Raw genomic sequence first — 57,671 nt, 5'->3', positions numbered from 1 at the left:
CTTGCCCAATGTAACAATCGACGCTGGCTGTCGTGTAATTTACGACGCAGCAAGGCGCGAATTTGTCAATTGCGCGGTGCCTTTTGCCTCGGGCAACATCATTGGTCTCCAATTCCTTCTCCGCGGCCCTGGCACTGCCGCATTCCATCACGCGCAATCGAATCGACTGCCCCATGCAAGAAATCCCTTCCCGCTTGCGCCGGTTGCGCCGGCCGGTCCGATGGTGGACCGGCGCGATGCTCATTGGCGTTCTGGCATTCACAGCCATGGCTTGCTGGTTCATCTTCCAGTATCAACATCAGCAGCGACTGCTGCAGGACCGTATCGAGCTATCCATGGAAATTGTCGAGCTGTCCACGCGGCTCGACCAGCTGGACGATTTGCGCGCGCTTTATCGGCAACGGCAAACTGCGGCTGCGCTGGCGCAGGTAATCGCCAAGGCCGATGAGGTCGCGATGACAGCGCGCTCACTGCGTCCTCGATTCCTCGACGATCCTGCCGGGCTAGCCTGCATCGACCGCCTCTCCGCCCAACACGCGGCACCGGACTTCTCGGCGCCGACGGCGGGCGCAGCCGCGCGCGGCTGCGTGGCCAAGCTGGTCGATCCGGCGCGCGGCGCCGCCCCGGGGCATTTCGATGCGCACGCGGGCCCGTGGCAGGTGTACGGCGCCATGCTGAGCATGTCGACCGGAATCCTGCTGCTTGTCCTGTTCGGCGGGAATGCGCTGCGAACGGTCCTGCGCAAGGAACAGGCGGCGGTACTGGCCCAACAGCGCTACCAGCAACTGTTCGACGATGCGATCAACGGCATGGCGATCGTTGATGCCGACGGTTACGTGCTCAAGGTCAATCGTAGTTATGCGCAAATGATGGGGTATGCCGAACATGAGCTCGAAGGGGTTGAATTCCTGAGCCTGAAACATCCTGCCGACCGCGGCGAGGCTTGCGAAATCATCGAGGAGGTGATGCGCAAGCAGCGCTCGAGCGGCAGTCGCGAGCGGCGCTACCTGCATCGCAGTGGCGTCGTTGTCTGGGCCCGGTCGTCCCTGACGGTGTTGGCGGGCACGAGCGGCGCTGATTGCCGGGTACTCGTGGTCGCCGAAGACATCACGGCGGAGAAGATCCGCGACGACCGCTTGCGTCGCAGCGAATCGCTGGTGCGCAATGCCAGCCGCATGGCGGGGATCGGTGGATGGGCCTTGGAACTTTCCCCGGCGCGGCTGGAACTGAGCGGCAGCCCGCCCGCCTGCTTCGGCCTGGAGGAGGGCGCATTATCCATTCGCGCGTTGGGAGCGAAGTTCCCTGCGCGGGCCAGGCGGCAGTTGCTGGCGGCGCTGGCACATTGCCGCCAAAGCGGCGAGAGCTTCGACGTCGAGCTGGATTTGCACGGCACCGGTGGCGCGATCCACCCCGTTCGGTTGCTTGGACAGGCAATGGTCGACAAGGCGGGGCGACAGCGTATCGAAGGAGCGTGGCATGACCTGACCAGCATCCGGCGTGGCGAAGAGGCATTGCGCCGCAGTGAAATGCGTTTCCGCGCGATCGCGCGCGTGTCCAATGATGCGTTCTGGGAATGGGATGCCGCGAGCGGGGAGCTATGGCGCAGCGACGACGATGGCCGCATGCTGCCTGCGCCGCGCATCGCGCAGGTGCACGAGGCATTGTTGTTCGATCGCATACACCCGGAGGAACGCGACGCGGTCAGAGACAGTATCGTCAGCGCCATTGCACAGGGTGCGCCGGAATGGAGCGCCCAGTACCGCTATCGCCGTGCCGACGGCAGCTATGGCTATCTGGCGGACCGAGCCACGATCATGCGCGACAGCGACGGCAATCTGCTGCGTATGGTCGGCGGCATGCTCGACGTAACAGATCGCCGGCGCGTGAACCAGGCGCTCATGCAGATGGCCGCGTCGGTGCCCTCCAATACGCCGGCGGCCTTCTTCGACCTGCTGTTGCGTCATCTCGTGCGCGCCCTGGATGCCGACGGCGGCGCCATCGCCCAGATCCGCGAGGATGACGCCGAGTATGCGCACACGATCGCCGCGGTAATCGACGACGTCAGCCTGCCTCGCATGTCGTACCGCTTCGCGGATACTCCGTGCCTGGGCCTGCTGGAGGAGAGGGAGTGCATTGTGCCCGAAGGGCTGCAACGCCTGTACCCGTCTGGCGGCCGGATGGGCAATCTTGTTGCCGAAGCATATGCGGGAGCCGCTCTGGTGAATTCGGAAGGCAAGGTGCTGGGCACGATATTCGTTCTGTATCGCCGGCCACGCGCGCAGGACGAACTGATGCGCCCCGTGTTGCGGGTTTTCGCGGAGCGGGCGACGGCCGAGATCGAACGGTTGGAAACGCTGCTGCACCTGCGCGAAAAGGCGGAACTGCTCAATCACGCGCAGGAAGCCATAACGGTGCTCGACCTGCGCCTGCGGGTGTGTTTCTGGAACCCGGGCGCGGCGCGCATTTATCAGCTTTCCGCGGAACAGGCGCTCGGCATACCGCTGCACGCGCACTATGTGGATGCAGATGCATTAGCCGCGGCGCTGGACTGCGTGCTGAAGACCGGCGAATGGTGCGGCGAGTTCAGGCAGCTGCGCAACAATGGCGAGCAGTTCACGGTCGAGGAACGCTGGAGCCTGGTGCGCAACGAGCTCGGAGAGCCGTATTCGATTCTGCGGGTAGGCAACGACGTGACCGAACGCAAGAGGCAGGAGGAGCAAATCCGCAATCTGGCCTATTACGACACGCTGACAGGCTTGCCCAACCGGCGCATGTTCCTGGACCGCCTGCGGCTGGCGCAGGCACGCGCGCAGCGTTTGCGGCAGCATGGCGCGCTGCTGTTCCTGGACATGGACAACTTCAAGGGCATCAACGACACCCACGGCCACCATGTCGGCGACATGTTCCTCTGCAGCGCTGCGCAGCGTCTGGCAGGCTGCGTGCGCGCGGCCGACACGGTGGCCCGCCTGGGCGGCGACGAATTCGTCGTCCTGCTGGAAGACCTCCACGCCAATGCGGAGGCGGCGGCGGCCCAGGTGGAAACCGTCGCGCAACAGCTGGTCGCGCGCCTCGGCGCGCCGATGTTGCTGGGGAAGGTGCACTGGCGCTCCACGGCCAGCATCGGGGTGGCGACCTTCGGGCCGGAACCGGTCACCATCGAAGCGCTGATGCAGCGCGCCGACCGTGCCATGTATGCCGCCAAGGCCGCCGGGCGCGATACCGTGCGCTTTGCCCAGAGCCTGGAGAAGACATAACGACCGGCTCAGTCGGCTAGTCGATGCTCGACCGCATAGCGGATCAATGCCGCGTTGCTGCGCAAGCCCATCTTGCGGAAGATGCGGGCGCGGTAGGTGTTGACGGAACTGATGCTCAGCTCAAGCTGGGCGGCGACATGCTTGATCGGCATGCCTTGGCCGAGCAGTTGAAAGACCTCGCGCTCGCGCTGGGTCAGGTGCTGGTGCGCGGGACGGGCCGGAGGGTTGCTCACTTCCTCGGCCAGCAGTTCCGCGACACGTGGACTGATGTAGCGGCCACCGCTGCCGATCTTGCGAATCGCCTTGATGACTTGGTCGGCGGCCATCGCCTTGCTGACGTACCCGGCCGCTCCCGCCTTCAGCGCGGGAATTGCCAACCGCTCCTCGGGGTGCACGCTCAGCACCAGCACCGAGACTGCAGGAAATGCCGCGCGCACCGTGAGCAGGGTTTGTATTTCGGATCCATGTTCCAGGCTCAGGTCCAGCACCAGCACATCGATGCTTTCCCGCGCCAGCAGATCAAGCGTGGCGTGCAGCGTTGACGCTTCGCCGGCGAGTGCGATGTCAGGCTCGGGCAACAGCACCTTCTTGAGCCCTTCACGAATCAGCTCGTGATCGTCTGCAGTGACGATTCTGATCATTTTTCTTCCTTGCGACTGGCATGCGCGCGGCAGCCCGATTTTTCCGAGATGTCCGATGCGGTCCTATGCGGTCCTATGGTCGACCACGTGCCTCCCGAGTACAGCTTTTCTTGTTGGAAAGCTGCATCGACCCGGATTATAGCCAACGGGATCGAGGTGCACGGGTCGTTAAATGCACGACATGATCCTGGAAAAAAATGCGACGGCGCGGCGCGCCGTCCGCGCTGGCGTGGCCCCCGCGCCGCGCCGTCCGTCGAAATCCGCTTCGACTTTTCGCTCGCTTCCATGTTCGCCTGCGACAACCTGTCGCAAATCATCCAATGATGGCAAATCGCATTGACATGTATCCTCCGGACATTTTTGTTCTGTCCCTCTTGACGGAGCGCTGCGGCGTTCCCGCCCACGGAATGAAGCTGAGTAAAACCCGCATTGCTGAAACGACCGAAATGGAAAGCATGGAGCCCTCAGCCCGCCAGGCGGCGATACAGAGCGGACTTGGAAGGTATGTTGCGCTTGAGTGGTTCGAGCATGCGCCCGGTTTCGTCCTCGTCCTGGCCGGCCCGGAATTTACCGTGGTCCACGCGAACGATGCGTACAGGCGCCTGGTGGGCCATGAAGACCTGATCGGTCTGCCACTGGCCAAAGCGGTGCCGGAACTGCAGGAGCAGGAAAACCTGCTGTGCCTGCTGCGCAACGTGTATAGGCGCTCCGAGCGCCACTGCGAAAGCGCTTGTCCGATACGGCTGCGCAATGCGTCCGGTGGCGAGCCGCAGTTGCGCTACGTCGACTTTGTGATCCAGCCGATTCCGGGCCCTGAGGACAGCGGGGTCGCCGGGCTTCTGATTCAGGGCTGCGATGTCACCATGGAAACGGTTTCCCGACACGACCTGCAGTATTCCCTGACCCATGACGCATTGACCGGCTTGCCCAACCATGCGCTGTTTCGCGACCGGACCGAGCGCGCCATCCAGCGCGCGGCGCGCACCCCGCGGGAAGTGCTGGTGGCAATGCTCGACCTGGACTTGTTCAAGCGCGTCAACGCCTGGCTTGGCCACGATGCCGGCGACCGGATCCTGGCGGAGATCGCTTCCCGCATCGCACACGCGGCAGGCGCGCAGGCGACCGTGGCACGCGAGAACGGCGACAAATTCCTGGTCCTGGTGGAGGCCGAACACGGCGCGCTCGAGCCCGGGTTGCTGCGCGCCGTCGCCGAGGCAGTGGCGCAACCGCTCGACTACGGCGACCAGCGCGTGTGCGTGACATGCTGCACCGGCGTGGCCACCTTCCCGCTGTCCGGACAAACGACAAGCGCGCTGCTCATGGCGGCGGACCGCGCGCTCGGGCGCGCCAAACTCGAAGGACCGGGCACGCTGTGCTACGAGGACGCGTCGTCCGGTGAGGCTGAACTGCAGCGTTTCCGGCTGGGCTTTGCACTGCGTGACGCGCTCGCGCGCGGCGGCCTGCATGTGCATTATCAGCCCCAGGTCGATCTCGTCAGCGGCAAGATTTGCGCAGTGGAAGCCCTGGTGCGCTGGACCACTGCGGACGGGGTCGAGGTGTCGCCCGCCATGCTGATCGCCGCTGCCGAAGAGTGCGGCCTGATCGGCGAGCTTGGCGATTGGGTGTTGCGCACCGCATGCTCCCAGTTGGTTCGCTGGCACCAGTTGGGCTTTGCCGGACTGCGCGTGGCGGTCAACCTGTCGGCGCGCCAGTTTTCGATGCCCAGCCTGGTGACGGACATCATGCGCACTCTCGATGAAGTGGGATTGGAGCCGCGCTTTCTCGATCTCGAGCTGACCGAAAGCGTGCTCATGCGCGATATGGAGCACGCCATCGAGTGCCTGTCAGTCCTCAGGCGGCAAGGGGTGCGCATATGCCTCGATGATTTCGGCGCAGGCTACTCCAGCCTGGCTTACCTGCAAGTGCTGCCCATCGACGTGCTGAAAGTCGACCGCTCATTCATGGCGCGGGTTCCCGAAGCGGCCAATGCAGCGGCGATCGTGGACGCGATCATCACGATGGCGCACAGCCTTGGCATGCGCGTGATCGCCGAGGGAGTGGAGCGCGAGGTGCAGTGCGATTTCCTGTCGCGCCACATGTGCGACGAGGTGCAGGGCTACTACGTGTGCAAGCCCGTGCCGGCAGAAGCGGTGACGTCGCTGTTGCGTGACGGCGTCGGACTGCAGGATCACCTGCTGCGCTTCAACCGCAGGGAGCCGACCTTGCTGCTGGTCGATGACGAGCCGACCATCCTGTACTCGCTCAAGCGGCGGCTGCGCAACGAGGGCTACCAGATCCTGACTGCCGCGAACGGGCAGCAGGGACTGCAGCTGCTCGCCGAACAGCAGATTGACGTGGTCGTGTCGGACCATCGCATGCCCGAGATGGACGGCATCGAGTTCCTGCGCGCGGTCCGGCAGCTGTATCCGGACACGGTGCGCATCCTGCTTTCCGGCTTCACCGAACTGCAGACGGTGACGGAGGCGGTCAATGCCGGCGCGATCTACAAGGTCCTGACCAAGCCCTGGGACGACAAGCAATTGCTGGCTCATATCCGCGAAGCGTTCAACCACGGCGCGATGGCCAACGAGAATCGCGTGCTGACGCTGAAGTTGCGCACCGCGTACCAGCAGCTCAGCGCTGCGAACCGTCAGCTCGAAACCCTGCTGGACCAGCAGCGGAGGGTCCTCCGACAAGACGAAATCAGCCCGGACATCGCCCGCGAGGCGCTGCATCAGGTGCCCGTTGCGGTGCTTGTCAGCGATGACCGGTGCGTGATCGTGCTGGCCAATCACGCTGCGCGGAAGCTGTTCGGCCGGCACAGTCCAGTGCTCGGCGAAAACGCGCGCCACCTTTTCCCGGAGCTGCCTCGGGTGCTGGCACCGGGCCGCGTAGCCACATTTGAGGCGCAGCGCGGCGAGACCGTGTTGCGGGTGCTGCTGAGCCCGATGGGCAATGACACCGAATCGCGCGGCTGGCTCCTCGTCGTCACCCCCTTGCATGGACTTCAGTGCGACGCACCGCCTGGCATTGCGGATTGACGCCAGTCGCGTGCAAAAGGCATCGCGCCACGCAGCAGCGGCGAATCCGGTGAACGGCAAGCGCCGGAACGGAAAAGATCTTGCCTGCCTGCATTGACCGCGCTGTCCCAATTGCGTCGACAGGCGTGTCGTCGGCATGACCGTGAGATGACGCTCTGCCACGACCTGGCGCATCGGTGACGGATCGAGGCCGGCCCGCCTTTTCGCTTGCCCACGGTCGCAAGCAGGTGACGGTCTGTAGCAAAACCTACGATTGTTGCGCTCGTTGACCGGTAGATACACTGCGAGCCTCGAAAACCAATGCCGCCCGGCTATTGCAGGTGCGCCAAAGCGGATAAAACATGAAACGGCGAATTCTGGTGGTGGATGACAATGTCGATGCGGCGGATTCCCTTGCCGCATTGCTCGAGTTGTATGGCCTGGAAGTGCGGGTAGTGTATTCGGGGGAGGAAGCGCTGCAGGTCGCCCAGTCTTTCGATCCCTGCATCGCGTTTCTGGATATCGGCATGCCGGGCATGGATGGGTTCGAGACTGCGCGGCGGCTGCGGACGCTGCCAGGAGGCGTTGGCATCCGGATGATTGCCCTGACCGCCTGGGGCGAAGCGTCCATCGGCGGTCTTTTGCTTGAGGCCGGCTTCCAGCTGCACTTGGTCAAGCCGGCGTCCATCAATAATGTTCTGGCGGCAATCAACGGCGTGGCATAGACATGCGCAGTTTGCGCGAAGCATGGTTCCGATCGCAGCAGCCAAGCCCTTTCCCCGGTTTGCCTTTAGGCTGAATTGCGATGCCATATCGTTTGGGGAATCATGCATGCCGTTGCTAGAAGCGGGATTTTTGGAAGACTACATCGCCGTTGCTAAATACATGGCCGGTTGTCGTTGGGCGCAGCTCGTATTGCGCGCAGACGGCGGGGGAATGGCCCAGGCGACATCCGACATGGACGAACCGGTCGCTGCCGTACTCGAAATTTTGCGCGGCAGCTTATCGGACGGAGCGGTATTCGTTGAGGATTGCAGCGCTGCCGCGCTTGATGTGGAGCTTGCCGCTCGCCTGGCGGCGGCTGGCGTGCGCGCTTATACCATCTTTGCCGCACAGTTGAGCATCGGGGCAAGCGCCACGGCGCAGGTGAGCATCGTGCTCGCCGATGCGCATGAGCGCAGCTGGGATAGCGCGCAGCAGGCCGCTTTGTTGCGCTTGCTGAGGGCGATCGGCGGCCATGCTTCGGTGCGCGCGGCGTGGGCCGATCAGGTCGAGCACCTCGAACGGCTGGAAGCCGCGCATACACTGGCACAGGTCGCCAGCTGGAATTACGAACCGCGCACCGGCCGCATGCGCCTGTCGCCGGAACTGGAACGCATGCTTGAACTTTCGCAGGCTTCCACTGTTGCCGGGCTGGCCGATTTCCTTGACGCTGTCCACCCGCAGGATCGCGACCGTGTCAGGCAGGCGCATGCGGCCATGCTGGACGGCTTGGTCAAGGAGGTCGAGTACCGGCTCGTGCAGCCTTCCGGGCGGGTGCGCTGGGTCCATGAATGCGCGGCGCTCAGGTCGGGGCGTCGCGGCGTTACGGTGCTCACCGCTGCCGTACGGGACATTACTCAGGAAAAGCGCAACGCCGAGATGCAGGAAGCATTGCGGCGGCAAGCCGAGCGCGCCCAGCAGCAATTCCGCGCCATCTTCGAGTCTTCGCCAACGCCGTACCTGGTGCTCACGCCGGAGCGCTACCAGATCGTTGCGGTCAGCGATACCTACCTGAAGGCAACGATGGTCGCTCGCGAGCAGATCATGGGACGGGAAATGTTCGATGTCTTTCCCGACGATCCCGAAGGTCAGCACGCCACCGGAGTGGCGGCCTTGTTGGCGTCTCTCAACCGGGTGCGCGCGAGCAAGGCGCCGGATGTCATGGCGGTGCAGCGCTATCCCATCCGGCGACCGCAGGAACAGGGCGGCGGATTCGAGACCAGATACTGGAGCCCCATCAATTCGCCGGTGCTGGATGCGGACGGGAACGTCGCCTTCATCATTCACCGCGTCGAAGATGTCACCGACTATGTCTTTGCACAGCAGGCCGGGCGCGAGCGGGAGCCCTTGCCAGAGAGAGCAGGGCAGGAAGCCGAGATCGTGCTCAGGTCGCTCGAGCTCAAGCGCCTCGCCGAATCGCTGGCCGAAAGCGAACAGCGCTTTCGTTACATCAGTCGCGCGACCAATGACGCGGTATGGGACTGGGATATCAAGAGCGACGCGCTATCGTGCGGCGAGAGCGCCGGCCAGGCGCTCGGAGCCATGTTGGCGACGGTCGCTACCCTGGAGGATTGGCTGGACCGTATCGACCCGGCGGACCGGCAGCGTGTGCAGGCGAGCCTGCGCGCAAGCGTGGTTGCGCGCAACGAGCACTGGAGCGAGGAGTACCGGCTTGGTGGCGATCCCGCGGCGCAGCTCGAAGTGCTGCACCGCTGCTTCCTGATCCTGGACGGGCAGGGCAGGGCGGTGAGGATGGTAGGCAGCATCCTCGACATCACCGAGCGCAAACGTCAGGAAAGCAGATTGCGCGAACAGGCCGAGTTGCTCGATTACGCGACCGACGCCATCCTTTTGCGCGACTTGAACAATCGCGTGTTGTACTGGAACAGGGCGGCGGAACTGCGATATGGATGGTCAGCGGAGGAGGTGATCGGCCGCCCGGTGTCCGAGACCCTTTATGCCGCTTGTCCCGCGGAGGATTTTGAAAGCGCCATGCAGGCGCTGATGCGCACGGGCGACTTCACCGGTCGCATCATCCAGTCTGCGCGCGACGGCCGTCGCATCGTCGTGCACGCGCACTGGATACTGGTGCGCCACCAGGATGGTTCGCCGCGCGCGATCCTCTCCGTGGTCACCGATCTGAGCGAAAAGATCGCCATCGAGCAGCGCCTGGCGCAGGTGCAGAAGCTCGAATCGCTGGGACGGCTGACGGGCGGCATCGCGCATGACTTCAACAACTGGCTTACGGTGATCATCGGCAACGCCGAAGAGCTGGCCGATGAGCTCCAGGCCAACCCGTCACTGGCGGAACTGGCCGAGATGATCCTGATGGCTGGCCAGCGCGCCGCCGGGCTGACCTATCGGCTGCTAGCCTTTGCGCGACGCCAGTCGCTCGAGCCCGATTTGCTGGACCAGCGCGAAGTTCTTGAATCGGCACGGCCGCTGCTCGAGCGCAGCCTGCACGAAAACATCGTGTTGCGCCTGCGCTTTCCGCCGGACTCGTGGCAGGTGTACGTCGACCGCGGCCAGCTGGAAGCATCGATACTGAACCTGTGCATCAATGCGCGCGATGCGATGCCGGATGGCGGGAGCCTGTCGATCGAGGTGACCAATGTCAACGTCGAGCAGGCCAGCGCGGAGGATGGCGAGGCGCTGGCCCCGGGCCAGTATGTGGTCGTGGCCGTGACCGACACCGGCGTGGGAATCTCCCACGAGTTTCTCGATCAGGTCTTCGAACCCTTTTTCACCACCAAGGGAGAATCGGGGGGAAGCGGGCTCGGGCTGAGCATGGTCTATGGCTTTGCCAAGCAATCGAGCGGCAATCTGACGATCGACTCCGAGCCCGGACATGGCACCGTGGTGAGGCTGTATCTGCCCCGTTCCAACAGGATGGCGCTGACGGCGAATGCCGTTCGCAGCGCGCGATTGTCCGACGCTGGCCACCGCATCCTGCTGGTCGAGGACGATCCGGACGTGCGCCAGGCTATCGACGCGCGCCTGCAGGAACTGGGCTATGCCGTGACAGCCTGCGCCACTGCGGCGCAGGCGCTGGCCATGCTCGACAGCGGATTGCAGTGCGACCTGCTCTTTACCGACATCATCATGCCGTCGATGACGGGCATCGAGCTGGCGGAGCAGGCCAGGGAACGCCGGCCGGGCCTGCGTGTGCTGCTGAGCTCGGGTTACCCCTTCGATGCCTTCCAGCGCCAGGGGCCGGTCAGCGCGCGCTACAGCATTCTTTGCAAGCCCTATGGAAAGAATGAGCTGGTTGACGCGGTCGATGCGGCGCTGAACGAAGAACCCGGCACCCTGCAGGAACCTCCCGATGCGCCGGAAGGACGATCATGACCGGCCGCTTGCTGATATTTGACGATGAGCCAGCGGTCGGCCGGATGGTAGAGAAAATCGCCCAGCGCGCAGGCATGCTGGCGCGCTATTGCTCCAACGCCGATCAGTTTTTCGAGCAGCTTGGACATTGGCAGCCGTCGCATGTCTTCATCGACCTGGTGATGCCGGAACTGGATGGGGTGGAAGTGTTGTCCCGCCTGGCGCAGGCACGGGCGACAGCGGGCATCATCATCGCCAGCGGGCTGGGCGGACGCGTACTGCAGGCGGCGCAGCGCTCGGCCCAGGCCCGCGGCCTGCCGGTGCTCGGTGTGCTGGCAAAGCCCTTTTCGACCCGCGCGCTGCGTGCCCTGCTGGCCGCCAGTCCGGCCGCAGCGGCGGGCGGCACGGAGCAGGCGCAGGGGCCCGCGTTGCTTGCCGAAGAGCTGGAGCGGGGCCTGCGCAACGACGAATTCTTCGTCGTCTACCAGCCGAAATGGCTGCTGGCGCAGCAGCGCGTGTCGGGAATCGAAGCGCTGGTCCGGTGGGACCATCCGACGCTCGGCATACTCAGTCCCGATACGTTCATCCCGCTTGCCGAAGGCACCGGCAGGATCGGAGCGTTGACCGACCGCATCGTCGAGATCAGCCTGGCCTGGTTTGCCGGCCTCGCATCGACCGCAATGCCGAGCCTGGAACTCAACATATCCGGTTCGTCTCTCGATGCGGGCTTGCCGGAGCGCCTGGCGGACCGGTGCCATGCCGCCAGGGTCGCACGCGAGCGCGTCGTGCTGGAAATCACCGAAACGAGCCAGATCTGTGATGCGCTCGGCGCCTCCGAGGTGCTCAGCCGTTTGCGCATCAAGGGATTCGGACTGGCCATCGACGATTTCGGCATGGGCTACTCGTCGATGTCCCAGCTCGCGATGTTCCCGTTCACGGAGTTGAAGATCGATAAATCGTTTGTCGCGGACATGCATCACTCGGCGGCCATGCGCTCGGTCGTGCATTCCAGCATTGGCCTGGCGCAGCAAATGGGAATGAGCACCGTTGCCGAAGGGGTTGAACGGGAAGGCACGGCCGCAGCGCTGGCGGCGATGGGCTGCGACGCGGTCCAGGGCTATGCCATCGCTCCCCCGATGCGGGCCGATTCCGCCAGTCTCTGGATACGGGAGCGCGACAGATGACCAGCCGCGATGTTGCAGCAGGATGGAGCGGTACGCCTGATGACTGAACAGCCAATGCACGAGATGCCGAGCGGATCGGACGAGGAGCGCGACGAAATCGAGAGCCGCATGCGCTCCTATGCCGCGATTACCCTTGCGCTGGCGGCCGATGTCGAGGCGCGTGACCTCGCCGCGCGCGTGCTGCCGGCGGTGCAGGAAGAAGTGTGCGGCATCGCGCTGTTCGCATCCGATGAGTGCCATGAAGCGCCGCAATTGCGTTCGCATGCCGGGTTTGCTGCGGCGCCCACGCCGGAAGCAGTGAACGCGCTGCTGGGGCCGGCCGGCCGCACTGAGCGCGACCGGCTGGTCGTTTTCGAAGTGAAATCCGCGCCGCCCTGGCTTGAACAGGCGCGCGCCTGTGCCGCGGTTCCTTTTACCCTGGAAGCGCATCATTCCGGCTACGTGCTGTTCGCGTTGCGCTCGGCGGCGATAAGCCGGGCTTTTGCCGCGGAGATCAACCTGATTGCGCAGCGCATGGGCGACTGCCTTCTCGGGCAGGCACGGCGCAGCGCTGCGCCCGGCGCCGACGCCGACGCCGACGCGGCCCCGGTTCACGAGGTCATCAAGGTTTTGCTCATCGATGACGAGCCCATGTTGATGGCGCACATCCGGCGCCTGTTGCGTCAACGCGGCTTCGCGTTCCATGCGGCCGAGCGCGGGCAGCATGGACTGGACCTGGCAGCCTCGGTCCAGCCCGACGCGATCCTGGTGGACAAGCTGCTTCCCGATATGGACGGCATCGACGTATTGCGGGCATTGCGCCGCAACGAGCGCCTGAGCACGGTGCCGGTGATCATGCTCTCCGGCCATGCCGACGAGGAGTCGCGCGTGCGCGCACTGCGCGCCGGCGCGGACGATTTCGTCGCCAAGCCTTTCAGCGCGAAGGAACTGGTTGCCCGCATTCGCGCCAACGTACGGATGGCGCAGGCGCGCCGCGCCGAGGTGCGGCGCGAGAGCGAACTCATGCGCCTGCGCCAATCGCAGCAGGAATTGCGCAAGCTGCTCGATACGATCCAGAGCGTGCGGGTGGACGAGCGACGGCGGCTGGCGCGCGAGGTGCACGACCAGCTGGGGCAATTGCTTACCGCCGCGAAGATCGAGTTGCGGCTGCTGGAGGAACGCTCGCGCACGGCTTCATCCGCTCCGGTGGAGACGGTCGCGCTCGGTGAACTGCGCTCGGCGCTGTCGAGCATCGACATGGCGATCGCCTCGGTCCAGAACATTTCGATCCTGCTGCGGCCGCCGGCCCTGGAGCGCGGCGGTCTGCTGGCGGCCTTGCGCTGGCTTACCGCCGACTGGCAGCGGCGGACCCACCTGAGCTGCCGGCTCGTCCACGACACGGCCGGGTATGTCGAGCCGTCCCAGTTCGTCGCAGGCGAGCTGCTGCGCATCTGCCAGGAGGCTCTGACCAATGTGCTGCGCCACGCGAACGCGAGCGCGGTCACGATCCATATCGGCGTGCGCGGGCTGAACTTCGTGGTGCGCATCCATGACAACGGCGTGGGCATCGCACGCGAGACGGCGTGCAGCGCGGACGCGATCGGCCTTACCGGGATGCGGGAACGGGCGGCCAGCATCCGCGCATCCCTGCGCATCCATGGCAGGCCGGGATGCGGAACGATCGTGGCCGTTCGGCGGCGCTTGGCCATCCTTTAGCAATCGCCACGACCCTGCTTGCAATCGACTGCTCGTTCCCCCATATGAATCTTTCCCCTTCAACCGGCGCTGCAGCGCTGACATGGCCCGACCCCATCGACATGCCGCGCCACCTCATCCTGATATGACAAGAATGGCAAAACGAAGCATCGGCGGCCACAAGCGCACGCGCGCACGCGCTGCTGCCGCAGAAGCGGGCAGGGGCCAGCAATCTTTCAGGCTGCTGGCCGAGGCGCTCGAGGAATTGATGGCGGCGCACAGCCGCGGCGGCGTGCTTGGCGTCTTGTGCAAGTTCGCACGCACGCTGGTTGGGGCCGACGGGGTCACGGTGGTGCTGCGGGAGGGCGAAGAGTGCTTCTATGCGCGATCCGACTCTCCGCTGGGGCCACTTTGGGAAGGGCAGCGCTTTCCGCTGATCTCGTGCATTTCCGGCTGGGCAATGTTGAATTGCCAAACGGCGATCGTTCCCGATGTGTTTGTCGATCCTAGAATTCCTCATGGGGTGTACCGCCCGACATTCGTCCGCAGCCTCGTCATGGTGCCGCTGGGCCGTGTTCAGCCGAGCGCGGCAATCGGCGCGTACTGGGCGAACACGCGCAGGCCGAGCGACGTCGAGGTCTCGCTGCTGGAGACGCTCGCGCGCGCGGCAGGCGGCGCGCTGGAGCGTTGTGTGTCGGACGAGCGGATTCGCGCCAGCGAGCAGCGCCTGCGCGCGCTGTTCACCAATACTGTGGTCGGATTTGGCATTGCCACCCTCGATGGGCGTCTCGTCGAGGCCAACCACCGCCTCGTCGATATCCTCGGTTACGGTGCGCAGGAACTCATGGAGAAGTCGCTCTTCGATTTCACCCATCCCGCGGACGTGCCAAGGAACCGGGAATTGCTCAGTGCCCTGATCGCTGGTGAAATCAGCCATTTCCACCTGCAGAAGCGCTACCTGAACAGCGCCGGCTGTACTGTCTGGGTGCACAACTATGTCTGGCTGATCACTGACGCTGCCGGCGCGCCGACACAGCTGGCGGCCGCCGTCATCGACATTACCCGGGAAAAGGAAGCGCAGGAGCGGCTGGCCCAGGCACAGCGGCTCGATTCACTCGGCCAGCTGACCGGCGGCATTGCCCACGATTTCAACAATCTGCTCACGGTCATCAACGGCAGCGCGGAAGTCATTGCCGAGCAGGCAAAGGAGCGGCATGAGAATTTGCACGAGTTGGCGAAGATCGTTCAGAGCGCCGGCGAACGCGCGGCGGCGCTGACCAGGCGCCTGCTGTCGTTTGCGCGCCAGCAGGCGCTGGACCCGGTCGTGATCCGGCTCGACGAAGTGCTGGCGGGAATGGAAGGTATGTTGAGGCGCGTGCTGGGCGAGGACATCGAGGTGAAGGTAAAAACCTCGGCGCCCCATTGCCTGACGCTCGTCGACCAGGCGCAGCTGGAGTCGGCGGTACTCAACTTGTGTGTCAACGCGCGCGACGCCATGCCCAGAGGCGGTGCATTGACGATGGAGACCGCCGAAGTCGCCGCCGACGCCGCAGCGCGGTTTCCTGAACTGCCGCCGGGCCGCCGCTACATCGCGCTCTCGGTCAGCGATACCGGGGTCGGGATGACGACCGACGTGCAGGACCGGGCGTTCGAACCGTTCTTCAGCACCAAGCCCAAAGGCGCCGGCACCGGCCTCGGGCTGAGCATGGTGTATGGCTTCGCCAAGCAATCCGATGGCCATGTGACGATGCGGTCCACGCCGGGCAAGGGAACGACGGTAAGCCTGTTTCTCCCCGCGAGCTGCGACGCGCGGGCCAAGGCGCCGCTCAAACGCGAGCCCGCCGCAGCAGGTCGTGGGGAACACATTCTGCTGGTAGAAGACGATGATGCCGTGCGTCGCCATGTCGAGCGCTCGCTGACGTCGTTGGGCTATCGCGTCGAATCGGCAAGCAATGCAGACCAGGCGCTGGAGCTGCTGATGCTCGAGAAGCGATACGACCTGCTTCTGACAGACCTCGTCATGCCCGGACGCCTGGACGGGGTCGGGCTGGCCAGGGCGGCGCGCCAGCTCGACCCCGGCCTGAGAGTGCTGTACACCACCGGATACGCGGACCGTCGCGCAGAGCTGACGCAGGGCGAATTCGCCATCGATGTCCTGCATAAACCCTATGGGCGCGCTGATCTTGCGCGCAAGGTGAAGGCCGCGTTATCGGCGTCCGGAACGGGCAGCGAACCAGCCATGGCCTTGCCTGTCTGAGGCGCGCGGCCTTCCTCATTCCAGGGGGGAGGTGCCCGCAAAAGGGCCGGATGTCAATTGGCAAACATCGGCGCAACGGGCATGAAAAAGCCCCCTAAGCGCTTTACGTTCTGAGGGGGCTTTTTTGGCAAACTTCGTTGAAGTTTGCGGTGTTCCTGGTGGTGATAGGTGGACTTGAACCACCGACCCCAGCATTATGAGTGCTGTGCTCTAACCAACTGAGCTATATCACCGAGAGCCCAGGATTCTGAGGCCTGGTACCCCATCTGTCAAGCCGATGGGCAATTTTTATTCACCTTGTTCGGAAAACATGCGGATGCGCTGCAGGATTTGTCCGGCCACATCCGCTTGCAGACAGTCCAGCGCAATGCGGTCCGGCATCGAGCGCAGCCAGGTCAGCTGGCGCTTGGCCAACTGGCGCGTCGCGGCGATGCCCTTGTCGCGCAGCGTTGGGAGATCGTAGTCGCCATCCAGATATTCCCAAGCCTGGCGGTAACCGACGCAGCGCATGGACGGCAGGCCGAGGTGCAGATCGCCGCGCGCGCGCAACTGTCGCACTTCCTCGATCAGGCCGCCGCCCGGCGCTGCCAGCATCGTATCGAAGCGCTCGGCGATGCGCGCGTGCAGCACCGACCGGTCGGACGGCTCCAGCGCGATCGGCAGCAGCGAGAACGGCAGTTCAGCCTTCGGCGCCTTTGCCAGCAATTGCGACATCGGCTGGCCGGTGAGTTGGAAGATTTCCAGCGCGCGCTGGATGCGCTGCGAGTCGTTCGGCTTGAGGCGCGCCGCGGTGTCGGGATCGATGGTCGCCAGGCGTGCATGCAGCGCCGGCACGCCGTGTTCGGCCGCTTCCCGGTCGAGTTCGGCGCGCAGCGCGGCATCGGCCTGCGGCAAGGCATCGAGGCCGTCGCGCAGCGCCTTGAAGTACAGCATCGTGCCGCCGACCAGCAGTGGCAGCGCGCCGCGGGCGGTGATTTCGGCGACGAGGCGCAGCGCGTCGTCGCGGAATTGCATGACTGAATACGCATCAGCCGGGTCGAGGATGTCGATCAGGTGATGCGGCACGGCGGCGCGCTCATCAAGCGTAGGCTTGGCGGTGCCAATGTCCATGCCGCGGTAGACGAGGGCGGAATCGACTGAAATGATTTCGCAGCGGAGGTGCCGTGCAATCTCCAGCGCCGCGCCGGTCTTGCCGCTGGCGGTGGGACCCATGATTGCGACTGCCAGCGGTCGCGCCGCTGCGTTCGAGCCTGCGTTCCTCATCGCTTACTGGCCGCGCAAGAACAGCCGGTCCAGGTCGGACAGCGCCAGCTGCACCCAGGTTGGACGGCCGTGGTTGCACTGGTCGGCGCGCTCGGTGGCTTCCATCTGGCGCAGCAGCGCATTCATTTCCGGCACCGTCAGGATGCGGTTGGCGCGCACCGCGGTATGGCAGGCCAGGGTGCCAAGCAATTCGTTGCGCCGCTCGACCAGCACGCGCGAGCCGCCGTATTCGCGCACATCGCGCAGCACGTCGCGCGCCAGGCTCTGCGCATCGGCGTTCTTCAGCAGCGCCGGAATCGCGCGCACCGCCAGCGTGGTCGGCGACATCACGGCGATGTCAAAGCCGAGCGCGGACAGCGTGTCGCCGTTTTCCTCGACGGTGCCGACTTCGATTGCGTCGGCATGAAAGGTCACCGGGATCAGCAGCGGCTGCACCTGCACCGTGTCGGCGTCCAGCGATTGCTTGAACTGTTCGTACAGGATGCGCTCATGCGCGGCATGCATGTCCACCAGCACCAGGCCGGCGGCATTCTGCGCCAGGATGAAAATGCCGTGCAGTTGCGCCAGCGCGAAGCCGAGCGGGAATTCGGTTGGGGTGGAAGCTGGCGATGTCTCCTGCGCCGCGCTGGCGAAGGCCTCCAGGCTTCCCGCAGCCGTTGTGCCGGCGGTGTAGGGCGGCATCCCTTCGCGCGCCTGCGGCGCGGCCGGCTCACGCAATCCGGAAAACAGCGCGCCGTAGCTTGCCAGACTCTGCGGCACGCCGCCGCCGGCATTGTTGCCGAAGCGCGGCGCGAATTCGGCGCCAAAGGATGCCTGCTGCTGCGGCTCGCGTCGCTGCGGCAGCATGCCGGCCACGCTGGCGGCCGGCTGCGGCGCTGGCGCGGTACCGCCGGCGGTGGCAGACGTCTGCGCCAATGCAGCCGACAGCGCATGGAAGACGAAGTGATGCACCGCGCGGCTGTCGCGGAAGCGCACCTCGATCTTGGACGGATGCACGTTCACATCCACCAGCGTCGGATCCAGCTCCAGCTTCAGCACGTAAGAGGGAAAGCGGTCGCCGTGCAGCACGTCCTCGTAGGCGGCGCGCACCGCGTGCGTGAGCAGCTTGTCGCGCACGAAGCGGCCGTTGACGTAGAAATACTGGCAGTCGGCGCGCATGCGCGAAGCGGTCGGCAGGCCGATGTAGCCTTCGAGGCGCAGCGGGCCCGCTGCTTCGGTCAATGGCAGCCGCGCTGAGGCGAAGTCCTTGCCGAGGATCTGCTCGCTGCGCTTGGCCAGGTCGCTCGCCACCCAGTGTTCGGTGGTCTTGCCATTGTGGCTGACGGTGAAGCTCACATCCGGCCGCGCCAGCGCGATGCGGCGCACGACTTCGGCGCAATGGCCGTATTCGGTCTGGTCGGACTTCAGGAACTTGCGCCGCGCCGGGGTATTGAAATACAGCTCGCGCACATCGACCGTGGTGCCGACGGCGCCCGAAGAGGGCGCGGGCTCGCCGCCGTTGTCGCCAATTTCCCAGGCATGCGCGTCATCGGCAGTGCGGGCAGTCAGCGTCAGTTGCGCGACCGAGGCGATCGAGGCCAGCGCCTCGCCGCGAAAACCCAGCGACAGCACGCTTTCCAGCTCGGTGAGCGAGGCGATCTTCGAGGTCGCATGCCGCGCCAGCGCCAGCGGCATGTCGTCGCGCGGGATGCCGCGGCCGTTGTCGCAGACCGAGATGCGTTTGACGCCGCCGGCCTCGAGCCGCACGGTGACCTGGGTGGCGCCGGCATCGAGCGCGTTTTCCAGCAGTTCCTTGACGACAGCCGACGGCCGCTCGATGACCTCGCCGGCGGCGATCTGGGAAATGAGTTGGTCGGGAAGCAGGCGGATGGCGCGCGCGGGTGAAACGAAGGGGGAAGTCATCGGGGCATTATAAAGGCATCGTTTGCGCAAAGCTTCAGGCCTGGAGTGTGTCCGACCTGCCCAGCCTCACGATGCCGGCCGTATTGCGCTCCGCACTGCGTCGCGCCTTGTTCCGAGCGCAATTCGACTCGGCCTCGTTGAGTCTGGTCAGGCCGGAGACACTCTAATCAGAGGTTAAATTAAGCCTCGTGTATCATGCGGCGGCACTTGTTCAACTGCCAATGGCAAGGAATTTCATGGATCTAATGCAAGTCGTCGACCTCGTATTGCACGTCGACAAATCCCTCGGCAAGCTGATCGCCGACTATGGCCAACTGGTGTACATGGTGCTCTTCGGCATCGTGTTCGCGGAAACCGGTCTGGTTGTCTTCCCGTTTTTGCCGGGCGACACGCTGCTCTTCATCGGCGGCGCCTTCTGCCGCACCGGCGAAATGAATGTCTGGCTGCTGACCGCGCTGCTACTGGTGGCGGCCGTCGGCGGCAATACCGTGAATTACCTGATCGGCCGCAGGATAGGGCAGAAAGTCTATACCCACGATTACCGCTGGCTCGATCGTGCGGCGCTGCAGAAAACCCATGCGTTCTACGAGAAGCACGGCGGAAAGACCATCGTGCTGGCGCGTTTCGTGCCGGTGGTGCGTACCTTTGCTCCCTTCGTCGCCGGCGTGTCCGAGATGAGCTTCGCGCGCTTTCAGCTCTACAACATCACCGGCGCGGTGGCGTGGGTTGCCGGCCTGGTCGCCGCGGGCTATTTCTTCGGCAACATTCCGGGCATACGCGACCATTTGAACACCATCGTGCTGATCGGCGTGGCCGCGGCCGTGGTGCCGGTTGCGCTCGGCGGATTGTGGAAGCTGTTCCGGCGCACGGCGCGGGCCTGAAGCGTGGGGCTGTTGCATCCTGCGGCGCTGGGTCTGATAACCAGTCCTTTCAGTTGCCATGGAATCGGTCGCCGGGCTCGTAACCCGCGTAGGGTAGGCGCAGCCCACGCGGTGATTTGATCAACGAAACGCGTGGGCTGCGCCCACCCTACGGATGCCGCTTCAGGCGGATCACTGGCCTGCCAGCCCAAGCTTTCATCAGGCCCGCGGAAACCGCACCGAAAACACCGTTCCCTTGCCATCCGCGCCCGGCTGCACCTGCAGCTCGGCGCCATGGTCCAGCGCAATGTCGCGCACGATGGACAAACCCAGGCCGCTGCCGCCGATCTTGTCGTTGAGCCGGTAAAAGCGGCTGAAGATGAGTTCGCGCTCCGCTTCCGGGATGCCTGGTCCCGAATCCTCCACCGACAGCAGCACGCCGCCGTCATCTGCGCCGCAGGATACCGTCACGCGCCCGTCGGGCGGGCAATAGCGGATCGCATTGTCGATCAGGTTGTCGATCAGGTCGCGCAGCAGAAAACTGTCTCCCGCAATCATGGCCGGCTGCAATTCAAAGCCGAGATCGATGCGTTTCTTCATCGCTTCGCGCACGAAATGCTGCACCGATTGCTCCACCAGCTTGTCCAGTGCCAGCGGATACAGTCGCGCGCGCTGGAACTGGCTCGGCTCGGCGCGCGCCAGCGCCAGCAGCTGATTGGTCTGGCGGATCATGCGCTCGATGGCGGACATCATCAACGCCGTCGATTGGGCGGTCTCGTCGTCCGCCGCGTGGCGCTGTTCCAGCCATTCGAGCTGGGTCTTCAATCCGGCCAGCGGCGTGCGCAGCTGGTGCGCGGCATTGGCAAGAAAATCCTGCTGTCCTTGCGCGGCAAGGCGCACCCGTTCCAGCAAGGCGTTCAGCGCATCGGCCAGCGGCTGCAACTCTTCGGGAAGATTGCGATGCTGCAGCGGCGCCAGGTCATCGTGGCCGCGCGTATCCAGGCCGCGGCGCATCGCGTTCAGCGGCGACAGGCCGCGCAGCACCGCGGTCCACGCAATGAGCACCGAAATCACCGTGGCGGCCGCATCCAGCAGCAGCAGCCCGATGAAGCCGGGGCCGGAACGCATGCTCACGCGCTTCCACAGGGTTTCGGCCACGCCGATGGTCACGGTTTCCTGACCCACAGGCGTGGACAGCGTGATGATTCGCACCGCATTGCCGCGCATTGCGCCGTCATAGGCATGCGGCTCGTTCGGCCGCGCCGGCTTTACCAGCGTCGGGAAGTCGGCATCGCCTTCGATGGTGTGGCCCTGCTCGTTGCGCACGACGAAGTAAATCGCGTCGAAATGGTCAAGCCGCAGGATCTGTTCGGCCTGGCGCGACAGATGCACCGCGATGCGGCCGTCGCGCGCATCGATATACGGCAACAGGCTCCATGCGGCGTCAGCCAGCGCTTCGTCGAAGGCGCGCTGCGTCGGCGCCCAGGCCAGCCACCAGGTCGCGGCGGCGACTACGAGATTGAGCGCCACCAGCGGCAGCAGCAGCTGCTTCAACAGCGCATGGCGGATGCTGCGCATCAGCCGCCGCCGGCGTCCAACATGTAGCCGAAGCCGCGTATCGTGCGGATCGCCACGCCGGCGTCGCCGAGCTTGATGCGGATGCGCGAGACATAAACTTCCACCGCGTTGAGCGTGACTTCCTCGCCCCAGGGCAGGATCGCGTCGATGATCTGCTGCTTGGACACCACGCGGCCGGAATTGCGGATCAGGTATTCGAGGATGGCCCATTCCCGCGCCGACAGGTCGATCGGGCGGCCATGCACCGTGGCGCGCCGCGCGGCGCTGTCCAGGTTGAGCGCGCCAATCTGTATCGTCGCATCGCGTCCGACGCCGCGCCGCAGCAGCGCCCGCACCCGCGCCACCAGTTCCGGCGTGGCGAAGGGCTTGACCAGGTAATCGTCGGCGCCGATTTCCAGGCCGAAGACACGGTCTGCCACCGCATCGCGCGCGGTCAGCAGCAGCACCGGCGTCTGGTTGCCGCGCGCGCGCAGGCGGCGCACGACCTCGAAACCATCGAGGCCCGGGATGCCGATGTCCAGCACCACCACCGCGATTTCATGCCGCTGCAGTATCGCGTCCGCATCATTGCCGTTGCCCACCACGTCCACCGCCATGCCATGGCTGCGCAGGTTGCGCGCAATGCCGTCTGAAAGTACGTTGTCGTCTTCCACGAGAAGCACATGCATGATGGGTAATCCAGATGAAGGTTGAGAGAAGGGTGGTGCAGAAGCGCCACATTATAGAAAAAGCCGTCGCGTTGGGGCGTCAGGCGTTCGTCAGTTACACTTCAGTTTCCTGACAGGAACGACAAATAGGATACGCCCTCGCCGCCAGCCCCCGGATCGGGAGACTTGCCACCGCAGCGGCGCCAGCAAGGATGGATTCACCATGATGAACACGACAGCGCCGCGCCCGCTGCGCCTGCCGCGACTTCCGCTTGTGCCGCAACTTCCGCGCTACCTCTCAATTCTGCAACTTCTGCTGACGCTGCTCTGCCTTGCGCCTGCGCCTGCGCCGGCGCTCGCGCAGATGTCCATGGATACCGCGCAGCTGCGCCTGGCCGATGCGCAGGCGCTGGCGCTACAGCGCAACCCGGATCTGCGCATTGCCCTGGCCGCGGTGCAAAGCGCGCGCGCGGCGATCGCTTCCGCCGACACCGCGCCCAACCCGGTGCTGACGCTGCAGACCATGGGCGTGAACCCGTCGACCGGCGTCGGGCCTGGCTCGCTGCGGTCCAAGGCGGTCGACAGTGCCATCCGCATCGATCAGCAATTCGAGCGCGGCGGCAAGCGCGAACTGCGCGTGCGCAATGCGCAATTGCTGGAACAGGCCGCGCGCGAGGATATGTCCGATGTGCGCCGGCAACTGAAGCTGGCCGTGGCGCAGGCCTATTACGACTTGCTCGCCGCGCAGGAAAAGCGCGACATTCTGCGCGACACGCTCGCGCTGTACCAGCAAACGGTGGATGCGGCCGAGCGCCGCAGGAAGGCGGGCGATCTGGCCGGCGCCGATGTCGCACGCATCCGTGTCGATGCGCTGCGCGCGGCCAACGATGCCGAATCGGCCGAGTCGGCGCTGTTGCGCGCGCAGGAAACCCTGGCGCTGGCGCTGGGTTCGCTGCCGGATCCGCGTCGCCTGCGCGCCATCGATCCATGGCCGGACCCGGCCGAGATCGATGACGGCGCGGCGCTGGAATCGATCGTCGACAGCCGCGCCGACGTGCGCGCCGCCCGCGCCCGGGTGCGCGCCGCCGAAGAAGGCGTGCGCCTGGCGCTGTCGCTGCGCACGCGCGACGTCACCGTCGGCGTGCAGGCCGAGCACTATCCGCAGAACGGCGCCAATGCCTACGGCACCGGCAACAGCTTCGGCATCGCGGTGCAGATTCCGCTGTACCTGCGCAATCAGTACGAAGGCGAGATCCGCAATGCCGAAGCGCAGCTAGACAGTGCCCGCGAATCGCTGGAAAAGACCCGCATGGCTGCCAGGAGCGAGCTGGCCAGAAGTCGCGACGAAGCGCGCGTGGCGGCGGCAGCCCTGCGCCGCTACGACGAGGAATTGCTGCCGGCCGCCGAGCTTTCGGCCGATGCGGCCGAATACGCCTTCAAGAACGGCGCCGTCGGCGTGATGGATGCGCTCGATGCGCGCCGCACGCGCCGCGCCATCCGCCTGGAGGCCGCCGGCGCGCGCGCCGACCATGCCAGGGCGCTGGCCGCCTGGCGCCTGGCCCAGGAAACCGGAGACAAGGAATGACCCAGAAGACCCGCGGCGGCGCCTTTGCCGCTCTTGCCGTCATCGTTGGCCTTGGCGTGGCTGGCGTCGGCGTATCGCATTACCTGCATGCCGCCGCGCCGGAGCCGGCCGCGCGCCAGGCGACGCCGCCCGAGCCCGGCGTGATCCGCTACCCGGTGCATGCGCCGCAGCTGGCAATGATCAAGACCGCCACCGCGCAAAGCGCGCCGCTGCCGGTGTCCGATCCGCTCAACGGCCGGCTGACCTATGACGACAATGTCACCGCGCGCGTTTCCAGCCCGATCGCCGGGCGGGTGCTGAAGATCCCGGTCGAGATTGGCGATCGTGTCGCGCGCGGCGCAGTGCTGCTGCAGATCGATGCGCCGGACCTGGCCGCCGCCGATGCCGATCTGAAAAAGGCGCAGGCCGATGAACGGCGCAAGAAGCTGGCGCTGGATCGGGCCAAAACCCTGCTCGAGCACGAGGTCGTGCCGCAGAAGGATGCCGAAGCCGCGCAGGCCGACTATGCCCAGGCCACGGCCGAGACCCGGCGCGCCGCGCTGCGCATGAAGAATCTCAATGCTTCCGGCAGCGAGAACGGCAGCTTTGCGCTGCGCTCGCCGATCGCCGGCGTCGTCGCCGACCGCCATGTGTCGGCCGGCGCCGAGCTGCGCCCCGATCTGCCCGATCCGCTGTTCATCGTCACCGATCCGCGCCACCTGTGGCTGGTCGTCGATGTGCCCGAGCGGGCGGTCGCGCGCATCCATCCGGGCCAGGGCGTCAGCATCGAAACCGATGCCTGGCCGAACGTCCGTTTCCCGGCGAAGGTAGATCGCATCGGCTTCGCGCTCGATCCCAACACGCGGCGCATGGGAGTGCGCTGCATCGTCGATAACGCCGATGGCAAGTTGCATCCGGAAATGTTCGCGCGCGTCTTCTTCCTGGCCGATGGCGAACGCAGCGCGGTGCCGGTGCCCAACACCGCGCTGGTGGCCGAAGGCGTCAACACCTATGTCTTCGTCGAAACCGAGCCGGGCGTATTCAGAAAGCGCGAAGTGCGGCTCGGCCAGCACGGCCCGGAGCAGAGTTTCATCGAGGGCGGCGTCAAGCCCGGCGAGCGCATCGTCACCGAAGGCGCGCTGCTCCTGAACGCAGAGGTCGGCTCTCATGCTCGATAAGCTGATCACCTTCGTGATGCGCCAGCGCGTATTCGTGCTGGTGCTGACCGTGGCCCTGATCGCCTTCGGCGTGCGCGCGCTGTCGCTCTTGCCGATCGAAGCCTTTCCGGATGTGCAGGATGTGCAGGTCCAAGTCGTGACCCAGTATCCGGGCCAGGCGCCGGAAGAAGTCGAGCGCAGCGTGACGCTGCCGATCGAGCGCGAAATGAGCGGCGTGCCGCTGCAGACGCAGCTGCGCTCGGTGACGATTACCGGGCTGTCGGTGGTCACGCTGACCTTCGAGGACGGCACCAATGATTACTTCGCGCGCCAGCAGGTGCTGGAAAAACTGCAGAACGTCACGCTGCCCAATGGCGTGCAGCCCTCGCTTGCGCCGCTGACGACCGCGGTCGGCGAAATCTACCGCTACATCGTCGAGGCGCCGGCCTCGATGCCGGCGGCCGAAGTCCGGGCGCTGCAGGACTGGACCATCCGCCCGGCCCTGCGCATCGTGCCCGGCGTGGCCGACGTCGTCAGCTTCGGCGGCACGGTCAAGGAATACCAGGTGCGCGTGGACCCGGCGCAATTGAAGCGCTATGGCGTGACGCTGGATGCGGTCAGCAGCGCGCTCGCGGCCAACGGCGGCAATGCCGGCGGCGGCCTGCTGCGGCGCGGCGATGAAGCGCTCGTGATACGCGGCATCGGCATTTACCGCAATGTCGAGGACATCGGCCGCGTCGTCATCCGCGCCAAGGATGGCAAGACGGTGCTGGTGTCGGATGTGGCCGAAGTGGCGATCGGCGCCAAGCCGCGCTCGGGCATCGTCGCCTTCAACAGTGAAGACAGCGTAGTCGAAGGCGTGGTGCAGATGGTGCGCGGCGGCAATGCGACCAAGGTGGTGGACGACGTGAACCGTAAGATCGAGGCGCTGAATGCGCGGCTGCCGGCTGGAGTGAAAATCCATCCGATCTACCAGCGCACCGAGCTGATACGCCACACCGTGCATACCGTGGCCGAAAACCTTGCGGTCGGCGCGCTGCTGGTCATCGCCATCCTGGTGCTGTTCCTGCGCGACTGGCGCGCTGCATTGGTGGTGGCCGCGGTGATTCCGCTGTCGCTGCTGTTCGCCTTCATCATGCTCGACGCCCGTGGCGTGCCGGCCAACCTGATTTCGCTGGGCGCGGTCGACTTCGGCATCATCATCGACAGCGCGGTGGTGCTGGTCGAAGCGCTGATGGTGCGCCTGGCCGCGCGCAGCTTCGATCCGGCCAATCCGCGCGCCGATTATCCGTGGCGGCGCGATGTGCTGCATGCCACCGTGGTCGAGCTTGGCCATCCGATCCTGTTCGCCAAGGCCATCATCATCATCGCCTTCATTCCGATCTTCACCTTCCAGCGCGTGGAGGGAAAAATCTTCACGCCGGTGGCGCTGACGCTGTCCTTCGCGATGCTGGGCGCGATCCTGTTGACGATCACGCTGGTGCCGACGCTCCTGGCGCTGATCATGCGCCGGCACAGCATGGCCGAGCGTCACAACGCCTGGATGCATCGTCTGCAGGATGGCTACCGCGGCTTTCTGCGCCGCGCCGATGCGAAGAAGCTGCCGGTGATCGTGGCATCCGCGATCGCGCTGGCGGCGACGCTGGCGATCGCGCCCATGCTCGGCAGCGAATTCCTGCCCAAGCTCGATGAAGGCAACATCTGGCTGACGATTTCACTGCCGCCGTCCAGCGCGCTGGACCAGACCAAGCGCATTGAGCGCGAGGTGAGGGCGATCCTGCAGGGCTATCCCGAGGTCGGCAACATCATCACCCAGGTGGGCCGGCCCGACGACGGCACCGATCCCAAGGGGCCGAACAATATGGAAATCCTGGCCGACCTGAAGCCGCGCAACACCTGGCGCTTCGCCGACAAGGACAGCCTGATCGCCGACATGTCCGAGCGCATCCGGCGGCTGCCCGGCGTGCCGACCAATTTCTCGCAGGTGATCGAAGACAACGTCGAGGAAGCGCTGTCCGGCGTGAAGGGCGAAATCGCCGTCAAGATCTTCGGGCCGGATCTCCAGATCCTGACGCAGAAGAGCGAGCAGGTCGCCGCAATCCTGGCATCGATTCCGGGCGCGGCCGACGTCGCGGCGATTCCGATCGGCGGCCAGACCGAGCTGGACATCGTGATCGACCGCGAGCGCATCGCGCGTCTGGGCATCAATGTCAACGATGTGAACGCCGCGATCCAGACGGCGCTGGCCGGCAGCGCCGTGAGCCAGTTCTATGACGGCGACCGCCGCTTCGACATCAGCGTGCGCTTCCGGCGCGAGGCGCGCGACTCGGTCGATGACGTCGGCGCGGTGCAGGTGCCGCTACCCGGAGGCGCCGGCACGGTGAATCTGTCCGAAGTGGCGAAGGTGGACGTGCGCCAGGGCGCGGCGCGCATCAGCCGCGAGGCGGGCGGGCGCAATGCCTCGGTCAAGGCCAACCTGATCGGCCGCGACCAGGGCAGCTTCGTCGCCGAGGCGCAGGCGCGCGTGGCCGCCGAAGTCGTGCTGCCGCCGGGCTACAGCATTACCTGGGGTGGACAGTTCGAGAACCAGCAGCGCGCGGTCAAGCGCCTGATGGTGATCGTGCCGGTCACCGCCTTGCTGATCTTCTCGCTGCTGTTCTGGGCCTTCCGCTCGGTGCGCAAGGCAGGGCTGGTCCTGGCGATCGTGCCGTTCGCGCTGATCGGCGGCATTCTCGGCCTGGCCGTGACCGGGTTGCATTTCTCGGTGTCGGCGGCGGTCGGATTCATCGCGGTTGCCGGCATCTCGGTCCAGAACGGCGTGATCATGGTCGAGCAGATCGTCGAGAACCTGGCGGCGGGTGCGGCGGTGTTCGACGCGGCGGTGGAGGGCGCGGTGTCGCGGCTGCGGCCGATCCTGATGACGGCGCTGATGGCCGGCTTGGGCCTGATGCCGGCAGCGCTGTCGCATGGTGTCGGCTCGGAAACCCAGCGGCCGTTCGCGGTGGTGATCGTCGGCGGGATCGTGTCGGCGACGTTCTTTACGCTGTTGTTGCTGCCGCTGGTGTATCGGTATTTTTCGGGGGTGGAGCGGGAATAGGGAGCGCGGCTGCGGACGAGCATGCTGCCTGCAGGGAGAAAGCCATGCGTTACAAAGACGGCTGGCGCAAGGAGAAAGCAGGCATCAAGGCACGCTTTTTCTTGGCTCACCGGGCAGCGGCGGATGGCCTGCCTTCTCAAGTCAACCGACTCTTCGCCAGCGGCGGATTCTTCGAAAAGTACTTGCGTATGCCATTCATCAGCGCCTGCGCCATTTGTTCCTGATAGCCGTCATCGGTGAGCTTGGCTTCCTCTTCCGGATTCGAGATGAACGCGGTTTCCACCAGGATGCTCGGAATGTCCGGCGCTTTCAGCACTGCAAATCCAGCCTGTTCCACCGCGCCCTTGTGCAGCCGGTTGATGCCGCCGATCTCGCCGAGCACGGCTTTGGCCAGCTTGATGCTGTCGTTGATCTGCGCGGTGGTAGACAAGTCCAGCAATACGCTGGCGAGCTGCTGATCCTGTCCGCGCAAATTGACGCCGCCGATCAGGTCGGCCGCGTTTTCCTTGTTCGCCAGCCAGCGCGCCGCGGTCGAGCTGGCGCCCTTTTCCGACAGCGCAAACACCGAGGAGCCGCGCGCGGTCGGCTCGACGAAGGCGTCGGCATGGATGGAGACGAAGAGATCGGCCTGCACCTTGCGCGCCTTGTGCACCCGCTGCTGCAGCGGCACGAAGTAATCGGCGTCGCGGGTGAGCATCACGCGCATGTTCGGGTTCTGCTCGATGCGGGCCTTGAGCCGCTTGGCAATCGCCAGCACAACGTCCTTTTCCCGGCTGCCGCCAGCGCCGATCGCGCCCGGATCCTCGCCGCCATGGCCGGGGTCGAGCGCAATGGTGATCATGCGGTTGATGCGGGGTGCATCCTCTTCGCGCGGGTCGGCTCGTTTCGTTGCCGCCGCGGGAGGCTCAATCTGGGCGGCGATGTCGGGCGGCAGTTCCTTGGCCCAGTCGCCTTTCTGGATTAACGCGGCGATCGGGTCCGGCGGGTTGACCGGGTAAAGATCGAAGATCAGGCGGTGCTGGTAGCTGCCCACCGGCGGCAGCACGAACACCTGCGGCCGCACTTCCTCCTTCAGATCAAACACCAGGCGCACCACGTTCGGCCGATTCTGGCCGACGCGTACCTGCTTGATATAGGGGTCGTTCGGCTGGACCTTTGCCACCAGGCTCTTCAGTGCCGGATTCAGCTCGATGCCTTCAATGTCGACCACCATGCGTTCCGGGTTCTTGACGAGGAAGTGGGTGGTCTTCAGATCGCTGTCGTTTTCCAGGGTAACCCGTGTGTATTCTTCGGCCGGCCACACCCGCACACCCATGATCTGCGCCGCCCGCGCGCGCAATGGCGCGATCACTGAAAGCAGAAAACCGCCGCCGGCTTTGAGCATCACGCGGCGGCGTTTCGAGATCAGAGATTGGGAGCGAAGTGAAAGCGAGCGAGGCATACGGCACCCTGTGCGGACAAGGCCTGCAATTCTACCCGACGGCCTTCGCCATGCATGCGCAGAAAGATATTGATGTCAGGCGGCGGCAACAATTCGCCCGCCTTTTCCGGCCATTCGACGATGCAGATGCTCGTGGCATTGAAATAATCGCGAAAGCCCGCATCCAGGAATTCTTCGGGGCTGCCCATGCGGTAGAGATCGAAATGGATGACTTCGGTCGGCTCGCCGGCGATGGTGACGCTATACGGTTCGGCCAGCGTATAGGTCGGACTCTTCACATGGCCGGCATGACCGGCGGCATGCAGCAGCGCGCGGGTCAGCGTGGTCTTGCCGGCGCCGAGGTCGCCGTGCAGGTAAATCGTGATGCCGGGAGCGAGCGCCGCGGCCAGCGCCGCGCCGAGCGCGAGCGTGCCGGCCTCTTCCTTCAGTTCTGCCTCGAAGTGCTGCATCTCTTAGAATGGCGGTCCGTGTTGATGGGGTAAAAATCTTGCAGGAAACGATAGCGCTGGCGCAGCTGGCATCCGACATCCGGGCCTGGGGCCAGGAACTCGGCTTTGCCGATGTGCGCATCACCGATGTCGATTTGTCCGCCGCCGAATCGGGCCTGGCTCACTGGCTGGCGGCCGGCTGCCACGGCGACATGGATTATATGGCAAGCCATGGCACCAAGCGCAGCCGCCCGGCCGAACTGGTGCCCGGCACGCTGCGGGTGATCTCGGCGCGCATGGACTATCTGCCGCGCGATGCCGGCGACGACTGGCGCGAACGCGAGACGGCGCGGCTGGCCGATCCGCGCGCCGCGGTGGTGTCGGTGTATGCGCGCGGCCGCGATTATCACAAGATCCTGCGCAGCCGGCTGCAGCGCCTGGCCGAGCGCATCGAGGCCGCGGTCGGCGCGATGGGTTTCCGGGTGTTCACCGATTCCGCGCCGGTGATGGAAGTGGCCTTGGCCGACAAGGCTGGCCTCGGCTGGCGCGGCAAGCACACGCTGCTCTTGAACCGCGATGCCGGCTCGATGTACTTCCTCGGCGAAATCTATACCGACCTGTCGTTGCCGACGGATGCGCCGACCTCCGCGCATTGCGGCCAATGCGAGGCCTGCATCACCGCCTGCCCGACCGGCGCCATCACCGGGCCGCAGCGCCTCGATGCGCGCCGCTGCATTTCCTACCTGACCATCGAGCACAAGGGCGCGATTCCGGAGGCGCTGCGGCCGCTGATGGGCAATCGCATCCTCGGCTGCGACGATTGCCAACTGGTCTGCCCGTGGAACAAGTTTGCGCAGCGCGCCGTGCTGCCGGATTTCGATGTGCGCAACGGGCTGAACAACGCCACGCTGCTCGAACTGTTCGCCTGGACCGAGGACGAATTCGACACCCGCCTGCAGGGCAGCGCAATACGCCGTATCGGGCATGAACGCTGGCTGCGCAATATCGCGGTGGCGCTGGGCAATGCGGCCGATGCCGGACTGGCTGGCGATGCGGATATCGTGGCGGCCTTGTGGGGCAGGGCGGGGCATGCGTCGGCGCTGGTGGCCGAGCATGTGGCCTGGGCGCTGGCGCGGCATGGGGCAGCGATTGCGTAGGTTGGGCTGACAAGCCCAACATTGAACGCCAGCGGCCCACGATCATGTTGGGCTTCCTTCGTCAGCCCAACCTACGCACTTCAAGCCCCCGCCAGATACAACCACACCGGCAGCGTCGCAATCGATGCCAGCGTCCCCGCCGAAATGATGAAAGCCGTCAGCGGACCATTGCCGCCCAGGCGCGCTGCCAGCACATAGGCGCTGGAGGCGGTCGGCAGCGCGGCGAAGCCGACCAGGATTTGCATCTGCAGCGGCGCCAGCCCATACCAGCGCGCGAAGGCCAGCGCCAGCGCCGGCGACGCGATCAGCTTCACGCCGATGAACCAGGCCGACAGCCCTTGTCCCTGCTTCAGTCCGGACAATTTCAATCCCGAGCCGACCAGGATCAGGCCCAGCGCGATCGACGCATTGCCCATGCGCGAGAGCACGATGCCGGCCACTTCCGGCACATGCCCGCCGACGAGATTGAACAGGATGCCGCTGATGGTGGCGATCAGGAGCGGATTCTTCGCCAGTTCCTTCGCCAGTCCGCCGCTGCCATGCACCAGCGCATGCACCGCCGCCATGTTGGCCAGCGGCACCGCGAAGCCGATCAACAGCGCCATCAGCGACGTGCCATGATCGCCGCCCAGGCGCGAAGCCAACGCCAGCCCCATGTAGGAATTGAAACGGAAAGCGGTCTGCACACCGGAAGCGAAATCCTTGTGGCTGCTGTTGAAGATGGCCTTTGCCACCCAGCCGAGCACGATGCCGCAAACCAGCACCAGGAGGCCGCCTTCGAGCAAGCGTCCGGTCGCCGAGAAATCCAGCGGCATGCGCGCGGTGGAATAAAACAGCAGGGCGGGAAACAGCACGAAATACACCATGCGCTCCATGCCGGCCCAGGCCTCATCGCCCCAGCGCGTAAAGCGCCTCAGAAACAGACCAAGCAATATCAGCGTGAAATCGGGGAGAAGAATCGTGGCGATCGACATGAGCGGCGGCGGTGCGGCGAAAGCGCGCATGTTACCGGATGACGCCATGCATGTCTGCCCGAGCAGCTTGTGTGCAATTTTGCAATGTAGGCGATAATCGTTCGGTCTCACGCTTCTCTTGCCTTTTCTCATGAATGCCATCCCGAGCCAGGATGCGCGCAGCCGCTGGCTGCCCTACATCGTCGCCGCCACCTTCTTCATGGAGTACCTCGACAGCACCATCGTCGCCACCGCGCTGCCGCGCATGGCGGAGAGCTTCGGCGTCGGGGTCAATGCGCTCAGCCTGGGCGTGACTGCCTACATGCTGGCGCTGGCGGTGTTCATCCCGGTCAGCGGCTGGATCGCCGACCGCTACGGCTCGCGCAGCGTCTATGCCAGCGCGATCGTGGTGTTCACGCTGGCATCCGTGTTGTGCGGCCTGTGCAACGACACCGCCAGCTTCACCGCGGCGCGGGTGCTGCAGGGCATGGGCGGCGCGATGATGGTGCCGGTCGGCCGGCTGATCGTGGTGCGCAATACCGAGAAGAGCCGATTGATGGCGGCGATTTCCACGATCACCTGGCCGGCGATCGCCGCGCCGGTGATTGGTCCGCCGCTGGGCGGTTTCATCACCACCTATGCCTCCTGGCGCTGGATCTTTCTGATCAATGTGCCGTTGGGCCTGGCGGTGCTGGCCGTGGTGTTCCGGCTGGTGAGGAACGAGCGCGGCGATGGCGGCAAGCCGCTCGACTGGATCGGCTTCCTGCTGTCCGGACTGGCGCTGACCGCGGTGATGTACGGCACTGAACTGGCCAGCCAGGAAGACGCGCCGGTCGGCTTTGCGCTGGCGCTGATCGCCCTCGGCGTAGGGCTAGGCTACCTCGTGTGGTGGCAGAGCCGGCGCACGCCGCATCCGTTGATCGACTATTCCACGCTGCAAGTGCCTAGCTATTCGGTGACGGTGATCACCGGCTCGGTCAGCCGCATCGGCATTGGCGCGGTGCCTTACCTGCTGCCGCTGCTGTTCCAGATCGGTTTTGGGCTGAATGCCTTTCAGTCCGGCCTGTTGCTGCTGGCCAGCGCCATCGGCAACTTCGGCATGAAGGCGCTGACCACGCCCATCCTGTCGCGCTTTGGTTTTCGCAATGTCGCCGTGGTGAACGTGGCGCTGGCCGGTGTGTTCATCGCGGCCTGCGGCTGGCTGACGCCGGCCACGCCGCTGACGCTGTCGCTGGCTGTGGTGTTCCTGTACGGCGTGACCCGGTCAATGCAGTTTTCGACACTGGCCACGCTGGCCTATGCCGACATCCCGCCGCAGCAGATGAGCACCGCATCCACGCTGTGGAGCGCGGCGCAGCAGATGACCATAGGCATGGGCATCGCGTTCGGCGCGCTCGCGCTGCGCGCCGGCAACTGGCTGCACGGCGGCGGCATGCAATTTTCGCTTGCGGATTTCCGTTTCGCCTTTGTTTGCGCCGGCGTGCTGACCCTGGTTTCGGTGTTCGGTTATGTCGGCATGGCGCGCGATGCGGGAAGCGGACTGCGAACGGGAAAGGCCTGATCAGCGTCGTTGGGCCATTCAGACTGCAAAGGCTTCAGCACAGCTCCAGGAACATCGCCAATTCTTCCACGCTCGCAAACAGCGCCTGCGGCCTGCTCGCCGCCAGCGCTTGGGCATAGGTATAGCCCCAGGCCACCGCGCCGGCAGCGACGCGTTCGGCTTGCGCGGCTTCGATATCCCGCACCTCGTCGCCCACGCACAGCGCCTCATGCGGCGGCACGCCGCAGCTCGCCAGCAGCGCGCGCAGCTTGCGCCGCTTGCCGAATAGCGAGGCGCCGCAGGCGTAGTGATTGATCAGCCCGGCATGGCTGGGACCGAGCACGGTTTCGACATTGGCGCGGGAATTCGAACTCAGCACCGCCAGGCGCACGCCGCGCCCGGACAGGCGCTGCAGCAATTCCGGGATGCCGGGAAAGAGGCGGATACGCGCCGCATGCTGCGCCATCATGCTGCGGAAATCATGCGCCACCAGCGGCAGCTTCCAGGCCGGCAGGCCGATGCTGCGCAGCAGTTCGCGGGCGCTGGCGCCGCGCATGGCTTCGAGTTCATCGGCCGGCAGGCTCCTGAAGCCATGGCGCGCGGCGAGCACGCCGAAGCATTCGCGGAAAAAGGGAAACGAGTCGGCCAGCGTGCCGTCGAAATCGAAGATCACCAGCGAAAAGCGCATGGCGGCGTGCGCTCAGCGAAGCAGCCGCGCCAGTTCCACCGCGGTCTTCACACCCATCTTTTCGAAGATGTGCGCCCGATGCACTTCCACGGTCCGCATGCTGATACCGAGCTGGTCGGCAATCACTTTGTTCATCCGGCCTTCGAGGATCAGCTCCAGCACCTCGCGCTCGCGCGCCGACAGGTTGGCGAGTCGCTGTTGCACGGCGACGCCGGCAAGCGCCGCGCGCGACGCCGCGAGTGCTTCCTCGACGCGGTCCATCAGCTTGTTGTCGTTGAAGGGTTTTTCAAAGAAATCGAAGGCGCCGCGCTTCAAGGCATCCACCGCCATCGGCACGTCGGCATGACCGGTCAGAAAGATCACCGGCAGTTGCGCGGACAGGCCGCGCGCGTGCAGCGTTTCGAACAGCGGCAGGCCGGCCAGGCGCGGCATGCGCATGTCCAGCAGCAGGCATTCGCCTTCCGCGGCGATGCCGACGCGTTCGCCCAGCGCATCGAGAAACGCCTGGCCGTCTTCGTAGGCGGCAACGGCAATGCCGCGTGTCTGCGCCAGCCAGCACAGCGCATCGCGGATCACTTCCTCATCATCGACTATGTGCAACATGTTCCATCCCGACAGGGCCGCCGCAGGGTTCGGCCGGCGTTGCGCCGGAATTTCCCTTGTGAAAGTTCCGCGCGATGCGAGTGTAACGAAAATCTAGTGAGCGCACCGTAATCTTTCTCAAGCCTGAGAATCTTCGCGTTCCGGCGCCGGCTTCGGCTCGACGGGCGGCGTGGGCGCGGTTGGCGTTGCTTCACTCGCCAGTGCCGGCAGAGTGAAGCAGAACTGCGTGCCGCCATCCGGGTCCGGGCGGTGCGTCAGCGTGCCGCCATGCGCTTCCACCACGCTGCGGCAGATGTTCAGGCCCACGCCCATGCCCTCGGACTTGGTGGAAAAGAAGGCGGAAAACAGTTTCCCCGCGACGTCCTCGGCAATGCCGTGACCATGATCACCTACCGAGATCTGCAGCATCGGACTGGCCGTGCCGGTGGCCAACGCGGCACTGATCGTCATCAGCCGCTGCTCCGGCGCGGTGTCGCGCATGGCTTCGATGCCGTTGCGCGTCAGGTTCAGCAACACCTGTTCCAGCATCACCTTGTCGCCGAGCACTGGCGGCAGGTCCGGCGCGCAGGAAAGGCGGATGCGTACCATCGCATCGCGCGCCTGCGTTTCCACCAGCGGCAACAGGCCGTGCAGCAGCCTGGTGACGTCGACCGGATGGCGCGCCGGGTCCCGCTTCTTCGCAAACGCATGCACGCTGCGAATGATGTTGCCGGCGCGCTGTGCCTGCGCATGCGTCTTTTCCAGGGCGCCGCGCAGCATGCCGGGTGGCATGCGGTCGGCGTCCGGGCGCGCCAGCATGTTGAGCGCGCCGGCGGTGTAGCTGGAAATCGCCGCCAGCGGCTGGTTCAGCTCATGCGCGAGCGTGGAAGCGATTTCACCCATGCTGGCCAGCCGCGCGCTGGCCTGCAATTGTTCCTGCTGCTGCCGGTTGATGTTTTCCGCGCGGCGCAGTTCGGAGATGTCCAGGATCGAACTCATCCAGCCGGTCTGCTGCCCGTGCTCGTCCAGCAGCGGCGCTTCGAACACCATCACCGGAAAGCGCTCGCCGTCGGCGCGCTGGAAGATGGTTTCGAAGTGCGGCGTGATGGTGCCGGCCAGCACCTGGGAAAAGCGTTGCTGGTATTCGTTCATCGCCTCCGGCGCCCAGTAGGGCATCGGCGGCACCCGGCCCACGATCTCGTGCGCCGGATAACCGACCATCTGGCAGAACGCCGGGTTCACATAGGTCACCCTGCCATCGAGGTCGCGCGCGCGCAGGCCGGTGACGAGCGAGTTTTCCATCGCGCTGCGAAACAGCAATTGCTCGCGCAGCGCATCCTCGGCGGCCTGGCGCCGGACGATGTCGCGCCACAGCGCCGCCAGGCTCCACAGCAGGCCGAGCGACAAGGCGATCACCGAGCCCACCAGCAGGTTGGGCAGCAGCTTCGGCGCGCTCTTGACGCTGTTCGTATGCAGCATCAGCGTCAGGCCCGGCAATTCCAGCGCGTGGTTATGGGTGTAGACATTGCGGCCCGCGCCGCCGGCCGCGCGCCGGTCCAGCAGCCGGTCCTCGAAGTCGGTCAGGCGGATTTCATTGTCCCGGGCGAACCACCACGGCACCATCTGATCGAGGATGTTGCTGGCGTTGTAGGTCGCCACCAGGTCGCCGAGATAGCGGCCGCCGGCGAAGATCGGCATGTGGTAGTCGAAGGTGGCGGCGCCGTCGGACCAGACCGGCGCGCTGTAGCGGGGGGCGCGGATTTCCCGTGCATGCTCGAGCGCGGCGCGCGAGGCGGGAGGCAGTTCGGCTTCGGTGATGGTGCGGCCGTCGGTGGATTCGACCTGGCGGCCATTCGCATCGAGCCAGCCGACGCGAATGATTTCGCGGCTGTTGCGCAGCAGCGCGTTCATCCGGAATTCCCACTTCCTGGTGTCGAGCGTGCCGGCGGCAATGTCGGCAGCGGCCAGGGTCAGGCTTTCCTCGTCGCGGCTGAGCTGGAAGCGGATCGTCTGTTCCACCCACAAGGTATCGGCGATCAGCTGCTCTTCGCGCTCGGTGGCTTCCATGCGTTGCGCCTGCCACGGTAGCCAGAGCAGCGCGAACAGGAACAGCAGCAGCAAAAAGACGGGCAGCATCCAGCGCCAGGACTGGGGACGCTCGCGCAGCCGGCCGAGCGCCAGCGGGGAAAAAAGCTTGGGCATGCTGAAAATGTGTCTTAAAAGAAACGTATCTCTAAAGAAATATGTTTGTTGGCTTAGAATTGCGGTTAACCACAGTTGTGGTTGCCCGCCAAGCTGGGAACAATCTCTTGCCTCACAAGAAGAGCAAGAAAATACATACCGTCCTATGGAGATATCAATGAAGCTGAAATCGCTTTGCTTTGCCCTGGCCGCCGCGGCCATCGTTTCCGGTCCGGCATTTGCCCAGGCCCCGATCATCATCAAGTTCAGCCACGTCGTCGCGACGGATACGCCGAAAGGCAAGGCCGCCGAGAAATTCAAGGAGTTGGCCGAGAAGGCGACCAAGGGCCGCGTGAAGGTGGAAGTCTACCCGAACAGCACGCTGTACAAGGACAAGGAAGAAATGGAAGCGCTGCAGCTCGGCGCGGTGCAGATGCTCGCGCCCTCGCTGGCCAAGTTCGGCCCGCTCGGCGTGAAGGAATTCGAAGTCTTCGATCTGCCGTACATCTTCCCGAACAAGGAAGTGCTGTACCGCGTCACCGAAGGTCCGGTCGGCAAGCAGCTGTTCCAGAAGCTCGAGCCGAAGGGCATCACCGGCCTGGCCTATTGGGACAATGGCTTCAAGGTGATGTCGGCCAACAAGCCGCTGCACCAGCCTTCCGACTTCCGCGGCCTGAAGATGCGCATCCAGTCGTCCAAGGTGCTCGATGCGCAGATGCGCGCGCTGGGCGCCAATCCGCAGGTGATGGCCTTCTCCGAGGTCTACCAGGCACTGCAGACCGGCGTGGTCGACGGCACCGAGAATCCGCCGTCCAACCTCTACACCCAGAAGATGCATGAAGTGCAGAAGGACGTGACCGTTTCCGACCACGGCTATCTGGGCTATGCGGTCATCGTCAACAAGAAGTTCTGGGACGGCCTGCCGGCGGACATCCGCAGCGAGCTCGACGGCGCGATGAAGGAAGCCACCAAGTACAACAACCAGATCGCCAAGGAAGAGAACGACAAGGCCATGGCCGCGGTGAAAGCCTCGGGCAAGACCACGATCTACACCCTGAACGACAAGGAAAAGGCGGAATGGCGTAAAGCGCTGCTGCCGGTGCAGAAGCAGATGGAAAGCCGTATCGGTAAAGAGACCATCGACGCGGTCAACAAGGAAGCCGCGGCAGCCGGTTATAAATAATCATCGCGCAACCATGAAGCGCTGAGCCCGCCCGTTACTGACGGCGCGGGTTTTTCAGTGCGCTTCGCGCGATCCCATCCTGGGAGACATCATGAAATTTCTGGACCATCTTGAGGAGTGGCTCATCGCCACCCTGATGGGCGCGGCGACCATCGTCGTCTTTATCGCGGTCGTGCACCGCTATCTGTCCGGCTTGCCGATACCCTGGCTGCAGGACGAACTCATCGCCATCAACATGAGCTGGGCGCAGGAGCTGACCATCTACATGTTCGTGTGGATGGCCAAGTTCGGCGCCGCTTACGGCGTGCGTACCGGCATCCACGTCGGCGTCGACGTGATCATCAATCGCATGAATACCGAGTGGTACCGCCGCTTCGTGGTCATTGGCCTGTTCGCTGGCGCGCTGTTTACCGGCATCGTCGGTACGCTGGGCGCGAATTTCATCTATGAGCTCAGCCATACCAGCAGCGTGTCGGAAGTCATGGAGCTGCCGATGTGGATGGTCTATGCCGCCATTCCGCTCGGCTCCTACCTGATGTGTTTCCGCTTCCTCCAGGTCGCCTGGTCCTTCATCCGCACCGGCGAACTGCCCAAGCATGACCATGCCCACGTCGAGGGCCTGGATCCGGCCGCCGAAGACATTTCGGGAGCCAAAGTATGAACGCCCTCATCATCTTCGTTTTGCTCATCGTGCTCATGCTGACCGGCATGCCGATTTCGATCGCGCTCGGTCTGACGGTGTTGAGCTTCCTGTTCACGATGACCCACGTCCCGGTGCAGTCGGTGGCGCTGAAGCTGTTCACCGGCCTGGAAAACTTCGAGATCATGGCGATCCCGTTCTTCATCCTGGCCGGCAATTTCCTGACCCATGGCGGCGTGGCCAGACGCATGATCAATTTCGCCACCTCCATGGTCGGCCACTGGCATGGCGGCCTGGCGCTGGCCGGCGTTTTGGCCTGCGCGCTGTTCGCCGCGGTCTCGGGTTCGAGCCCGGCCACGGTGGTGGCGATCGGCTCGATCATCATGCCGGCCATGGTGCGGCAGGGTTATCCGAAGGGCTTCGGCGCCGGTGTGATCACCACTTCGGGCGCTTTGGGTATCCTGATCCCGCCATCGATTGTGATGGTGATGTACTCGGTCTCCACCAATACCTCGGTCGGCAAGCTGTTCATGGCCGGCGTGATCCCGGGCCTGATGCTGGCCTTCTTCCTCGGCTTCACCACCTGGTATCGCGCGAAGAAATTCAACTATCCGCGCATGAAGCGGGCGACCTGGGCCGAGCGCTTCACCGCGTTCCGCAAGAGCGTCTGGGGCCTGCTGCTGATCGTCATCGTGATGGGCGGCATCTATACCGGCGTGTTTACGCCGACCGAGGCGGCAGCGATGTCGGCGGTATATGCGTTCATCATCGCGGTGTTCGTCTACAAGGACCTGAGCCTGAAGCAGATTCCGAAGGTGCTGCTGGATTCGGCGTCGATGTCGGCGATGCTCTTGTACATCATCACCAACGCGGTGCTGTTCTCCTACCTGATGACTTCGGAAAACATTCCGCAGACGATGGCCGGCTGGATCATGGGCCAGGGCTTCGGCACGGTGAGCTTCCTGCTGGTGGTGAACGTCCTGCTGCTGGTGGCCGGCAATGTGATGGAGCCGTCGTCGATCGTGCTGATCATGGCGCCTATCCTGTTCCCGGTCGCGACCCAGCTCGGCATCGATCCGGTGCACTTCGGCATCATGATGGTGGTGAACATGGAAGTCGGCATGTGCCATCCGCCGGTGGGCCTGAACCTGTACGTCGCCTCGGGCATCACGAAGATGGGCATTACCGAACTGACCGTGGCGGTGATGCCGTGGCTGCTGACGATGCTGGCCTTCCTCGGTTTGGTGACCTACGTGCCGGAAATCTCGCTGTGGCTGCCGAGGATGCTGTACGGCGGCTGAAGCCGGCAGGCTGCGCCTTCCTCAGCGGCGCAGGCTGCTGATCCTTTGTTTTAGCAGGCCGTTGCCCATGGCGGGCAACGGCCTTTTTGCTTATGCTTGCCGCCATGCCCGCCAAACCGATTCCCTCCCTGTTCGATGCCGTCGTGCCCGCGCCCTTTGGCGCCGTGGGCATGCGCATCGCAGGCGACCAGTTGAAAGAGCTGGTCTATCTGCCGTCTTCGTATCCGCTTGCCGCGCCGACCGATGCCTTGTGCCGGCGCGTCGACGAGCAGCTGCAGGCGTATTTCGCCGATCCTGGTTTTCGCTTCGATCTGCCGCTGGCCGCGGCCGGCACCGCGTTTCAGCAGCGCGTCTGGCAAACGATTTCCGCCATACCGCGCGGCGAAACGCTGACCTATGGCGAAGTCGCCAAGCACCTTCGCTCGGCGCCGCGCGCGGTCGGCCAGGCCTGCGGCGCGAACTGGTTTCCGATGGTCATTCCCTGCCACCGCGTGCTGGCCGCCGGCGGCCTCGGCGGCTTTGCCAACAGCGATGAAGCGGATGGCTTCCATCTCGGCGTCAAGCGCTGGCTGCTGGCGCATGAAGGCGTGCGGGGCTATTGATGGAAGCGCTCGCGAAAAGCCAGTCGCAGATCGACATCTTCTGCGACACGCTGTGGCTGGAAGACGGTCTGGCGAAAAACACGCTCGATGCCTATCGGCGCGACCTGTCGCTGTTTGCGCAGTGGCTCGCCGAGGAGCACGGCAAGGAAATCGATGCCGCCGGTGCGCCGGATCTGGCGGCCTACTTCGCCGCGCGGCATGAGGACAGCCGCGCCACCTCGGCCAACCGACGCCTGGCAGCCCTGAAACGTTATTACGGCATGGCGCTGCGCCAGCGCCGCATCACGGTCGACCCCTGCCTGCGCATGAAGTCGGCGCGCCAGCCGCCGCGCTTTCCGAAAACCCTGTCAGAGGCGCAGGTCGAGGCGCTGCTGGCCGCGCCCGATGTGACCACGCCGCTGGGACTGCGCGACCGCACCATGCTCGAGCTGATGTATGCCAGCGGCTTGCGCGTGTCCGAACTGGTGACGCTGAAGACGCTGGAAGTCGGCATGAACGAAGGCGTGCTGCGCATCACCGGCAAGGGCAGCAAGACGCGGCTGGTGCCCTTCGGCGACGAGGCGCGCGCCTGGATCGAACGTTATCTGCGCGAGGCGCGCGGCGTGATCCTGAATGGCGCGGTGGACGATGCGCTGTTCGTCACCGGCCGCGGCAGCGCGATGACGCGGCAGATGTTCTGGGTGCTGATCAAGAAGCATGCGTTAAAGGCCGGCATTACCGCGCCGCTGTCGCCGCACACGATGCGACATGCTTTCGCCACCCATTTGCTGAACCACGGCGCCGATCTGCGCGTGGTGCAGTTGCTGCTCGGTCATGCCGATATTTCAACCACGCAAATCTATACGCACGTGGCGCGTGAACGGTTGAAGGTCATTCACGCCAGGCATCATCCGCGCGGATAAGCCACGGCGCTCGGGCGGACAGGGTTTCCTTCGATCTCTGGCGTTCGATCACGCCGCCGCGCGGAAGTGCGTGCTAGCATGCCTCGGCATATCGAATATCGGCCAAAGCGAAAGGCCCTTATCTTGATTGCTGGAATTTCCCTATCGCAGCTCGTCCCGGAGAACACGTCGTGGTGAAACCGAATTACCAGTATGAGAAGCGGCAGAAGGAACTCGAGAAGAAAAAGAAAAAGGAAGAGAAGCTCAAACGCAAGCAGGAGCGCGTGTCAACTCCTGGCGACGAGGACGGCGGCTTGCCGCCGCCGGTCGAACATGATGCGCAGACCGAGCCGCCGTAGGTCGGGCTGACGAAGGATGCCCGACGTTAAGCTCGATCAATTACAGGCTTCCGGTTTGGCGTCTCGCAAGTCAGGTAATACCGCATTCCGCGGCGGTCGACGGGCGAGCAGAGTTCGTGTCGGGCTTGCAGCCCGACCTACGCCCCGGGATCAGCCGCATCCGCCTTCAATCGCACTCGCACCAGCACCGCGCCGTGGTCAGACGCGCCGGGCGTGGGCACGGACAGGTGGTCATTCAGGTAGCCGACCTCGATTGCTTCGGCAATCGCATTTTCCGCAGCCGGATCGAATTCCTGCGATACCAGCACATGATCGATGCTGTCGTGGCGGCCGGCGTGGATGTGCGTGTAACCGGTATCCCGCAGCGGATCACGCCTGCCGACCAGGCGGCTGCAATGCCGCAGCCATGCTTCGCCGCTATCGGCCGCGCCGGCCATGGCAATACGCGTGGTCACCGCATCGGCGCTGTCATTGAAGTCGCCCATCACCATCACTGGCGCCGCCTCGCGCGCCAGCGTCTCGGCAATCAGCCTGCGCACGCCCCAGGCATCAATGCCGCGCCGCATCAGCGAACGCAGCATGGCCAGCGCCACCGCATCGGCCGTTGCGCCGCCAGAGTCATCGATATAATCCGGCCGCTGCGATTTCAGGTGCAGCACGAACAGATGCAGCGCGCGCGTCGGCGTCAGCATCAGCCGTGCGCGCAGAACCGGCCGGGTGAAGCCGGCGACGGGTTCATTGCGTTGCGGTAGCAGAAATTCGTTTTCACCGGGGAGGAGACGGTGGTATTCGGCATCGTCGATCCGAAGCCGGCTGATGAGCGCCACGCCCGGCGCCGGTTTGCCGTCGGGCTGCCGGGCGTCTTCACAAACATGCCAGGCATCGCGGTAGTGCCGGGTCTTGGCCAGCGTATCGCGCAACGCCGCCGCCGAAAACACTTCCTGCAGGCCGATTACGTCGGCGTCGAGCCGGTCCAGCTGCTGCGCCAGCCAGGCGATGCGCAGATCGTATTCCTCGTCGGTGTAGGGTTCGATGCCGTCGTAGTAGCGCACCCCAGGCAGCGCCAGGTTGCAGACATTGAAAGTGGCGAAGCGGATTTCCTGTTGCATAATACGTGACCTTTTTTTCGACGAATCCCAACGCATGAGCAGGAAAGAGCATATATCCGAGACGCCGGCCACGCAGTATCTGCGTCGTCAGCGGGTGATTTTCTCGGAGCATCCGTACCAGTACGAAGAACATGGCGGCACCGCGGTTTCCTCGCGCGAGCTCGGCGTGGAGGAGCACCGGGTCATCAAGACTCTGATCATGCAGGACGAAGCGGCCAAGCCGCTGGTCGTGCTGATGCACGGCGACTGCAAGGTCTCGACCAAGAACCTGGCGCGCCAGATCGGCTGCAAATCGGTCGAACCCTGCACGCCCGAGGTGGCGCAGCGGCATTCCGGCTATCTCGTCGGCGGCACCTCGCCATTCGGCACCAGGCGCGCGATGCCGGTTTATGCCGAGAAGAGCATTCTCGATCTCGATCGCATCTACATCAACGGCGGGCGGCGCGGCTTCCTGGTTGGCATCGACCCGAAACTGCTGCCGTCCATCCTGCCGGTGACCCTCGTTTCCTGCGCGCTGCCCGGACAATAAGCGTCCCCCGTATTCCTCACACACGAACCTCGATGACTACCATTCTCTTCGCCATTGCCGCCTACCTGATCGGTTCGATCTCGTTCGCGGTGGTGGCCAGCAAACTGTTCGGCCTGGCCGACCCGCGTACTTACGGCTCGAAGAATCCGGGCGCGACCAATGTGCTGCGCAGCGGCAACAAGAAGGCGGCCATTGCCACCCTGATCGGTGACTGCGCCAAGGGCTGGCTGGCGGTATGGCTGGCGGTGCGCTTCGGACCGCAATACGGACTGGAGGAGGGCGGCATCGCGCTGGTGGCGATCGCGGTATTTCTCGGCCATCTGTGGCCGGTGTTCTTCCGCTTTGTCGGCGGCAAGGGCGTGGCCACGGCGCTGGGCGTGCTGCTCGGCATCAATCCCTGGCTGGGACTGGCCACGCTGGCCACCTGGCTGATCGTTGCCTACGCGTTTCGCTATTCCTCGCTGGCGGCGCTGGTGGCGAGCGTGTTCGCACCGTTTTATTACGCGCTGCTGTTCGGCGTCGATGCGATCCTGCTGGCCATCGTCGCGATGAGCGCGCTGCTGATCTACCGGCACGGCAAGAATATCGGCAATCTTCTGGCCGGCAAGGAAAGCCGGATCGGCTCGAAGAAAAAGTGAAGCTTAAGTCCCACTCGGAATACGCAATTCTTCCAGCGGCCAGCGCGGCCGCACATTGAAGCCGTATTCGCGCTTGGCCGCATCCGGCTGCGCCTGCAGCCGCATAGCGCCGGCGAATGCGATCATCGCGCCGTTGTCGGTGCAGAATTCCAGCTCCGGATAGAACACCCGGAAGCGTTTCCTTGCCGCGGCTTCATTCAGCGCGTCGCGCAGCTGGCGGTTCGCGCCGACGCCGCCGGCGATCACCAGCCGCTTCAATCCGGTTTCCTTCAGCGCCGCCAGGCATTTCGCGGTCAGCACCTCGACGATCGCTTCAACAAAAGCGCGCGCGATATCGGCGCGGCCTTGTTCGCAAATATTGGCGGCATTGTTCTTCACCAGCGTCAGCACCGCGGTCTTCAGCCCGGAAAAGCTGAAATTCAGATTCTTCGAATGCAGCATCGGCCGCGGCAAGGTAAAGGCGCCGGGATTGCCGAACTCGGCCAGGCGCGAAATCGCCGGGCCGCCCGGATAGCCGAGGCCAAGCAGCTTGGCCGATTTATCGAAGGCTTCGCCGGCGGCATCGTCCACAGTTTCGCCGAGCAGCGCATAGCTGCCGACGCCATCGACCCGCATCAGCTGCGTATGACCGCCCGACACCAGCAGTGCGACGAACGGGAATTCCGGCGGCGAGCTCGCCAGCAGCGGCGACAGCAGATGGCCTTCGAGGTGATGCACGCCGAGCACCGGCTTGTCCAGCGCCAGTCCCAGGCTGCAGGCGATCGATGCACCGACCAGCAAGGCGCCGGCCAGGCCCGGGCCCTGGGTATAGGCAATCGCATCGACATCGCTGCGGGCGATGCCGGCTTGCTCGAGCACGGTTTCCAGCAGCGGCAGCACGCGGCGGATATGGTCGCGCGAGGCCAGTTCCGGCACCACGCCGCCGTATTGCTCATGCATGGCGACCTGCGAATGCAGCGCATGCGCGAGAAGTCCGCGTTCGGTGTCGTACAGCGCGAGGCCGGTTTCATCGCAGGAGGATTCAATGCCGAGAACGATCATGAGGAGGGCGAAGCGGGAAAAGCGCACATTGTAAGGGAAGGGGTTCCTGCTTGCCGGGTACTGGCGTACCCGGTCAGCGATCAGGGCTGCGCATCGCGCGGCATGTCCACCACGCGCGGCACGCCGCTCGGGCCGGGGAAGTCGGCGAATGCGCTGCGGACCATGGCCGGCATCACCGCGGCGAGCGATGGATCGCCGCCTTCGCTGCGCACCGTGACCTCGTAGACCGGTTGGGTATCGCCCGGGCGCAGCATCGTGATCTTCAGCTCGCGCCTGTACACGATGAAGCGGCGCTCGACTGGCACCGTTATCGGCGGTCCGCGCCACATCGGATCGGCGTAGTACGGCGCAAATCCGAAGGGGCCCCAGGGCGGTCCGTACCACGGGCTGCCATACCAGGGGTCGACGAGCTGTGACTCGACGACGCGTACATCGCGCGCGGTGGAATGGTAGTCGAGGGTGATCCGCAGCTGGGCCGGATCAGCGCGTACAAAGCCCAGGCGTTGCAGTTGCTCGGCAACCAGGCTCGTGACATGTAGGTATTCGGGATCGGCGCGCTGCTGTTCGGTCGGCGCGTAGGCATAACTCTGGCCGGCGGCTGCAAACGGCTGCGTGTGATGGGCAACGACTTCGCTGCGCACGATGACACGCGTTGCGCATCCCGCCAGCAGCAGGCTGGCGAGCACGCTCAGAAGAAAGAGGATGCGGCGCAGCATCGGGTAGGGAGCGGCATGCATGGTTCATCCATCGTCAATGCCGCCATTCTGCCGCCGCGCCGCGCGCGGCGCATTGATGGCGGCCGAACGCAACCGCAGGACGGCTACTTCGTCGCTTCGAAGGCCTGGCGCGCGGCGGCGATGGTGGCGTCGATCACTTCGTCCGTATGCTGCGCAGACACAAAACCGGCCTCGAAGGCCGACGGCGCGAGATACACGCCTTCGTCCAGCATCGCGTGGAAGAAGGCGTTGAAGCGCGCCTTGTCGCAAGCCATCATCTGCGCATAGTTCTGCGGCACTTTCTCGGCGAAGTAGAGGCCGAACATGCCGCCGACCGAAGCGGCGGAAAACGCCACGCCGGTCTCCTTCGCGGCCTGCGACAAACCGTTCGCCAGTCTTGTGGTGCGCGCGCCCAGGTCTTCATAGAAGCCCGGCGTCTGCACCAGCTTCAGCGTGGTCATGCCGGCCGCCACCGCGACCGGGTTGCCGGACAGCGTGCCGGCCTGGTAGACGCCGCCTTCCGGTGCGAGATGACGCATGATGTCCTTGCGTCCGCCAAAGGCCGCCACCGGCAGACCGCCGCCGATGACCTTGCCCAGCACCGTGATGTCCGGCGTGATGCCGTACAGCGACTGCGCGCCGCCGAGCGCGACGCGAAAACCCGACATCACTTCATCGAAGATCAGGATCGCGCCGTGTGCGCTGCACAGCCGGCGCATCGTCTGCAGGAATTCCGGCGTGGCCGGCAGCAGGTTCATGTTGCCGGCTACCGGCTCGACGATCACGCAGGCGATGCGCTCGCCGACGCGCGCGAACGCGTCTTCCAGCGCCTGGCTGTCGTTGTAGTCCAGCACCATCGTGTGCCGGGCAAAATCTTCCGGCACGCCGGACGAAGTCGGATTGCCGAAGGTAAGCAGACCGCTGCCCGCCTTGACCAGCAGCGAGTCGGCATGGCCGTGATAGCAGCCCTCGAACTTGATCACCAGGTCGCGCCCGGTGGCGCCGCGCGCCAGGCGCAGCGCGCTCATCGCTGCTTCGGTGCCCGAGGACACCAGGCGCACCTGTTCCAGCGACGGCACCAGGCGGCAGAGGGTTTCGGCCATCTCGATTTCGCCTTCGGTCGGCGCGCCGAAGGACAATCCGCGCGCCGCCGCTTCCTGCACCGCGCGCACGACTTCCGGATGCGCATGGCCGACGATGGCCGGGCCCCAGGAGCCGATGTAGTCGGTGTAGCGCCGATTGTCGGCATCCCAGAAATACGGGCCTTCGGCGCGCGTGATGAAGCGCGGCGTGCCGCCGACGGAGCGGAAGGCGCGCACCGGAGAATTCACGCCGCCGGGAGTGCTGCGCTGCGCGCGCTCGAACAGGATCTCGTTATTGGAAGTCATGGCTTTGGCAATCGAAAGGGGAGGTTACAAAGGCTCAGCTGGCGTCGTCGGCGTCGCGCGCCCAGAACAGGCGGTCGGGAATGAGCTTGCCCATGCCCATGCGACGCGCATTGGCCAGCGCGGCATTCAGGAATTCCTGGGCTTCGAGCGCGGCTTCGGGCACGTCCAGGCCGTTTGCCAGCATGGCCGCAATCGCCGCCGACAGGGTGCTGCCGGCGCCGTTGTAGGCAGCGCCCAGGCGTGGCCAGCTGTCGTGGCGCAGCCGCCCGGACTCGTTGAACAGGCTGTTGGCGACTTCTCCGGCTGCGGTCGGCGTCCCGGTAACCAGCACATAGCGGCAACCGAGATCGACCAGGTGTATCGCGTCCTGCGTGAGGAGGTCACGCGCCGAGGCTTCGCGCCAGGTCTCGCCGAAGCGGGTGAGCTCATGCGCGGACAGGAGCAGCAGCGTGGACTGCGGCACCAGCAGTTCGCGCATGGCCAGCAGCATGTCCTCGCTGTCATGGCCGGCATGCGGCATCGCGCTGGCGAACGGGTCCAGCACCAGCGGCACATCAGGGTAATCGGAGACGATTTCGGCAATCGCCGAGACGACTTCGACGCTGCCGAGATGGCCAACCTTGAAGGCGGCCACCGGCATGTCTTCCAGCAGCACGCGGGCCTGGTCCGCCACCCAGTCGGCATCGATGAGCTGCGTATCTTCGATCCTGGCCGTGTCGCCGATGGCGATTGCCGTCACCACCGACAGGCCATGGCAGCCCATCGCGGCGAAGGAGGCGAGGTCGGCCTGTATGCCCACCGCGCCAACCGGATCGGTCAGATTGATGCTCAGGACAAGGGGAGAAGTTTGGTTTTGCACAGCGACTGGATTAACATAAGCGACTTTGCATTCTACTTGAAGGGCAGTACACCGTGAGCAATGAAGCAACGACCGTCTACAAAACCTGGATGTGCCTGATTTGCGGCTGGATCTATGACGAAGCCGAAGGTTTGCCCGAGGAAGGCATCGCGCCGGGCACCCGCTGGGAAGATGTACCGATGAACTGGACCTGCCCGGAATGCGGCGCGCGCAAGGAAGATTTTGAAATGGTCGCGGTCTGACCGGTAGTTGAAGTCACGCTGATCGCTGGGGCCGCATGTTCACCGTACGCGGTTACGGTTGCGGTCCACGGCTCGGCAGGTATCCGGGCCGGTCGCGGCAGCGCAATGATGCACTTCGTGAAGTCCGTGCCCGATCCTGTTCTCCCTCGCCTATCGCCTTCTCCATCCCGATTCGCTCATGCGGTTCTCCACCGCGCTGTCGAGCACTCCACAAAATCGATTATCGCCACGATTCTCGTAACAATTTATCAAGCATTCGCGTAAATGCGACGTGATCGACTCATGCCTGGGGTTTCCCCAATTTAACGATCTTGCTTTTCGTCATGATTGGCCCGTATAGTAGGCGGGTTCAACCGGATGGCGTCATGACAACCTCAACCGAAAACGCTGCACTGAAGATCATGGTGATCGATGACAGCAGCACGATACGGCGATCAGCAGAGATCTTTCTTGGTCAGGCGGGTTACCAGATTGTATTGGCCGAGGACGGCTTCGATGCCTTGGCCAAGATGAACGATCATCATCCCGACCTCATCTTTTGCGACATCCTGATGCCGCGCCTGGATGGCTATCAAACCTGCGCCCTGATCAGGAAGAGCTCGCGTTTCCGGCATACCCCGGTTGTCATGCTGTCTTCCAAGGATGGTTTGTTCGACCGAGCGCGAGGCGCGATGGTTGGTTCCAATGCCTATCTCACCAAGCCGTTCACCAAGGACAGTCTGCTGCGGACGGTTCGCGAACATACCGCGCAAGCAGCTTCCCGGTGACGCATCTTCCAAGGTTCCTGCGATGGCCATACAAAAAATTCTGGTAGTCGACGATTCGCCCACCGAACGCTACTTCCTGTCAGACATCCTGATCAAGAACGGCTTCTCCGTCTCCACCGCCGAAAGCGGCGAGGAAGCGCTGTTGAAGGTGAAGGCGGACCGTCCGCAGCTGATCCTGATGGATGTCGTCATGCCCGGTCAGAACGGCTTTCAGGTTACCCGGGCGCTGTCGCGCAATCCCGAAACCCAGGATGTGCCGATCATCATCTGCACCAGCAAGGGCCAGGAGACTGACCGCATCTGGGGCTTGCGGCAAGGCGCACGCGATTACATCGTCAAGCCCGTCGATGCGCAGGAATTGCTGGCGAAGATCGCCGCGCTGGGCTGAACGGTCCTGCCATGGTACAAGCAGCCCAGGATCCCTCCACACGCAATGACAGCGGCATCAGGGAAGGGCGCCGCGCCCGGTTGCGTGATTTTCAGGCAAATCTCGTTGAGCGCATGCAGGCGGTGCAGCGCGGCGCCGGCAACAAGCGCAATCATCTCGGCGTCCAGATCGGCGAACAACGCTGGCTGCTGGACTTGAAGCAGGCTGGCGAAATCATGACCGTGGGCGGCATCACGCCAGTGCCGCTTACGCAGGACTGGTATCTCGGTCTGTCCAATGTGCGCGGCAATCTGATCGGCGTCATCGATTTCGCCCGCTTCTGCGGTGGAGCGCCCACCGTCATCGATCGTGACAGCCGCATCATCGCGCTCGCGCCCCCGCTCGGTTTCAATTGCGGCCTCCTCGTGTCCCGGGTCCTCGGTTTGCGCAGCAGCGACGACATGACGTTAAAGAATTGCGAGTCGTCTGCCGATACTCCTGCATGGCTGGCGCGACAGTTCCTCGATGAAGAATCGCAACTCTGGAAGGAACTCGATCTATCCCTCGTTACCAAGGATTCTCGGTTTCTGCACATAGGCTTGTGACCCGCGTGCGGTCACGCCAGAAAATACCGTTCTTCGCTTCAGGAGACCCCGCATGGCATTCAATCTGGCCTTCCTAGGCAGGCTGAGAAATTTACGTACCAAAGAGTCTGACGCTGCCACATCCGCTCAGGCCGAACCGGATGCCGCAGCAGTCGACGGCTCGTGGCGGCAGCGCAAATTCGAACTGCCTATCCTCGGCAGGATGCCGGTTCCGCAGCAGATGCGCGTACTGCTCGCCGTGCTTGGCGCATCGCTGCTGCTGGGTTCGCTGAGCGTCTGGCTCAATGCCAGAACCTCGAGCACCAACTCGCTGCAGACACAGATTGCCGGTAATGCGCTGATGCACTCGCAGCGTCTCGGCAAGGCAACGCCGAACGCCATCCAGGGCAACACTGCGGCCTTCGTTCAGCTCGCCGACAGCCGGCGCGAAATGAACGCGCAACTGGGAGTGCTGGCCAGCGGCGGTTCCTACCAGGAGCGCAGCATTCCGGCCGCTTCGGGTGAGATCGCCGCGAAGCTGGTGGACGCGCGGCGCGCCTGGGCGGCATCCGACAAGGCGGCCGAAACCATCCTGAAGCATGAGAAGGAATTGTCCGGCTTTGGCACGACGCTGCAAAAGCTCAATACGCTGTCGCCGACGCTGCTCGAACTCACGGAACAGATCTCCACGCTGAAAGCACAGGGCGGCGCGACGCCGCGCGAGATTGCCGCGGCGGGCCAGCTGGTCATGTTGACGCAACGCCTGGGCCGCAGCGCCAATGAATTCCTGACCTCGGAAGGCGTGAATCCCGAGACCGCTTTCCTGCTCGGCAAGGATACGAATACTTTCCGCGACCTGATCGAAGGCTTTTTGAACGGCAATGACGTGATGCGACTGTCGCCGACGCGCGAGCCGGACGTGCGCGACAAGCTGCTTGAGCTGCAAAAGGACTTTGCCGAATATCAAAAGTCCGTTGCCGGCATCCTTGGCAACCTGCAGAACTTCATCGCCGCCAAGCAGGCTGAACAACTGATCTTCACCCAGAATGAAGCCCTGCGCGACAAGCTCACCGCGCTGCAGCGCGCTTACCGCGAGCAGGAAGAATCGGTAGGCTGGACCTTCTGGACCATGATGGTGTTCGCGCTGACCGCACTGCTTTCCGCGGCCGGCATCGCAGTGGTGCTGCTGGAAGACAGCCGCGGCCGCGCCCGCGAAGCAGATCTACGTCGTGAAGAAGCGGATACCCAGCGTCTCGAAGCACAGCGTCAGGAAGAAGAAGCCAAGCGCTCCAATGACCGCAACCAGGCAGCGATTCTGCGTCTGATGAACGAACTGCAGGAAGTGGCCGACGGCGATCTGACCGTGCAGGCAACCGTGTCCGAGGACATTACCGGCGCCATCGCCGACTCGCTGAACTATACGGTCGAAGAGCTGCGTGGTCTTGTTGGCAGGGTGACGCAAACCGCGGAGCAGGTGACCGCCGCCTCCGATGCTGCACAAAACATTTCCAGCGAACTGCTGGAAGCCTCGCAGCGGCAATCGCGCGAAATCCGCGAAACCGGCCAGGCGGTGCTGCAGATGGCGACGCAGATTACCGATGTATCGCGCTCCGCCAGCGAATCGGCCGAAGTGGCGCGCCAGTCGGTGAGCGCTGCGGAGGAAGGTTCGCGCGCGGTGGAAAACGCGATCAAGGGCATGAATGAAATTCGCGAGCAGATTCAGGAAACCTCGAAGCGGATCAAGCGCCTTGGCGAATCGTCGCAGGAAATCGGTGAGATCACCGAACTGATTTCGGATATTACCGAGCAGACCAACGTGCTGGCCCTGAATGCCGCGATCCAGGCGGCTTCGGCTGGCGAAGCGGGGCGGGGCTTTTCGGTGGTTGCGGAAGAGGTGCAGCGGCTCGCCGAACGCTCCGCCGCGGCAACCAAGCAGATCGGTGCGCTGGTGCGCACGATTCAGACCGATACCCATGACGCCGTCGCCGCAATGGAAAAGTCGACCCAGGGCGTGGTGGAAGGCGCGAAGCTTTCGGACGCGGCCGGCACGGCGCTGCACGATATCCGCCGCGTGTCGAACCAGCTTGCCGAACTGATCCAGGAAATCTCCGCGGTAACCGAGCGCGAGGCGCGTTCGGCCAGTGGCGTTGCTGAAAACATTCAGAACATTCTGAGCGCAACGGAACACACGCAGGAAGGCACGCAGCAAACCGCGCATTCGATTCGCGAGCTGTCCCGTCTGGCCGACGAACTGAAGAGTTCGGTATCGCGTTTCCGTATTGCCTGAACCATGCTAGGCCTGAACGAATCCGCGGACGAACAGCGCACTGACGCAGCCATGTATGGATGCATGCGCGGGCACGAAGCTCCCGCAGCGAGCCGGACTTGCGGCGCGACTTGCAAGCCGATGGTCGGGCATCTTCTTTCGGGCAGCATTACAGGCGCGAAGCGGACGAGCGTGCCACACCGGATGCACAGGCGATAAGCAGTTGCAATCGCGGCCGGCGACGGATGCATGGTCCGCGGCCGTTTTTTGAACCCATGAGGCAGTCATGACATTTGATTCTTCCGTCCCGGGCATTCCTGAGCAGTTCGATACGGGGCCGTTGTCCTGGATCATGGAAGAGTTGCGGCAAACCCTGGGGCGCGCGATCGAGCTGCTCAAAGCCTCTTCCGGGGAGTCTGCCGTTGCCGCACCGGACAACTGGCGTGGGGCGGCGGAATTGCTGCACCAGGCGCATGGCGCCTTGCAGATCGTTGATATCGCCGGCGTCAGCCTGGTCACCGACGCTGCCGAGGACCTGTGCAAACGGGTTGCCGACGGCAGTGTTCTGCCGGATGCCGGCATGGCGGCGGCCATCGTCGCGGCTTGCGAAGCCGTCATCGAATATCTGGAAGAGCTGCTGACCACGGCACAGCCGCAACCTCTGCTGCTGTATCCGTATTACCGCGCGCTGCAGTCGGCGCGTGGCGTCGCCCGCATCCATCCCAGCGAACTGTATTTCCCCAATCTCGCGGTGCTGCCGCGGCTGCCCGAGCCACCAGCTGATGTGGCGCCGGCCGATGCGGCAAGCCTGCGCCAGCGTTTCGAGCGCACGCTGCTCGGTTTTCTCAAGAGTGCTGACCCCGCAGCTGAACGCGATGCCGCGACGGCAATGTCCCAGGTGCTGGAAGCGCAATGCCATTTGGCGACCGCGCCGCAGCAGCGCGCATTCTGGTGGGTACTGCATGGTTTCACATCGGCTGTTGCCGGGGGCGCTGTCAAGGCGGGCGTCGATGTCAAGCAACTGTTCGGTCGCATCAACCTGGTAATGCGCAAGCCTGGCGAAACGCCGGTGGAAGTGCGCGAGCGTCTGCTGCGCGATGCCTTGTTCTACATTGCCTGTGTCGAGCTGCCGTCGCCACTGCTGCAGCGCATACGCGAAGTCTATGGGCTCCAGCTGGTGCAGCTGGCCGATATCGAGACGCCACGCTATGGTCATGCCGACGCGGCCGCTTTGGCGGTCGCGCGCGGTTACCTTGCGGAAGCAAAGTCGAGTTGGGACAAGCTGGCCAACGGCGAACCCGGCGCTGCTGCCGCGTTCGCACGGCACCTTGCTGATCTGGGCGGCGTTGCCCGAAACCTGAAGGGTGGCGTGCTCTCCGGCCTTCTCGCCGAACTCGATGCCATCTCCAGACAGGCGCAGCAAACGCCGCCCGACGACCGGCTCGCACTCGAGACCGCGGCTGGCCTGCTGTTCGTGGAAAACGCGCTCCGACGCGGCCGCATTGATGAGGAATTCAGCGCGCGTGTGGACACGATGTCATCCCGGTTGCGTGCGCTGGCCGCCGGCAAGGAGCCGCAAGCGGCGGCCGACTGGCTCGACAGTATGTCCGAGCGCGAGCAACAGCGCGAAAGCCTGGCCGCACTGGTGACGGAAATCCGCGCCAATCTGACCCAGGCTGAAAAAATGCTGGACGAATTTTTCAGCAACTGCGCCAAGCGCACCGTGCTGGCGCCGGTGGACAGCGTGCTCTATCAGGTGGAAGGAGCGCTGGCAGTGCTCGAAATGAACGATGCCGCCAGTGCAGTGCGCTATGTGCGCACGCAGGTCGCCGCGTTCGCGGCACCCGATTTCGAAGGTGAACCGGGCCGGCCGGAATTCCAGCAGGTTGCCCGCAATATTGGCGCGCTCAGTCTGTTCATCGAGGGCTTGCAATCGGATAGCGCGAATGCCCGTTCGCGTTTCGTGTTCGATCCGGTTTCGGGCCTGTTTCAGGCTCGCACCGAATCATCTGCGCCGGTGGAAATTCCTGTCGCGCCGTGGACCGAGGAAGAAGCTACCGCGGAAGCCAATGTCGTAGAGGAAGAGAGCGGATTTGCCGATTTGCCAGGCGCGGCCGCCGAGCATGTGGCGGACAGCGGTATGACGGAAGGCCCCAGCGCGGATGCAAGCCCCGCAAAGATGCTGGCTGAGGCGAGCGCGGTAACGGAAACCATCGCAGCGCCGGCAGCGCCGGTTCCGACGACGCCTGAACCGGAACAGGGGCTAGACCTTCACGAGCCGCCGATCGTCACAGATGACTCGAGCGCTCTACAGTCCGAGCCTGCGCCTGAACCGGATGTCGAAGCGATCGATGCCGAATTGCTCGATATTTTCCTTTCTGAAGCCGTCGAGCTGCTCGAATGCGTCGACCAGACCCTGCCGCTGTTGAGCGCCCATTCCGCGGCTCAGGAGCACATGACCACGACGCGGCGTTGCTTCCATACCTTGAAGGGAAGCAGTCGCATGGTGGGCCTCACCGAGTTCGGCGAAGCAGCATGGGGCGTCGAGAAAACGCTGAACCTGTTCCTGGCCGACAATGCGCCTGCATCGCCAGACCTGCTGCGCCTCCTGCGGCGCGCTCATGATGAGCTCGGTGACTGGGTACGCGATTTGCGTGAGCATGGCGTGTCGCGTCGCCGTGCGGCCGATTTGCATGCCGCTGCCGAAAGGGTGCGCGATGGAGAACCTCTGGAACCGACGGCGATCAAGGCTGATGCCAGCGCAGAGTCCGCGTCGGCAATGCCAGGCATCGCAGCCGGCGAGGAAGCCCTCGACGTAACGCGCGAGCCACAGGCGCCTGCTTTGCCAGACCTCGAGCCTGACTTGCACGTTGCCGCCGACGCGCTCGCGCCGCCATCGGCGTTTGATACTTTTGAACTGTCCGATTTCCCGCCGCTGTCCGAACCACCTGCTCAGCCCGATTCCTTCGATCTCTCGGACCTGAGCGCCCAGCACGAAACGCTGGCGATGGAATTCGACACAACGCCGGCCATCGATGGTAACGAGACTGCCGAGTGGCAGGATATCGTCCTGGAGCCTTTGCCTGAGTCCGACAATATGGCTGCCGAGCCGATGGACGCTGCAACGGCCGACATGGCATCGCCTTCCGATGCCGACCTCCAAGGCGTCGCGATCCCATCATTCGAAGGCACGACACCAGACACGCTGGATGCGGGCGCGCTGCCCGCGGAAGGTCTCGATCTCGATGATTCCTTGCCGGACGGCCTGAGCAGCTTGCCCCGCGAGGAGCTCAGCGCCACCATTGCTGCCGAAGCCGAAGCCGAAGCCGAAGCCGAAGCCGAAGCCGAAGCCGAAGCCGAAGCCGAAGCCGAAGCCGAAGCCGAAGCCGAAGCCGAAGCCGCAATGTTGCATGAGGAAGAAGTCGCAGCTCCACCCGAGCCGCAACGCGCACACATCATCGATTTCCCACCGGTGCATGCGCTGGAAGCGAAGATCGACGACAGCATCAAGCGCATCGGCGATATCGAGATCAGCGTTCCGCTGCACAATATCTATCTGGCGGAAACCGACGAGCTGCTGCGCCTGCTGGTGCAGGACATGTCCGAATGGCGGCACGAGGCGCAGCGCAAGGTCAATACTGCCGCCGTGCACGCCGCGCATTCTCTGGCCGGCAGTTCTGCCACCGTCGGCTTCGCCTCGCTGCACGAGGTCGCCTATGCGCTGGAAAAGCTGCTGCAGGCAGCGGACCGCAAGCCGACGCCGCTTCTGCCCGAGGAATTCGATGCGATCGATGCGGTGCTGGAGCGCCTGAAGGCCATGCTGCAAACCTTTGCGCTTGGCGACATGCCGCCTGGCGAGCCGGAGGCGGCGCGCATGCTGGAGCGCATCCGGCAGGATCTCATCCATCGCGCGCAGGCTGGCGTGGGAGACTTGCGTTCTACCGTGCCTGTTCATGCGGCACAAGCCGCAATGGATGATGCCGACGTTCACCAGCCAGCACTCGGCGCTATGCCGGGCGCGCCGACCGAACTCACAGGCTCAGACGCCGCATCGGTGGCAGAGCCGGTGCCGGCTACAGCCATCGATACGACGCGCATGCCGCGCGATGAGCTCGATGCAGATTTGCTGCCGGTGTTCCTGGAGGAAGCCAACGACCTGCTGCCGCAGATACAGGCTTCGCTGCGCGCATGGCAGGCGCATCCGTCGGCTTTGGAAAACGCGCATGCGCTGATGCGTCTGCTGCATACGATCAAGGGTAGCGCGCGCATGGCCGGCGCGATGCGTTTCGGCCAGCACATGCACGAGCTGGAAAGCCGCATCGAGCAAATGACCGTGAGCGGCGCTCCAGCCGTGGCGGCCATCGACGACCTGCTCGGCCGTTTCGATCTCGGTCTGCAATTGTTCGACGCCCTGCGCGATCCCGGTGCTGCGCAGCCGGCACCCGCCGTGCCAGCCGGCAGCGAGGCGGGCATCGCTGCCGCGGAAAACGCGACGCCGGCCCAGGCGACGAGTACGCCGCTGGTGCGGGTGCGCGCCGACATCCTCGATCGTCTGGTCAATGGCGCGGGCGAGGTGTCGATTTCCCGATCGCGCGTCGAAAGCGAAATCACCGGCATGCAGCAGTCGCTGTCGGAACTGACTGAAAACGTCGAACGCCTGCGCGCGCAGTTGCGCGAAGTGGAAATCCAGGCCGAAAGCCAGATGTCTTCGCAGATGGCGCAGTCCGCCGAGCGCGGCTTCGATCCGCTCGAATTCGACCGCTTCACCCGGCTGCAGGAGCTCACGCGCATGATGGCCGAGACGGTCAGCGACGTCGTCTCGGTACAGCAGGGACTGACGCGTGGCATCGATGGCGTGGCCGACAACCTGCAGCATCAGGCGCGGCTGACCCGCGATCTGCAGCAGGATCTGATGCGCGTGCGCATGGTGCAATTCAACAGCGTGGCGGAACGCCTGTTCCGGGTCGCCCGCCAGGCGGCGAAGGAATCCGACAAGCGCATCAATCTGGACATCCACGGCGGTGCTGTCGAGGTCGACCGTG

General features: G+C 64.5%; 44 protein-coding genes and 1 tRNA gene (1 of these 45 only partly in view). 28 read left to right on the top strand and 17 right to left on the bottom strand.

What is annotated here, in order from left to right:
- The first annotated feature begins 173 nt into the window (after window positions 1–173).
- Window positions 174–3,254 (top strand): sensor domain-containing diguanylate cyclase, encoded by a 3,081-nt coding sequence (locus JJB74_RS02270; RefSeq protein WP_200590208.1) that lies wholly within the window; start codon window positions 174–176, stop codon window positions 3,252–3,254.
- Window positions 3,255–3,262: 8 nt separating this feature from the next.
- Here JJB74_RS02270 and JJB74_RS02265 read toward each other — a convergent pair whose 3' ends face one another.
- Window positions 3,263–3,895, bottom strand: a complete 633-nt coding sequence (locus JJB74_RS02265) for a response regulator (RefSeq protein ID WP_200590207.1) — start codon at window positions 3,893–3,895, stop codon at window positions 3,263–3,265.
- Window positions 3,896–3,970: 75 nt separating this feature from the next.
- Between JJB74_RS02265 and JJB74_RS02260 the strand changes: the two genes are divergently transcribed.
- The 7 genes from JJB74_RS02260 (at window position 3,971) to JJB74_RS02230 (ending at window position 16,119) form a co-directional block, all read left to right on the top strand.
- On the top strand, window positions 3,971–4,219 hold the full coding sequence (locus tag JJB74_RS02260) for a hypothetical protein (protein WP_200590206.1): 249 nt from the start codon (window positions 3,971–3,973) through the stop codon (window positions 4,217–4,219).
- Window positions 4,220–4,350: 131 nt separating this feature from the next.
- Entirely contained in the window at window positions 4,351–6,936 is a 2,586-nt protein-coding gene (locus tag JJB74_RS02255) for an EAL domain-containing protein (protein WP_200590205.1), read from the top strand.
- 341 nt (window positions 6,937–7,277) lie between these two features.
- Window positions 7,278–7,640, top strand: a complete 363-nt coding sequence (locus tag JJB74_RS02250) for a response regulator (RefSeq protein ID WP_200590204.1) — start codon at window positions 7,278–7,280, stop codon at window positions 7,638–7,640.
- Between the two features lie 232 nt (window positions 7,641–7,872).
- Window positions 7,873–11,025, top strand: a complete 3,153-nt coding sequence (locus tag JJB74_RS02245) for a hybrid sensor histidine kinase/response regulator (protein WP_200590203.1) — start codon at window positions 7,873–7,875, stop codon at window positions 11,023–11,025.
- A complete protein-coding gene (locus JJB74_RS02240; protein WP_200590202.1) occupies window positions 11,022–12,188 on the top strand; it encodes an EAL domain-containing response regulator in 1,167 nt (388 codons plus the stop codon). Before JJB74_RS02245 ends, JJB74_RS02240 begins: the two co-directional genes overlap by 4 nt.
- Window positions 12,189–12,227: 39 nt before the next feature.
- Complete coding sequence (locus JJB74_RS02235) at window positions 12,228–13,883, top strand: ATP-binding response regulator (protein WP_200590201.1); 1,656 nt, start codon at window positions 12,228–12,230, stop codon at window positions 13,881–13,883.
- 133 nt (window positions 13,884–14,016) lie between these two features.
- Window positions 14,017–16,119 carry a PAS domain S-box protein gene (locus JJB74_RS02230; protein ID WP_200590200.1) on the top strand — a complete coding sequence of 701 codons (2,103 nt, stop codon included), beginning with the start codon at window positions 14,017–14,019 and terminating at the stop codon, window positions 16,117–16,119.
- A 156-nt stretch (window positions 16,120–16,275) separates the two neighbouring features.
- Here JJB74_RS02230 and JJB74_RS02225 read toward each other — a convergent pair.
- From JJB74_RS02225 to mutL, 3 genes are all read right to left on the bottom strand, one after another.
- A tRNA-Met gene (locus JJB74_RS02225) sits at window positions 16,276–16,352 on the bottom strand.
- A 55-nt stretch (window positions 16,353–16,407) separates the two neighbouring features.
- A complete protein-coding gene (gene miaA, locus JJB74_RS02220) occupies window positions 16,408–17,331 on the bottom strand; it encodes a tRNA (adenosine(37)-N6)-dimethylallyltransferase MiaA (protein ID WP_234483516.1) in 924 nt (307 codons plus the stop codon).
- A gap of 54 nt (window positions 17,332–17,385) precedes the next feature.
- Entirely contained in the window at window positions 17,386–19,284 is a 1,899-nt protein-coding gene (gene mutL, locus JJB74_RS02215) for a DNA mismatch repair endonuclease MutL (RefSeq protein ID WP_200590198.1), read from the bottom strand.
- A 236-nt stretch (window positions 19,285–19,520) separates the two neighbouring features.
- Between mutL and JJB74_RS02210 the strand changes: the two genes are divergently transcribed.
- Window positions 19,521–20,165, top strand: a complete 645-nt coding sequence (locus tag JJB74_RS02210; RefSeq protein ID WP_200590197.1) for a VTT domain-containing protein — start codon at window positions 19,521–19,523, stop codon at window positions 20,163–20,165.
- 198 nt (window positions 20,166–20,363) lie between these two features.
- Here JJB74_RS02210 and JJB74_RS02205 read toward each other — a convergent pair whose 3' ends face one another.
- Both JJB74_RS02205 and JJB74_RS02200 read right to left on the bottom strand, forming a co-directional pair.
- Window positions 20,364–21,722 carry a sensor histidine kinase gene (locus JJB74_RS02205; RefSeq protein ID WP_200590196.1) on the bottom strand — a complete coding sequence of 453 codons (1,359 nt, stop codon included), beginning with the start codon at window positions 21,720–21,722 and terminating at the stop codon, window positions 20,364–20,366.
- A complete protein-coding gene (locus JJB74_RS02200) occupies window positions 21,722–22,390 on the bottom strand; it encodes a response regulator transcription factor (RefSeq protein ID WP_200590195.1) in 669 nt (222 codons plus the stop codon). Before JJB74_RS02200 ends, JJB74_RS02205 begins: the two co-directional genes overlap by 1 nt.
- Window positions 22,391–22,592: 202 nt before the next feature.
- Between JJB74_RS02200 and JJB74_RS02195 the strand changes: the two genes are divergently transcribed.
- The 3 genes from JJB74_RS02195 to JJB74_RS02185 are packed head-to-tail and all read left to right on the top strand — an operon-like array spanning window position 22,593 to window position 28,187.
- Entirely contained in the window at window positions 22,593–23,954 is a 1,362-nt protein-coding gene (locus tag JJB74_RS02195; RefSeq protein WP_200590194.1) for a TolC family protein, read from the top strand.
- Window positions 23,951–25,111, top strand: a complete 1,161-nt coding sequence (locus tag JJB74_RS02190) for an efflux RND transporter periplasmic adaptor subunit (RefSeq protein ID WP_200590193.1) — start codon at window positions 23,951–23,953, stop codon at window positions 25,109–25,111. The genes JJB74_RS02195 and JJB74_RS02190 overlap by 4 nt, the downstream gene beginning before the upstream one ends.
- On the top strand, window positions 25,101–28,187 hold the full coding sequence (locus tag JJB74_RS02185; RefSeq protein ID WP_200590192.1) for an efflux RND transporter permease subunit: 3,087 nt from the start codon (window positions 25,101–25,103) through the stop codon (window positions 28,185–28,187). The genes JJB74_RS02190 and JJB74_RS02185 overlap by 11 nt, the downstream gene beginning before the upstream one ends.
- A 136-nt stretch (window positions 28,188–28,323) precedes the next feature.
- Here JJB74_RS02185 and JJB74_RS02180 read toward each other — a convergent pair whose 3' ends face one another.
- Window positions 28,324–29,628, bottom strand: coding sequence for an N-acetylmuramoyl-L-alanine amidase (locus JJB74_RS02180; RefSeq protein ID WP_200590191.1), 1,305 nt, complete (start codon window positions 29,626–29,628; stop codon window positions 28,324–28,326).
- Window positions 29,592–30,077 carry a tRNA (adenosine(37)-N6)-threonylcarbamoyltransferase complex ATPase subunit type 1 TsaE gene (gene tsaE, locus JJB74_RS02175; RefSeq protein ID WP_200590190.1) on the bottom strand — a complete coding sequence of 162 codons (486 nt, stop codon included), beginning with the start codon at window positions 30,075–30,077 and terminating at the stop codon, window positions 29,592–29,594. The genes JJB74_RS02180 and tsaE overlap by 37 nt, the downstream gene beginning before the upstream one ends.
- Window positions 30,078–30,085: 8 nt before the next feature.
- Here tsaE and queG point away from each other — a divergent pair, with 8 nt between their 5' ends.
- Complete coding sequence (gene queG / locus JJB74_RS02170) at window positions 30,086–31,213, top strand: tRNA epoxyqueuosine(34) reductase QueG (RefSeq protein ID WP_200590189.1); 1,128 nt, start codon at window positions 30,086–30,088, stop codon at window positions 31,211–31,213.
- Window positions 31,214–31,293: 80 nt separating this feature from the next.
- On the opposite strand, the gene JJB74_RS02165 is transcribed toward queG, so the two are convergent.
- Entirely contained in the window at window positions 31,294–32,187 is an 894-nt protein-coding gene (locus JJB74_RS02165) for an AEC family transporter (protein WP_200590726.1), read from the bottom strand.
- A 130-nt stretch (window positions 32,188–32,317) separates the two neighbouring features.
- Between JJB74_RS02165 and JJB74_RS02160 the strand changes: the two genes are divergently transcribed.
- Window positions 32,318–33,727, top strand: coding sequence for an MFS transporter (locus JJB74_RS02160; RefSeq protein WP_200590188.1), 1,410 nt, complete (start codon window positions 32,318–32,320; stop codon window positions 33,725–33,727).
- Window positions 33,728–33,761: 34 nt separating this feature from the next.
- Here the strand turns inward: JJB74_RS02160 and JJB74_RS02155 are convergent, their stop codons facing one another.
- The 3 genes from JJB74_RS02155 to JJB74_RS02145 form a co-directional block, all read right to left on the bottom strand.
- Entirely contained in the window at window positions 33,762–34,394 is a 633-nt protein-coding gene (locus JJB74_RS02155; protein WP_200590187.1) for an HAD hydrolase-like protein, read from the bottom strand.
- Window positions 34,395–34,406: 12 nt separating this feature from the next.
- Window positions 34,407–34,997, bottom strand: coding sequence for a response regulator transcription factor (locus JJB74_RS02150; protein WP_200590186.1), 591 nt, complete (start codon window positions 34,995–34,997; stop codon window positions 34,407–34,409).
- Window positions 34,998–35,114: 117 nt separating this feature from the next.
- Window positions 35,115–37,178, bottom strand: coding sequence for a sensor histidine kinase (locus tag JJB74_RS02145; RefSeq protein WP_200590185.1), 2,064 nt, complete (start codon window positions 37,176–37,178; stop codon window positions 35,115–35,117).
- Window positions 37,179–37,335: 157 nt separating this feature from the next.
- Here JJB74_RS02145 and JJB74_RS02140 point away from each other — a divergent pair, with 157 nt between their 5' ends.
- From JJB74_RS02140 to JJB74_RS02115, 6 genes are all read left to right on the top strand, one after another.
- Entirely contained in the window at window positions 37,336–38,340 is a 1,005-nt protein-coding gene (locus JJB74_RS02140; RefSeq protein WP_200590184.1) for a TRAP transporter substrate-binding protein, read from the top strand.
- A gap of 91 nt (window positions 38,341–38,431) precedes the next feature.
- Window positions 38,432–39,001 carry a TRAP transporter small permease gene (locus tag JJB74_RS02135; RefSeq protein ID WP_200590183.1) on the top strand — a complete coding sequence of 190 codons (570 nt, stop codon included), beginning with the start codon at window positions 38,432–38,434 and terminating at the stop codon, window positions 38,999–39,001.
- Entirely contained in the window at window positions 38,998–40,281 is a 1,284-nt protein-coding gene (locus JJB74_RS02130; protein WP_200590182.1) for a TRAP transporter large permease, read from the top strand. The genes JJB74_RS02135 and JJB74_RS02130 overlap by 4 nt, the downstream gene beginning before the upstream one ends.
- A gap of 104 nt (window positions 40,282–40,385) precedes the next feature.
- Window positions 40,386–40,883, top strand: a complete 498-nt coding sequence (locus tag JJB74_RS02125; RefSeq protein WP_200590181.1) for a methylated-DNA--[protein]-cysteine S-methyltransferase — start codon at window positions 40,386–40,388, stop codon at window positions 40,881–40,883.
- Window positions 40,883–41,785 carry a site-specific tyrosine recombinase XerD gene (gene xerD / locus JJB74_RS02120; protein WP_200590180.1) on the top strand — a complete coding sequence of 301 codons (903 nt, stop codon included), beginning with the start codon at window positions 40,883–40,885 and terminating at the stop codon, window positions 41,783–41,785. Before JJB74_RS02125 ends, xerD begins: the two co-directional genes overlap by 1 nt.
- A gap of 170 nt (window positions 41,786–41,955) precedes the next feature.
- A complete protein-coding gene (locus JJB74_RS02115) occupies window positions 41,956–42,123 on the top strand; it encodes a hypothetical protein (RefSeq protein ID WP_200590179.1) in 168 nt (55 codons plus the stop codon).
- A gap of 137 nt (window positions 42,124–42,260) precedes the next feature.
- On the opposite strand, the gene JJB74_RS02110 is transcribed toward JJB74_RS02115, so the two are convergent.
- Window positions 42,261–43,232: an endonuclease/exonuclease/phosphatase family protein gene (locus JJB74_RS02110; protein WP_200590178.1), complete on the bottom strand. Its 972-nt coding sequence runs from the start codon at window positions 43,230–43,232 to the stop codon at window positions 42,261–42,263.
- A gap of 34 nt (window positions 43,233–43,266) precedes the next feature.
- On the opposite strand from JJB74_RS02110, the gene JJB74_RS02105 reads away from it, so the two are divergent.
- Both JJB74_RS02105 and plsY read left to right on the top strand, forming a co-directional pair.
- On the top strand, window positions 43,267–43,761 hold the full coding sequence (locus JJB74_RS02105) for an aminoacyl-tRNA deacylase (protein WP_200590177.1): 495 nt from the start codon (window positions 43,267–43,269) through the stop codon (window positions 43,759–43,761).
- 32 nt (window positions 43,762–43,793) lie between these two features.
- On the top strand, window positions 43,794–44,399 hold the full coding sequence (plsY, locus tag JJB74_RS02100; RefSeq protein WP_200590176.1) for a glycerol-3-phosphate 1-O-acyltransferase PlsY: 606 nt from the start codon (window positions 43,794–43,796) through the stop codon (window positions 44,397–44,399).
- A 3-nt stretch (window positions 44,400–44,402) separates the two neighbouring features.
- Here the strand turns inward: plsY and tsaD are convergent, their stop codons facing one another.
- The 4 genes from tsaD to thiD form a co-directional block, all read right to left on the bottom strand.
- Complete coding sequence (tsaD, locus tag JJB74_RS02095; RefSeq protein ID WP_200590174.1) at window positions 44,403–45,440, bottom strand: tRNA (adenosine(37)-N6)-threonylcarbamoyltransferase complex transferase subunit TsaD; 1,038 nt, start codon at window positions 45,438–45,440, stop codon at window positions 44,403–44,405.
- An 80-nt stretch (window positions 45,441–45,520) separates the two neighbouring features.
- Window positions 45,521–46,177 carry a DUF4136 domain-containing protein gene (locus JJB74_RS02090; RefSeq protein ID WP_200590172.1) on the bottom strand — a complete coding sequence of 219 codons (657 nt, stop codon included), beginning with the start codon at window positions 46,175–46,177 and terminating at the stop codon, window positions 45,521–45,523.
- Between the two features lie 83 nt (window positions 46,178–46,260).
- On the bottom strand, window positions 46,261–47,544 hold the full coding sequence (gene hemL, locus JJB74_RS02085; protein WP_200590170.1) for a glutamate-1-semialdehyde 2,1-aminomutase: 1,284 nt from the start codon (window positions 47,542–47,544) through the stop codon (window positions 46,261–46,263).
- A 34-nt stretch (window positions 47,545–47,578) separates the two neighbouring features.
- Window positions 47,579–48,403, bottom strand: coding sequence for a bifunctional hydroxymethylpyrimidine kinase/phosphomethylpyrimidine kinase (gene thiD, locus JJB74_RS02080; protein ID WP_200590168.1), 825 nt, complete (start codon window positions 48,401–48,403; stop codon window positions 47,579–47,581).
- Window positions 48,404–48,492: 89 nt separating this feature from the next.
- Between thiD and JJB74_RS02075 the strand changes: the two genes are divergently transcribed.
- The 6 genes from JJB74_RS02075 to JJB74_RS02050 form a co-directional block, all read left to right on the top strand.
- Window positions 48,493–48,645, top strand: a complete 153-nt coding sequence (locus tag JJB74_RS02075) for a rubredoxin (RefSeq protein WP_200590725.1) — start codon at window positions 48,493–48,495, stop codon at window positions 48,643–48,645.
- A 365-nt stretch (window positions 48,646–49,010) separates the two neighbouring features.
- Window positions 49,011–49,412 carry a response regulator gene (locus JJB74_RS02070; protein WP_200590167.1) on the top strand — a complete coding sequence of 134 codons (402 nt, stop codon included), beginning with the start codon at window positions 49,011–49,013 and terminating at the stop codon, window positions 49,410–49,412.
- Between the two features lie 22 nt (window positions 49,413–49,434).
- Window positions 49,435–49,800, top strand: coding sequence for a response regulator transcription factor (locus tag JJB74_RS02065; RefSeq protein ID WP_200590166.1), 366 nt, complete (start codon window positions 49,435–49,437; stop codon window positions 49,798–49,800).
- Window positions 49,801–49,811: 11 nt separating this feature from the next.
- Window positions 49,812–50,384, top strand: a complete 573-nt coding sequence (locus JJB74_RS02060; protein ID WP_200590165.1) for a chemotaxis protein CheW — start codon at window positions 49,812–49,814, stop codon at window positions 50,382–50,384.
- A 52-nt stretch (window positions 50,385–50,436) separates the two neighbouring features.
- Window positions 50,437–52,650 (top strand): methyl-accepting chemotaxis protein, encoded by a 2,214-nt coding sequence (locus JJB74_RS02055; protein WP_200590164.1) that lies wholly within the window; start codon window positions 50,437–50,439, stop codon window positions 52,648–52,650.
- A 265-nt stretch (window positions 52,651–52,915) separates the two neighbouring features.
- A protein-coding gene (locus tag JJB74_RS02050) for a hybrid sensor histidine kinase/response regulator (RefSeq protein WP_200590163.1) crosses the window boundary here: on the top strand, window positions 52,916–57,671 show its 5' portion. It continues 1,319 nt past the right edge of the window; only the first 4,756 of its 6,075 coding nucleotides appear in the window; the start codon lies at window positions 52,916–52,918; its stop codon lies beyond the right edge, outside the window.

It is taken from the genome of Noviherbaspirillum pedocola (assembly GCF_016632335.1).
Taxonomy (GTDB): domain Bacteria; phylum Pseudomonadota; class Gammaproteobacteria; order Burkholderiales; family Burkholderiaceae_D; genus Noviherbaspirillum_A; species Noviherbaspirillum_A pedocola.
The sequence above is the reverse complement of the archived record's forward strand: the minus strand, read 5'-3'. Positions and strand labels throughout refer to the sequence as shown.

Coding starts and splice junctions, on each gene's coding strand:
- JJB74_RS02270 (WP_200590208.1), top strand. CDS start 174: ATGCAAGAAATCCCTTCCCGCTTGCGCCGGTTGCGCCGGCCGGTCCGA.
- JJB74_RS02265 (WP_200590207.1), bottom strand. CDS start 3,895: ATGATCAGAATCGTCACTGCAGACGATCACGAGCTGATTCGTGAAGGG.
- JJB74_RS02260 (WP_200590206.1), top strand. CDS start 3,971: ATGGTCGACCACGTGCCTCCCGAGTACAGCTTTTCTTGTTGGAAAGCT.
- JJB74_RS02255 (WP_200590205.1), top strand. CDS start 4,351: ATGGAGCCCTCAGCCCGCCAGGCGGCGATACAGAGCGGACTTGGAAGG.
- JJB74_RS02250 (WP_200590204.1), top strand. CDS start 7,278: ATGAAACGGCGAATTCTGGTGGTGGATGACAATGTCGATGCGGCGGAT.
- JJB74_RS02245 (WP_200590203.1), top strand. CDS start 7,873: ATGGACGAACCGGTCGCTGCCGTACTCGAAATTTTGCGCGGCAGCTTA.
- JJB74_RS02240 (WP_200590202.1), top strand. CDS start 11,022: ATGACCGGCCGCTTGCTGATATTTGACGATGAGCCAGCGGTCGGCCGG.
- JJB74_RS02235 (WP_200590201.1), top strand. CDS start 12,228: ATGACTGAACAGCCAATGCACGAGATGCCGAGCGGATCGGACGAGGAG.
- JJB74_RS02230 (WP_200590200.1), top strand. CDS start 14,017: ATGGCAAAACGAAGCATCGGCGGCCACAAGCGCACGCGCGCACGCGCT.
- miaA (WP_234483516.1), bottom strand. CDS start 17,331: ATGGGTCCCACCGCCAGCGGCAAGACCGGCGCGGCGCTGGAGATTGCA.
- mutL (WP_200590198.1), bottom strand. CDS start 19,284: ATGACTTCCCCCTTCGTTTCACCCGCGCGCGCCATCCGCCTGCTTCCC.
- JJB74_RS02210 (WP_200590197.1), top strand. CDS start 19,521: ATGGATCTAATGCAAGTCGTCGACCTCGTATTGCACGTCGACAAATCC.
- JJB74_RS02205 (WP_200590196.1), bottom strand. CDS start 21,722: ATGCGCAGCATCCGCCATGCGCTGTTGAAGCAGCTGCTGCTGCCGCTG.
- JJB74_RS02200 (WP_200590195.1), bottom strand. CDS start 22,390: ATGCATGTGCTTCTCGTGGAAGACGACAACGTACTTTCAGACGGCATT.
- JJB74_RS02195 (WP_200590194.1), top strand. CDS start 22,593: ATGATGAACACGACAGCGCCGCGCCCGCTGCGCCTGCCGCGACTTCCG.
- JJB74_RS02190 (WP_200590193.1), top strand. CDS start 23,951: ATGACCCAGAAGACCCGCGGCGGCGCCTTTGCCGCTCTTGCCGTCATC.
- JJB74_RS02185 (WP_200590192.1), top strand. CDS start 25,101: ATGCTCGATAAGCTGATCACCTTCGTGATGCGCCAGCGCGTATTCGTG.
- JJB74_RS02180 (WP_200590191.1), bottom strand. CDS start 29,628: ATGCCTCGCTCGCTTTCACTTCGCTCCCAATCTCTGATCTCGAAACGC.
- tsaE (WP_200590190.1), bottom strand. CDS start 30,077: ATGCAGCACTTCGAGGCAGAACTGAAGGAAGAGGCCGGCACGCTCGCG.
- queG (WP_200590189.1), top strand. CDS start 30,086: ATGGCGGTCCGTGTTGATGGGGTAAAAATCTTGCAGGAAACGATAGCG.
- JJB74_RS02165 (WP_200590726.1), bottom strand. CDS start 32,187: ATGTCGATCGCCACGATTCTTCTCCCCGATTTCACGCTGATATTGCTT.
- JJB74_RS02160 (WP_200590188.1), top strand. CDS start 32,318: ATGAATGCCATCCCGAGCCAGGATGCGCGCAGCCGCTGGCTGCCCTAC.
- JJB74_RS02155 (WP_200590187.1), bottom strand. CDS start 34,394: ATGCGCTTTTCGCTGGTGATCTTCGATTTCGACGGCACGCTGGCCGAC.
- JJB74_RS02150 (WP_200590186.1), bottom strand. CDS start 34,997: ATGTTGCACATAGTCGATGATGAGGAAGTGATCCGCGATGCGCTGTGC.
- JJB74_RS02145 (WP_200590185.1), bottom strand. CDS start 37,178: ATGCCCAAGCTTTTTTCCCCGCTGGCGCTCGGCCGGCTGCGCGAGCGT.
- JJB74_RS02140 (WP_200590184.1), top strand. CDS start 37,336: ATGAAGCTGAAATCGCTTTGCTTTGCCCTGGCCGCCGCGGCCATCGTT.
- JJB74_RS02135 (WP_200590183.1), top strand. CDS start 38,432: ATGAAATTTCTGGACCATCTTGAGGAGTGGCTCATCGCCACCCTGATG.
- JJB74_RS02130 (WP_200590182.1), top strand. CDS start 38,998: ATGAACGCCCTCATCATCTTCGTTTTGCTCATCGTGCTCATGCTGACC.
- JJB74_RS02125 (WP_200590181.1), top strand. CDS start 40,386: ATGCCCGCCAAACCGATTCCCTCCCTGTTCGATGCCGTCGTGCCCGCG.
- xerD (WP_200590180.1), top strand. CDS start 40,883: ATGGAAGCGCTCGCGAAAAGCCAGTCGCAGATCGACATCTTCTGCGAC.
- JJB74_RS02110 (WP_200590178.1), bottom strand. CDS start 43,232: ATGCAACAGGAAATCCGCTTCGCCACTTTCAATGTCTGCAACCTGGCG.
- JJB74_RS02105 (WP_200590177.1), top strand. CDS start 43,267: ATGAGCAGGAAAGAGCATATATCCGAGACGCCGGCCACGCAGTATCTG.
- plsY (WP_200590176.1), top strand. CDS start 43,794: ATGACTACCATTCTCTTCGCCATTGCCGCCTACCTGATCGGTTCGATC.
- tsaD (WP_200590174.1), bottom strand. CDS start 45,440: ATGATCGTTCTCGGCATTGAATCCTCCTGCGATGAAACCGGCCTCGCG.
- JJB74_RS02090 (WP_200590172.1), bottom strand. CDS start 46,177: ATGCATGCCGCTCCCTACCCGATGCTGCGCCGCATCCTCTTTCTTCTG.
- hemL (WP_200590170.1), bottom strand. CDS start 47,544: ATGACTTCCAATAACGAGATCCTGTTCGAGCGCGCGCAGCGCAGCACT.
- JJB74_RS02075 (WP_200590725.1), top strand. CDS start 48,493: ATGTGCCTGATTTGCGGCTGGATCTATGACGAAGCCGAAGGTTTGCCC.
- JJB74_RS02070 (WP_200590167.1), top strand. CDS start 49,011: ATGACAACCTCAACCGAAAACGCTGCACTGAAGATCATGGTGATCGAT.
- JJB74_RS02065 (WP_200590166.1), top strand. CDS start 49,435: ATGGCCATACAAAAAATTCTGGTAGTCGACGATTCGCCCACCGAACGC.
- JJB74_RS02060 (WP_200590165.1), top strand. CDS start 49,812: ATGGTACAAGCAGCCCAGGATCCCTCCACACGCAATGACAGCGGCATC.
- JJB74_RS02055 (WP_200590164.1), top strand. CDS start 50,437: ATGGCATTCAATCTGGCCTTCCTAGGCAGGCTGAGAAATTTACGTACC.